This window comes from Rhizobium sp. BK176, assembly GCF_024808055.1.
Map to the genome: position 1 here is coordinate 166882 of NZ_JANUBV010000009.1, position 54970 is coordinate 221851.

The 54970-nt window shown below is 59.7% G+C and carries 58 protein-coding genes (2 of these 58 running past the window's edge); 32 read left to right on the forward strand and 26 right to left on the reverse strand.

Features of this window, described 5'->3' with window-relative positions; all coding sequences use genetic code 11:
- From nuoL to FHT76_RS24850, 10 genes are all read left to right on the forward strand, one after another.
- Window positions 1-309, forward strand: the final stretch of a protein-coding gene (gene nuoL / locus FHT76_RS24805; protein WP_183756833.1) for an NADH-quinone oxidoreductase subunit L. The gene continues 1692 nt to the left of window position 1, outside the view; the window shows 309 of its 2001 coding nt (coding positions 1693-2001); its start codon lies beyond the left edge, outside the window; its stop codon occupies window positions 307-309.
- Entirely contained in the window at window positions 309-1820 is a 1512-nt protein-coding gene (locus FHT76_RS24810; RefSeq protein WP_183756832.1) for an NADH-quinone oxidoreductase subunit M, read from the forward strand. Before nuoL ends, FHT76_RS24810 begins: the two co-directional genes overlap by 1 nt.
- A gap of 18 nt (window positions 1821-1838) precedes the next feature.
- The gene (nuoN, locus tag FHT76_RS24815) at window positions 1839-3284 is read left to right on the forward strand and encodes an NADH-quinone oxidoreductase subunit NuoN (protein ID WP_183859195.1); all 1446 of its coding nucleotides are present in this window, start codon (window positions 1839-1841) and stop codon (window positions 3282-3284) included.
- Window positions 3284-4048: a biotin--[acetyl-CoA-carboxylase] ligase gene (locus tag FHT76_RS24820; protein ID WP_183859193.1), complete on the forward strand. Its 765-nt coding sequence runs from the start codon at window positions 3284-3286 to the stop codon at window positions 4046-4048. The genes nuoN and FHT76_RS24820 overlap by 1 nt, the downstream gene beginning before the upstream one ends.
- Before the next feature lie 17 nt (window positions 4049-4065).
- The gene (locus FHT76_RS24825; RefSeq protein ID WP_114712324.1) at window positions 4066-5736 is read left to right on the forward strand and encodes a ribonuclease J; all 1671 of its coding nucleotides are present in this window, start codon (window positions 4066-4068) and stop codon (window positions 5734-5736) included.
- Window positions 5737-5739: 3 nt separating this feature from the next.
- The gene (mce, locus tag FHT76_RS24830; protein WP_183859191.1) at window positions 5740-6144 is read left to right on the forward strand and encodes a methylmalonyl-CoA epimerase; all 405 of its coding nucleotides are present in this window, start codon (window positions 5740-5742) and stop codon (window positions 6142-6144) included.
- Between the two features lie 133 nt (window positions 6145-6277).
- Window positions 6278-6559 carry a DUF1467 family protein gene (locus tag FHT76_RS24835; protein WP_183859189.1) on the forward strand — a complete coding sequence of 94 codons (282 nt, stop codon included), beginning with the start codon at window positions 6278-6280 and terminating at the stop codon, window positions 6557-6559.
- Between the two features lie 576 nt (window positions 6560-7135).
- On the forward strand, window positions 7136-8458 hold the full coding sequence (gene proS, locus FHT76_RS24840; protein ID WP_259185937.1) for a proline--tRNA ligase: 1323 nt from the start codon (window positions 7136-7138) through the stop codon (window positions 8456-8458).
- A gap of 16 nt (window positions 8459-8474) precedes the next feature.
- Window positions 8475-9782 carry a lipoprotein-releasing ABC transporter permease subunit gene (locus FHT76_RS24845; protein WP_183756828.1) on the forward strand — a complete coding sequence of 436 codons (1308 nt, stop codon included), beginning with the start codon at window positions 8475-8477 and terminating at the stop codon, window positions 9780-9782.
- Between the two features lie 14 nt (window positions 9783-9796).
- Window positions 9797-10480, forward strand: a complete 684-nt coding sequence (locus FHT76_RS24850; RefSeq protein WP_183859185.1) for an ABC transporter ATP-binding protein — start codon at window positions 9797-9799, stop codon at window positions 10478-10480.
- Here the strand turns inward: FHT76_RS24850 and FHT76_RS24855 are convergent, their stop codons facing one another.
- Entirely contained in the window at window positions 10481-10945 is a 465-nt protein-coding gene (locus FHT76_RS24855) for a DUF5680 domain-containing protein (protein ID WP_183859183.1), read from the reverse strand.
- A 70-nt stretch (window positions 10946-11015) separates the two neighbouring features.
- On the reverse strand, window positions 11016-11600 hold the full coding sequence (locus tag FHT76_RS24860) for a hypothetical protein (RefSeq protein WP_183859181.1): 585 nt from the start codon (window positions 11598-11600) through the stop codon (window positions 11016-11018).
- Between the two features lie 304 nt (window positions 11601-11904).
- Here FHT76_RS24860 and dnaE point away from each other — a divergent pair, with 304 nt between their 5' ends.
- A complete protein-coding gene (dnaE, locus tag FHT76_RS24865; protein ID WP_183859179.1) occupies window positions 11905-15405 on the forward strand; it encodes a DNA polymerase III subunit alpha in 3501 nt (1166 codons plus the stop codon).
- 2 nt (window positions 15406-15407) lie between these two features.
- Here the strand turns inward: dnaE and FHT76_RS24870 are convergent, their stop codons facing one another.
- Window positions 15408-16643, reverse strand: a complete 1236-nt coding sequence (locus tag FHT76_RS24870; protein ID WP_183859177.1) for a L,D-transpeptidase family protein — start codon at window positions 16641-16643, stop codon at window positions 15408-15410.
- Between the two features lie 94 nt (window positions 16644-16737).
- Window positions 16738-18057: a DNA polymerase IV gene (locus tag FHT76_RS24875; RefSeq protein ID WP_183756823.1), complete on the reverse strand. Its 1320-nt coding sequence runs from the start codon at window positions 18055-18057 to the stop codon at window positions 16738-16740.
- Window positions 18058-18102: 45 nt separating this feature from the next.
- Between FHT76_RS24875 and FHT76_RS24880 the strand changes: the two genes are divergently transcribed.
- Window positions 18103-18690: a GNAT family N-acetyltransferase gene (locus FHT76_RS24880; protein ID WP_183859175.1), complete on the forward strand. Its 588-nt coding sequence runs from the start codon at window positions 18103-18105 to the stop codon at window positions 18688-18690.
- Here the strand turns inward: FHT76_RS24880 and FHT76_RS24885 are convergent.
- Both FHT76_RS24885 and FHT76_RS24890 read right to left on the reverse strand, forming a co-directional pair.
- Complete coding sequence (locus tag FHT76_RS24885; protein WP_183859173.1) at window positions 18665-19336, reverse strand: hypothetical protein; 672 nt, start codon at window positions 19334-19336, stop codon at window positions 18665-18667. The genes FHT76_RS24880 and FHT76_RS24885 overlap by 26 nt on opposite strands.
- Window positions 19337-19338: 2 nt before the next feature.
- Window positions 19339-19647 carry a DUF3572 domain-containing protein gene (locus tag FHT76_RS24890; RefSeq protein WP_183859171.1) on the reverse strand — a complete coding sequence of 103 codons (309 nt, stop codon included), beginning with the start codon at window positions 19645-19647 and terminating at the stop codon, window positions 19339-19341.
- 132 nt (window positions 19648-19779) lie between these two features.
- Here FHT76_RS24890 and FHT76_RS24895 point away from each other — a divergent pair, with 132 nt between their 5' ends.
- Window positions 19780-20151, forward strand: a complete 372-nt coding sequence (locus FHT76_RS24895; RefSeq protein WP_007531841.1) for a response regulator — start codon at window positions 19780-19782, stop codon at window positions 20149-20151.
- An 18-nt stretch (window positions 20152-20169) separates the two neighbouring features.
- Window positions 20170-21540: a PleD family two-component system response regulator gene (locus FHT76_RS24900; protein WP_183859169.1), complete on the forward strand. Its 1371-nt coding sequence runs from the start codon at window positions 20170-20172 to the stop codon at window positions 21538-21540.
- Window positions 21541-22228: 688 nt separating this feature from the next.
- On the opposite strand, the gene rpmG is transcribed toward FHT76_RS24900, so the two are convergent.
- The 5 genes from rpmG to topA all read right to left on the reverse strand — a co-directional run bounded on the left by rpmG (window position 22229) and on the right by topA (window position 29452).
- Window positions 22229-22396, reverse strand: a complete 168-nt coding sequence (gene rpmG, locus FHT76_RS24905; protein ID WP_003587245.1) for a 50S ribosomal protein L33 — start codon at window positions 22394-22396, stop codon at window positions 22229-22231.
- Window positions 22397-22489: 93 nt separating this feature from the next.
- Window positions 22490-23677 (reverse strand): MFS transporter, encoded by a 1188-nt coding sequence (locus FHT76_RS24910; RefSeq protein WP_183859167.1) that lies wholly within the window; start codon window positions 23675-23677, stop codon window positions 22490-22492.
- Window positions 23678-23940: 263 nt separating this feature from the next.
- A complete protein-coding gene (locus FHT76_RS24915; protein ID WP_183859164.1) occupies window positions 23941-24393 on the reverse strand; it encodes a DUF983 domain-containing protein in 453 nt (150 codons plus the stop codon).
- Between the two features lie 32 nt (window positions 24394-24425).
- Window positions 24426-26798 (reverse strand): ribonuclease R, encoded by a 2373-nt coding sequence (gene rnr / locus FHT76_RS24920; RefSeq protein ID WP_183859162.1) that lies wholly within the window; start codon window positions 26796-26798, stop codon window positions 24426-24428.
- On the reverse strand, window positions 26795-29452 hold the full coding sequence (topA, locus tag FHT76_RS24925; RefSeq protein ID WP_183860700.1) for a type I DNA topoisomerase: 2658 nt from the start codon (window positions 29450-29452) through the stop codon (window positions 26795-26797). Before topA ends, rnr begins: the two co-directional genes overlap by 4 nt.
- 258 nt (window positions 29453-29710) lie before the next feature.
- Here topA and FHT76_RS24930 point away from each other — a divergent pair, with 258 nt between their 5' ends.
- Window positions 29711-29890 (forward strand): hypothetical protein, encoded by a 180-nt coding sequence (locus tag FHT76_RS24930; protein ID WP_259129411.1) that lies wholly within the window; start codon window positions 29711-29713, stop codon window positions 29888-29890.
- 5 nt (window positions 29891-29895) lie between these two features.
- On the opposite strand, the gene dprA is transcribed toward FHT76_RS24930, so the two are convergent.
- The 4 genes from dprA to FHT76_RS24950 are packed head-to-tail and all read right to left on the reverse strand — an operon-like array spanning window position 29896 to window position 33928.
- Window positions 29896-31044: a DNA-processing protein DprA gene (gene dprA / locus FHT76_RS24935; protein WP_183859161.1), complete on the reverse strand. Its 1149-nt coding sequence runs from the start codon at window positions 31042-31044 to the stop codon at window positions 29896-29898.
- Window position 31045: 1 nt separating this feature from the next.
- The gene (gene plsY / locus FHT76_RS24940) at window positions 31046-31666 is read right to left on the reverse strand and encodes a glycerol-3-phosphate 1-O-acyltransferase PlsY (RefSeq protein ID WP_183859159.1); all 621 of its coding nucleotides are present in this window, start codon (window positions 31664-31666) and stop codon (window positions 31046-31048) included.
- 19 nt (window positions 31667-31685) lie between these two features.
- Window positions 31686-32975 carry a dihydroorotase gene (locus tag FHT76_RS24945; protein WP_183859157.1) on the reverse strand — a complete coding sequence of 430 codons (1290 nt, stop codon included), beginning with the start codon at window positions 32973-32975 and terminating at the stop codon, window positions 31686-31688.
- On the reverse strand, window positions 32972-33928 hold the full coding sequence (locus FHT76_RS24950) for an aspartate carbamoyltransferase catalytic subunit (RefSeq protein ID WP_037127400.1): 957 nt from the start codon (window positions 33926-33928) through the stop codon (window positions 32972-32974). Before FHT76_RS24950 ends, FHT76_RS24945 begins: the two co-directional genes overlap by 4 nt.
- A gap of 181 nt (window positions 33929-34109) precedes the next feature.
- Between FHT76_RS24950 and FHT76_RS24955 the strand changes: the two genes are divergently transcribed.
- From FHT76_RS24955 to FHT76_RS24970, 4 genes are all read left to right on the forward strand, one after another.
- Window positions 34110-35759 (forward strand): acyl-CoA dehydrogenase family protein, encoded by a 1650-nt coding sequence (locus FHT76_RS24955; protein WP_183756811.1) that lies wholly within the window; start codon window positions 34110-34112, stop codon window positions 35757-35759.
- Complete coding sequence (locus FHT76_RS24960) at window positions 35759-36376, forward strand: GNAT family N-acetyltransferase (RefSeq protein WP_183859155.1); 618 nt, start codon at window positions 35759-35761, stop codon at window positions 36374-36376. Before FHT76_RS24955 ends, FHT76_RS24960 begins: the two co-directional genes overlap by 1 nt.
- A gap of 149 nt (window positions 36377-36525) precedes the next feature.
- Entirely contained in the window at window positions 36526-37188 is a 663-nt protein-coding gene (locus FHT76_RS24965; RefSeq protein ID WP_183859153.1) for a TetR/AcrR family transcriptional regulator, read from the forward strand.
- Between the two features lie 294 nt (window positions 37189-37482).
- A complete protein-coding gene (locus FHT76_RS24970; protein ID WP_183859152.1) occupies window positions 37483-37815 on the forward strand; it encodes a DUF6105 family protein in 333 nt (110 codons plus the stop codon).
- On the opposite strand, the gene ruvX is transcribed toward FHT76_RS24970, so the two are convergent.
- The gene (ruvX, locus tag FHT76_RS24975; RefSeq protein WP_183756807.1) at window positions 37752-38246 is read right to left on the reverse strand and encodes a Holliday junction resolvase RuvX; all 495 of its coding nucleotides are present in this window, start codon (window positions 38244-38246) and stop codon (window positions 37752-37754) included. The genes FHT76_RS24970 and ruvX overlap by 64 nt on opposite strands.
- A gap of 118 nt (window positions 38247-38364) precedes the next feature.
- On the opposite strand from ruvX, the gene FHT76_RS24980 reads away from it, so the two are divergent.
- From FHT76_RS24980 to FHT76_RS24995, 4 genes are all read left to right on the forward strand, one after another.
- The gene (locus FHT76_RS24980; RefSeq protein WP_183859150.1) at window positions 38365-39069 is read left to right on the forward strand and encodes a metal-dependent hydrolase; all 705 of its coding nucleotides are present in this window, start codon (window positions 38365-38367) and stop codon (window positions 39067-39069) included.
- Between the two features lie 124 nt (window positions 39070-39193).
- Complete coding sequence (gene gatC / locus FHT76_RS24985) at window positions 39194-39481, forward strand: Asp-tRNA(Asn)/Glu-tRNA(Gln) amidotransferase subunit GatC (protein WP_016553653.1); 288 nt, start codon at window positions 39194-39196, stop codon at window positions 39479-39481.
- A gap of 54 nt (window positions 39482-39535) precedes the next feature.
- Window positions 39536-41017, forward strand: a complete 1482-nt coding sequence (gene gatA, locus FHT76_RS24990) for an Asp-tRNA(Asn)/Glu-tRNA(Gln) amidotransferase subunit GatA (protein WP_183859147.1) — start codon at window positions 39536-39538, stop codon at window positions 41015-41017.
- 121 nt (window positions 41018-41138) lie between these two features.
- Window positions 41139-41414: a hypothetical protein gene (locus FHT76_RS24995; RefSeq protein WP_183859145.1), complete on the forward strand. Its 276-nt coding sequence runs from the start codon at window positions 41139-41141 to the stop codon at window positions 41412-41414.
- Between the two features lie 38 nt (window positions 41415-41452).
- Here the strand turns inward: FHT76_RS24995 and FHT76_RS25000 are convergent, their stop codons facing one another.
- Window positions 41453-41710, reverse strand: a complete 258-nt coding sequence (locus FHT76_RS25000) for a YjhX family toxin (protein WP_183859143.1) — start codon at window positions 41708-41710, stop codon at window positions 41453-41455.
- A gap of 292 nt (window positions 41711-42002) precedes the next feature.
- On the opposite strand from FHT76_RS25000, the gene FHT76_RS25005 reads away from it, so the two are divergent.
- Window positions 42003-42509 carry a GNAT family N-acetyltransferase gene (locus FHT76_RS25005; protein ID WP_183859141.1) on the forward strand — a complete coding sequence of 169 codons (507 nt, stop codon included), beginning with the start codon at window positions 42003-42005 and terminating at the stop codon, window positions 42507-42509.
- Here the strand turns inward: FHT76_RS25005 and FHT76_RS25010 are convergent.
- A complete protein-coding gene (locus tag FHT76_RS25010) occupies window positions 42501-42815 on the reverse strand; it encodes a DUF1294 domain-containing protein (RefSeq protein ID WP_183859139.1) in 315 nt (104 codons plus the stop codon). The two genes, FHT76_RS25005 and FHT76_RS25010, sit on opposite strands and share 9 nt — an antisense overlap.
- 139 nt (window positions 42816-42954) lie before the next feature.
- On the opposite strand from FHT76_RS25010, the gene gatB reads away from it, so the two are divergent.
- The 5 genes from gatB (at window position 42955) to FHT76_RS25035 (ending at window position 46472) form a co-directional block, all read left to right on the forward strand.
- Entirely contained in the window at window positions 42955-44457 is a 1503-nt protein-coding gene (gene gatB / locus FHT76_RS25015) for an Asp-tRNA(Asn)/Glu-tRNA(Gln) amidotransferase subunit GatB (protein ID WP_183859137.1), read from the forward strand.
- A gap of 5 nt (window positions 44458-44462) precedes the next feature.
- Window positions 44463-44966 carry a GNAT family N-acetyltransferase gene (locus tag FHT76_RS25020; protein WP_183756802.1) on the forward strand — a complete coding sequence of 168 codons (504 nt, stop codon included), beginning with the start codon at window positions 44463-44465 and terminating at the stop codon, window positions 44964-44966.
- A 5-nt stretch (window positions 44967-44971) separates the two neighbouring features.
- Window positions 44972-45433, forward strand: coding sequence for a GNAT family N-acetyltransferase (locus FHT76_RS25025; RefSeq protein ID WP_183859135.1), 462 nt, complete (start codon window positions 44972-44974; stop codon window positions 45431-45433).
- Window positions 45434-45537: 104 nt separating this feature from the next.
- The gene (locus tag FHT76_RS25030; RefSeq protein ID WP_016553662.1) at window positions 45538-45936 is read left to right on the forward strand and encodes an NADH:ubiquinone oxidoreductase subunit NDUFA12; all 399 of its coding nucleotides are present in this window, start codon (window positions 45538-45540) and stop codon (window positions 45934-45936) included.
- A 104-nt stretch (window positions 45937-46040) separates the two neighbouring features.
- On the forward strand, window positions 46041-46472 hold the full coding sequence (locus tag FHT76_RS25035) for a DUF2155 domain-containing protein (RefSeq protein WP_183859133.1): 432 nt from the start codon (window positions 46041-46043) through the stop codon (window positions 46470-46472).
- Window positions 46473-46475: 3 nt separating this feature from the next.
- Here FHT76_RS25035 and aat read toward each other — a convergent pair whose 3' ends face one another.
- The 5 genes from aat to FHT76_RS25060 all read right to left on the reverse strand — a co-directional run bounded on the left by aat (window position 46476) and on the right by FHT76_RS25060 (window position 50293).
- Window positions 46476-47090 carry a leucyl/phenylalanyl-tRNA--protein transferase gene (gene aat, locus FHT76_RS25040; RefSeq protein WP_183859131.1) on the reverse strand — a complete coding sequence of 205 codons (615 nt, stop codon included), beginning with the start codon at window positions 47088-47090 and terminating at the stop codon, window positions 46476-46478.
- A 6-nt stretch (window positions 47091-47096) separates the two neighbouring features.
- The gene (gene accC / locus FHT76_RS25045; protein WP_183756798.1) at window positions 47097-48443 is read right to left on the reverse strand and encodes an acetyl-CoA carboxylase biotin carboxylase subunit; all 1347 of its coding nucleotides are present in this window, start codon (window positions 48441-48443) and stop codon (window positions 47097-47099) included.
- A gap of 10 nt (window positions 48444-48453) precedes the next feature.
- On the reverse strand, window positions 48454-48930 hold the full coding sequence (gene accB, locus FHT76_RS25050; protein ID WP_183859129.1) for an acetyl-CoA carboxylase biotin carboxyl carrier protein: 477 nt from the start codon (window positions 48928-48930) through the stop codon (window positions 48454-48456).
- A gap of 22 nt (window positions 48931-48952) precedes the next feature.
- A complete protein-coding gene (gene aroQ, locus FHT76_RS25055; protein WP_153270193.1) occupies window positions 48953-49390 on the reverse strand; it encodes a type II 3-dehydroquinate dehydratase in 438 nt (145 codons plus the stop codon).
- Window positions 49391-49534: 144 nt separating this feature from the next.
- On the reverse strand, window positions 49535-50293 hold the full coding sequence (locus tag FHT76_RS25060) for a DsbA family protein (protein ID WP_183859127.1): 759 nt from the start codon (window positions 50291-50293) through the stop codon (window positions 49535-49537).
- Window positions 50294-50503: 210 nt separating this feature from the next.
- Between FHT76_RS25060 and FHT76_RS25065 the strand changes: the two genes are divergently transcribed.
- Window positions 50504-51661 (forward strand): pyridoxal phosphate-dependent aminotransferase, encoded by a 1158-nt coding sequence (locus FHT76_RS25065; RefSeq protein ID WP_183859125.1) that lies wholly within the window; start codon window positions 50504-50506, stop codon window positions 51659-51661.
- A gap of 83 nt (window positions 51662-51744) precedes the next feature.
- Here the strand turns inward: FHT76_RS25065 and FHT76_RS25070 are convergent, their stop codons facing one another.
- Window positions 51745-52752, reverse strand: coding sequence for a ketopantoate reductase family protein (locus tag FHT76_RS25070; protein WP_259129415.1), 1008 nt, complete (start codon window positions 52750-52752; stop codon window positions 51745-51747).
- 89 nt (window positions 52753-52841) lie between these two features.
- A complete protein-coding gene (locus tag FHT76_RS25075; protein WP_040674191.1) occupies window positions 52842-53057 on the reverse strand; it encodes a hypothetical protein in 216 nt (71 codons plus the stop codon).
- 197 nt (window positions 53058-53254) lie between these two features.
- Between FHT76_RS25075 and ftsZ the strand changes: the two genes are divergently transcribed.
- Both ftsZ and FHT76_RS25085 read left to right on the forward strand, forming a co-directional pair.
- The gene (gene ftsZ / locus FHT76_RS25080; protein ID WP_016553672.1) at window positions 53255-54283 is read left to right on the forward strand and encodes a cell division protein FtsZ; all 1029 of its coding nucleotides are present in this window, start codon (window positions 53255-53257) and stop codon (window positions 54281-54283) included.
- Between the two features lie 116 nt (window positions 54284-54399).
- Window positions 54400-54600: a hypothetical protein gene (locus FHT76_RS25085; protein WP_183859121.1), complete on the forward strand. Its 201-nt coding sequence runs from the start codon at window positions 54400-54402 to the stop codon at window positions 54598-54600.
- A 90-nt stretch (window positions 54601-54690) separates the two neighbouring features.
- Here FHT76_RS25085 and FHT76_RS25090 read toward each other — a convergent pair whose 3' ends face one another.
- Window positions 54691-54970, reverse strand: partial view of a hypothetical protein gene (locus FHT76_RS25090; protein ID WP_016553674.1) — the 3' portion only. 47 nt of this gene lie beyond the right edge of the window; only the last 280 of its 327 coding nucleotides appear in the window; its start codon lies off the right edge, out of view; the stop codon is at window positions 54691-54693.

Here is a 54970-nt window from a genome sequence, read left to right on the forward strand (position 1 = left end):
TCGACGCCGCGTGTCCTGGCGAAGCAGCATCGGGTGCTCTACCACTTCCTGCTCAACAAGTGGTACTTCGACGAACTCTACGACTTCCTCTTCGTCCGTTCGGCAAAGGCGCTTGGTCGCTTCCTGTGGAAGAAGGGTGACGTCGGCGTCATCGACACCTATGGCCCGAACGGCGTTGCTGCTCGCGTTGTCGATGTCACCAACCGCGTCGTGCGCTTGCAGACCGGTTACCTCTATCACTACGCGTTCGCCATGCTGATCGGTGTTGCGGCGCTTGTTACCTGGATGATGCTCGGGAGTTCCGTCTGATGACCGATTGGCCTATTCTTTCAACGGTCACCTTCCTGCCGCTCGTCGGCGTGGTGCTCCTGCTGCTGATGAATGAAAACGGTCCGAGTGGCCGCCGCAACGTGCTCAACATTTCGTTGATCACGACGGTCGCCACTTTCGTTCTGTCGCTCTTCATCTGGATCGGCTTCGACAATGCTAACCCGGGCTTCCAGATGATCGAAAAGCATGGCTGGCTCGGCACCGGCATCAGCTATCATCTCGGCATTGACGGGATCTCGATGCTCTTCGTGATCCTGACGACCTTCCTCATGCCGTTCTGCGTACTGGCGAGCTGGCTGTCGATCGAGAAGCGCCTGAAGGACTACATGATCGCCTTCCTGATCCTGGAAGTCATGATGGTTGGCGTCTTCGTCTCGCTCGATATCGTTCTCTTCTACGTGTTCTTCGAAGCCGGCCTCATTCCGATGTTCCTGATCATCGGCGTCTGGGGTGGCAAGGATCGCGTTTACGCTAGCTACAAGTTCTTCCTGTATACGCTGCTTGGCTCCGTTCTGATGCTGCTGGCCATCATGGCGATGTACTGGCAGGCCGGCACGACCGATATTCAGGCGCTGCTTGCCTATAAGTTCCCGCCGCAGATGCAGACATGGCTTTGGCTTGCCTTCTTCGCGTCCTTCGCGGTGAAAATGCCGATGTGGCCGGTTCACACCTGGCTTCCGGATGCGCACGTCCAGGCACCGACCGCAGGCTCGGTCATCCTGGCAGGCGTCCTTCTGAAGCTCGGCGGCTATGGCCTGATCCGCTTCTCGCTCGGCATGTTCCCCGTTGCCTCGGAGTTCTTCGCGCCGCTCGTCTTCGCGCTGTCGGTCATTGCCATCATCTACACCTCGCTGGTGGCGCTGATGCAGGACGATATGAAGAAGTTGATTGCCTATTCCTCGGTGGCCCACATGGGCTACGTGACGATGGGCATCTTCGCAGCGAACGCGCAGGGTCTGCAGGGCTCGATCTTCCAGATGCTGTCGCACGGCATCGTCTCGGGCGCTCTCTTCCTTTGTGTCGGCGTGATCTACGACCGAACCCATACTCGTGAGATCGCGGCCTACGGCGGTCTGGTCAACAACATGCCGAAATACGCCGTTGCGATGATGGTCTTCACGATGGCGAACGTCGGCCTTCCGGGCACCTCGGGTTTCGTCGGTGAGTTTCTAACCCTGATTGGCGTCTTCCGCGTCAACAGCTGGGTCGCACTTTTCGCTGCAACAGGCGTAATTTTCTCCGCCGCTTATGCGCTCTGGCTCTATCGCCGCGTGATCTTCGGCGCGCTGGAAAAGGAAAAGCTCAAGGCGCTGCTCGATCTTTCGCCTCGTGAACAGCTGACCCTTTATCCGCTGATCGCACTGACCATCTTCTTCGGCGTGTATCCGGCTCCGGTCTTCGATGTCACTGCGGCATCGGTTGACCAGCTGATCCATAGCTATACGGCCGCAGTCCAGGCAGCGCAGGATGTTGCGCTGTCGATGAAATGATGACGGGACTTTTGGGACATGACCTCTGAAACTATTCTCGCAAGCCTCCATCTTTCCATTCCGGAGCTGATCCTCGCGGTCGGCGCCTTGGTTCTCTTGATGATTGGCGTCTTCTCGGGGGAGCGCTCTGGCCGCATGGTCAGCGTTCTCGCGATGATCGTGCTGGCGGCAGCCGCCTTGTGGCTGATCTTCCTGCCGAGCGAAGGCCTTGCCTACGGCGGTGTCTTCCTGTCGGACGGCTTCGGTCGCTTCATGAAGATCACGGCGCTGGTTGGCTCGATTGCAGCCCTCTTCATGTCGCTTGGTCTGGCCAAGGAAAACCAGCTCGACAAGTTCGAGTTTCCGGTCCTGCTCGTGCTCTGCACGCTCGGCATCCTGCTGATGATTTCGGCCAACGATCTCATCTCGCTCTACCTCGGCCTTGAGCTGCAGTCGCTCGCGATTTACGTCGTTGCTGCAATCAATCGCGATAGCGTCAAGTCCACGGAAGCCGGCCTGAAGTACTTCGTACTCGGAGCGCTTTCCTCGGGCATGCTGCTTTACGGCATGTCGCTGGTCTATGGCTTCACCGGTCACACCCAGTTCGCTGCGATCGCCCAGGCATTGAGCGTTGACGGCGCGCGTTCGCTCGGTCTCATCTTCGGCCTGGTCTTCATCCTTGCCGGTATCGCCTTCAAGATTTCCGCTGTTCCGTTCCATATGTGGACACCGGATGTTTACGAAGGCGCGCCGACCCCGGTCACGGCATTCCTTGCCAGCGCTCCGAAGGTTGCGGCGATGGCTATGTTGACCCGTATTGTGATCACTGCCTTCCAGCCGGTCGTGGCTGATTGGCAGCAGGTCGTGGTCTTCATTTCGATCGCTTCCATGCTGCTTGGTTCCTTTGCCGCAATCGGCCAGAAGAACATCAAGCGACTGATGGCCTATTCGTCGATCGGTCACATGGGCTATGCGCTTGTTGGCCTAGCTGCCGGCAACCAGACCGGCGTTTCGGGCGTCATGCTCTACATGGTCATCTACATGGTGATGACACTCGGCGGCTTCGCGATCATCATGTCGATGCGGCGGAAGGACGGCACGGTCGTCGAAGAAGTGAACGACCTGGCTGGCCTGTCGACCACCAATCCGTTCATGGCGACGGTTATGACCATCCTGATGTTCTCGCTGGCGGGCATTCCTCCGCTCGCAGGCTTCTTTGCGAAGTACTTCGTGTTTGTGGCTGCGATCGAAGCGAAGCTCTATGCTCTTGCGATCATCGGTGTTCTCGCCTCGGTCGTCGGCGCCTACTACTACCTGCGCGTCATTAAGCTGATGTGGTTCGATGAAGCCACCGGCGAGTTCGCGCGGGTCTCGGGGTCGCTCCGTCTTGTCTTTGGTCTGTCTGGCCTCTTCATTCTCGCCTATGTCTTCATCGGCGGTCCGATCGGCGGCGCGGCCGAGCTTGCAGCTGCGACGCTCTTTTGATGAACTCTGAGGCACGGCGCCGGATATCGCTCGACGATTTCAGGCACGAGGCTCTGTCGGAGACATCGTCCACGAATAGCGAATGCCTTGCCCGTGCGCGGGCAGGGGACCGCGGTCTTCTCTGGATCACGGCGGAAAAACAGACCGGCGGCCGTGGCCGCCGGGGACGCCCGTGGGTTTCCGAGCGGGGCAATCTCTATGCCTCGCTTCTTCTTATCGATCCGGCGCCCCTGGAGCGCCTTGGCTCTTTGCCGCTGGCAATTGCCGTCGCGGTTCACCAAGCCGTTCGCCATGTGCTGCCGCATACGGCCGAGCCGCTCGAAGTGAAGTGGCCGAACGATATCCTGGTCGGACGAAAGAAGACTTGCGGCATTCTTGTCGAGGGCGAAGCCCTCCCGGACGGGCGTCATTCACTCGTCATCGGCATAGGCATCAACGTCGCATTCATGCCTGATAACCCGCTCTACCCGGTCACCTGCCTGCGCGAGCAGGGGAGCTCGGCTTCCCCCGAAGAGGTTTTCGCCCATCTTTATGCATCGATGGCTGAGGTCCTGGAGGCATGGGATCGCGGCCGCGGTGTACGGGAAATCACGGAGCGGTGGCGCCGGGTCGCCTGTGGTATCGGCGAAAAGATAACTGTGAACCTGCCGGACCGGTCGATTTCCGGCCACTTCGCCGGAATTGATGATAATGGCCTGTTGATGCTCGATACCGGCGCAGGCAGGATGATGACGATTGCCGCCGGCGACGTCTTCTTTGGTTGATTGGAAAAACGAAAAATATGGCGAAGCAGGACGAACTGGTATTTTTGCCGTTGGGCGGCGTTGGCGAGATCGGAATGAATCTCGCCCTTTACGGCTACGGCCCGCCGGACCACCGCCAGTGGATCATGGTCGACTGCGGCGTCACCTTCCCGGGACCGGACCTGCCGGGAGTCGATCTTGTGTTGCCGGACATTCGTTATCTCGCCAGTGAGCGCAAGAGCCTCAAGGCGATCTTTATCACCCACGCCCATGAGGACCACTACGGCGCGCTCGCCGATCTGTGGCCGGGCCTCAATGTGCCGGTCTATGCCTCCGCCTTTACCGCTGGCCTGCTGGAGGCAAAGCGCAACTTCGAGAAATCGGCCATTGGCGAGATCCCGGTGACGCTGTTTACGGCGGGCGACACTGTCAATGCCGGCCCCTTCAGTGTCGAGGGCGTGGCGGTCAACCATTCCATTCCCGAGCCGATGTCGCTGGTGATCCGTACGCCACTCGGCAATGTGATCCATACCGGCGACTGGAAGATCGATCATGAGCCTTCGCTTGGTCCGCTGACCGACGAGACACGGTTCCGCCAACTCGGGGATGAAGGTGTCCTGGCGTTGATGTGCGATTCCACGAATGCTCTGCGAGATGGCGTATCGCCGTCGGAGAAGGACGTTTCCGCGAGCCTGCGCAAGATCATCGAGAATGCGGAAGGCCGGGTTGCGGTAACGACATTCTCATCGAACGTCGGCCGTATTCGCACCGTGGCCGAGGCGGCCGAGGCTGAAGGCCGCGAAGTCCTTCTGCTTGGCAGCTCGCTCAAGCGGGTCGTCGACGTTTCCCGCGATATCGGACTGATGGAAGGCATCAAGCCGTTCATTTCCGAGGAGGAATACGGCTACGTCCCGCGCGACAAGGTGGTGGTCATTCTGACCGGTAGCCAGGGCGAGCCACGCGCTGCCCTTGCGAAACTGTCGCGCGACGAGATGCGCAATGTGGCGCTGGCATCAGGCGACATCGTGGTATTCTCCTCGCGCGCTATCCCCGGTAACGAGAAGGCGATCCAGGATATCAAGAACGGCCTGATCGAGCAGGGCGTCCACGTGATCACCGACAACGAGGCCCTCGTTCACGTTTCCGGACATCCTCGCCGCAACGAGCTGCAGAAGATGTATGAGCTGACCCGGCCGAAGATCGTTGTGCCGGTGCATGGCGAAGCGACGCACCTGACGGCTCACAAGGAACTTGCGGAGCAGTCCGGTATCGCGATCGTACCGCGCGTGCGCAATGGCGACATCCTCCGGCTGGCACCAGGACCCGTCGAGGTAATCGACGAGGCGCCGCATGGCCGTATATATAAGGACGGCTCGCTGATCGGCGATTTCGACGAGATGGGCATTGGCGAGCGCAAGAAGCTCTCCTATGTCGGCCACGTCGCCGTCAACGTGGTGATCGATAGCCGCTACGATATCGTCGGTGATCCCGATCTTGTCGCGATTGGCCTTCCTGTCTATGACGACGAAGGCGACGAGATGGAAGATACGCTTTACGATGCGGCTGTTGGCGCCATCGAGAGTATACCACGGGCCCGACGGAAGGATCTCGACCTGCTGCAGGAGTCGGTCCGCCGTGCCATCCGAGCGACGGCCAACCAGACCTGGGGCAAGAAGCCTGTCGTCACGGTCTTCGTTACGAAGGTGTGACGGATGCTCGGTCGGGTCAACCATGTCGCTATTGCAGTTCCCGACCTTGCGGCCGCAACGGCGTCATACCGCGATACGCTAGGCGCGACCGTTTCGGCCCCGCAAGCTCTGCCGGAACACGGCGTTACCGTTGTCTTCGTTGAGTTGCCGAACACGAAGGTCGAACTGCTGCAGCCGCTGGGAACGGACTCGCCGATTGCTGCCTTTCTGGACAAGAACCCGTCCGGCGGGATGCACCATATTTGCTACGAGGTTGGCGATATCCTCGCGGCCCGCGACCAGTTGATCCAAGGTGGGGCGAGGGTGCTTGGCGCCGGCGAGCCCAAGATCGGCGCGCACGGAAAGCCGGTGCTCTTCCTGCATCCGAAGGATTTCTTCGGCACCCTGATCGAGCTCGAGCAGGTCTGAGCAGGCCTGCGGCAGAGTGACCGAAAATGCCGAAAGTCGGCAAGGTGCCTGAAAGCGGCTTTGAGTTGGCCGGTATTTCGGCTTATAAGCACGGCAATTGCGATCGTCGCAGAGAGCCTAGCGGGACAATTCGATGCTGCAGATATTTCTACAGGGCTTCGCCGTCTACTTTATCGTGTGGTGGATGACGCTCTTTGCCGTTCTCCCGATCGGTCTGCGCACACAAGCGGAAGACAACGACATCGTGCTGGGAACGGTTCACAGCGCGCCGACCCGCTTTAGGGCTGTCTTCGTTTTTTCGATGACGACGCTCATTTCCGCCATCATATATGCTCTCTGGTATATCGCTTCGAATTACTTCGGATGGGGTTTCGACGCCCTACCACAAATCGGCCCTTCGTTCTCAAATGTCTAAGGGCGTTTGCCCAGTTTTTGGGCGAATGCGGATTTCGACTGTCATACACCTGTCATCAAGTTGCGGCATGGAGTTGCCGTAACGTGATATGGACATTGCTTTACGTTAGAAGGCCCAATTCATCGGGCTGTTTGGAGTAATAAAAAGCAAAAAAAAACAAGGCTAAAAGCCTTGTTTTAAGTATCGCGTGATCCTTATCCGTTGCCGGGGCTGCGACGAGCGCGCCTAAGATCTGATCCTCCCAAGACTTGACCGCGAAATCGACAAGGATTTGAGCTCCTTGCCTGTTTTGTGGGCTAAAACTAGCTCAAAGAATGGGCTTTGTCATCAGCTTTTTTTGCATTTTTGCTACACTTCAGCAATTTTTTTCTGTTGATAAGAATTTCGCACAAGCCATTATAATTTCGCCTTTTTCTTAGATTGTCTGCTTCGCAAGTGCGAACATGCTTTAACGGAAGGCCGCTTAAGTCCGTCGCGGGTTTCTTTCCTTTCACGAAGCAGTTATGAACGCTGCCAATATTTGTGAACGCCTTCGATTCCGCGCCATGCGGTGTCTCAACAGCTCTGGAATTCGCCATGCGCCTGTCTCGCTATTTCATGCCCATCCTGAAGGAAAATCCCAAGGAGGCGGAGATCGTCTCTCACCGGCTGATGCTGCGCGCCGGCATGATCCGGCAGCAGTCGCAGGGCATCTATTCCTGGTTGCCGCTCGGCAAGCGCGTGCTCGACAAGGTCAACAACATCATTCGCGATGAGCAGAACCGCGCCGGTGCGATCGAACTGTCGATGCCGACGCTGCAATCTGCCGAACTCTGGCAGGAAAGCGGGCGCTACGACGCCTATGGCAAGGAAATGCTGCGCATCAAGGATCGCCAGGATCGCCCGATGCTGTATGGTCCGACGAACGAGGAAATGGTCACGGATATTTTCCGGTCTTACGTGAAATCCTACAAGAGCCTGCCGCTCAACCTGTACCATATCCAGCTGAAGTTCCGCGACGAGATCCGTCCGCGTTTCGGTACCATGCGCTCGCGCGAATTCATGATGAAGGACGCGTATTCCTTCGATCTGACCAAGGAAGACGCAGTCCACTCCTACAACAAGATGTTCGCGGCCTACCTGCGCACCTTTGACCGCCTTGGTCTGCGCGCCATTCCAATGCGTGCCGACACCGGCCCGATCGGTGGCAATCACAGCCACGAGTTCATCATTCTCGCCGACACCGGCGAGTCGGAAGTATTCTCGCACCGCGATTTCGTGAACTTCGACATTCCGGCAGCCGATATCGACTTCGACGACGTCGCCGGCATGCAGGCAATCTTCGACAAGTGGACGTCGGTTTATGCCGCTACCTCCGAGATGCACGACGAGGCCGCATTCGATGCCATTCCTGAGAGCGATCGCCTCTCGGCCCGCGGTATCGAAGTCGGCCACATCTTCTACTTCGGCACGAAGTATTCCGAGCCGATGGGCGCGAAGGTGCAGGGTCCGGATGGCAAGGAGCATACAGTCCACATGGGTTCCTACGGGATTGGCCCAACTCGCCTTGTTCCCGCCATCATCGAAGCATCGCATGATGAGAATGGAATCATCTGGCCGGCGTCGGTCGCGCCGTTCGATGCAGTGGTGATCAACATGAAGGCCGGTGATGCGGCGAGCGATGCTGCCTGCGAGAAGATCTATGCGGCGCTGTCGAACGCCGGCAAGGACGTCCTCTACGACGATACGGACGACCGCGCCGGAACGAAGTTTGCGACCGCCGACCTGATCGGCGTTCCGGTGCAGATCATTGCCGGCCCGCGTGCGGTCGCGAGCGGCGAAGTCGAAGTGAAGGACCGCAAGACAGGCGCCCGCGAAACGATGACCATCGACGCGGCGATCAACAAGCTCTTGGGCTGAGAAGGCAGGAGGCAGGATGGCAGATGTAGCGGTGAGCCAGCAGGGTTCTAAATCCGGCTCGGCGCCGGCCAGCCGGCCATTTTCCGCCTTCGAACGGCTTGTGGCGTGGCGCTATCTGCGCGCCCGCCGCAAGGAAGCGTTCATTTCGGTGATCGCCGGCTTTTCCTTCATCGGCATCATGCTTGGGGTTGCTACGCTCATCATCGTCATGGCTGTCATGAACGGCTTCCGGACGGAACTGATCTCCCGCATTCTCGGCATCAACGGTCACATGATCGTTCAGCCGGTCGATACGCCGTTCAACGATTATCCGGCGCTGACCGACAAGCTTGCCGGCGTGCCGGGCATAAAGCTTGCTCTGCCGCTGGTCGAGGGCCAGACCCTGGCCTCAGGTCAGGGCGGTGCGGGCACGGGCGCTCTGGTGCGCGGCATCCGGCCCGAGGACCTTGAAAAGGTTAAGACGGTCTCGGGCAACATCAAGTCCGGCGATCTTGTCGGTTTTGCCGCGGGACAGGGTGTCCTTATCGGCTCGGGTATGGCGACACAGCTCGGCCTTCAGGCAGGTGACACCATCACGCTGATATCACCGGAAGGTGATGTCACGCCGATGGGTGTAAACCCACGGGTCAAGTCCTACAAGGTCTCCGGTATCTTCGAGATCGGCATGTCGGAATACGACGCGACGATCATCTATATGCCGCTTGAGGAAGCGCAGCTCTATTTCAATGCCGAGGGGCTGGTTCAATCCATCGAACTCTTCGTCGACAATCCCGACGACATTGACAATATGCGGCCGAAGGTGGAGGCCGCCGCGGGCCGCCAGATTGCGATTACTGACTGGCGCCAGCGCAACCAGACCTTCTTCTCCGCGCTGCAGGTCGAGCGGAACGTGATGTTCATGATCCTGACGCTCATCGTCCTCGTTGCGGCGCTGAACATCATTTCCGGCCTCATCATGCTGGTGAAGGACAAGGGCAGTGACATCGCGATCCTGCGGACGATGGGCGCGAGCTCTGGCGCGATCATGCGCATCTTCTTTATGACGGGCGCTGCCATTGGCCTCGTTGGGACGCTCGCCGGTGTGCTGCTCGGGGTTCTTGTTTGCGTCAATATCGAGAAGATCCGCGAGTTTTTCTCTTGGGTGTCCGGCACGGTGCTGTTTGACCCGCAGCTCTATTTCCTCAGCCAACTGCCCGCCGAGATGAGCTTCAGCGAGACCATGTCCGTGGTGATCATGGCGTTGACGCTGTCCTTCATCGCGACGATCTTTCCGGCATGGCGAGCCTCCAAGCTCGATCCCGTGCAAGCCCTGCGCTACGAATAAGGAATGCTCTCTTCATGAAGCGGAATCCCGTTCTCAAGCTTTCCGGCGTCGAGCGCCACTATGGCCAGGGCGAGACGCTGCTCTCGATCTTGAAGGGTGCCGATTTCACGCTCAACAGCGGCGAAATCGTTGCGCTCGTCGCTCCATCAGGGACCGGCAAGTCGACGCTTTTGCACGTTGCTGGCCTGCTCGAGCATCCCGATGGCGGCGAGGTTGTCATCAACGGAAATGCCTGTGACGGTTTGCCGGATGATAAGCGTACGGCGATCCGCCGTAGCGAAATCGGATTCGTCTACCAGTTCCATCACCTGCTGCCGGAATTCTCTGCGATCGAGAATATCATGATGCCGCAGATGATCGCCGGGTTGCCGCGCAAGGAGGCGAAGGAACGAGCCGGCCAGTTGCTCGACTACATGCGTATCGGCCATCGCGGTGCGCACCGCCCCGGGGAGCTTTCCGGTGGCGAGCAACAGCGCGTGGCGATTGCCCGTGCCGTCGCCAATGCGCCAAGCCTGCTTCTGGCGGATGAGCCAACGGGCAACCTCGATCCAGAAACGGCGAGCTATGTCTTTGACGCACTGGAGGCGCTGGTGCGCCAATCAGGCCTGGCGGCACTCATCGCCACCCATAATCATGAACTCGCCGGGCGCATGGACCGCCGCGTCACGATCACCGACGGCAAGGTCGTGGATTTCTGATCAGGGCTGGATGAGACCGCCACGGTAGTCCAGTTCATAGGCCCTGCGCTCATTCACGACGATCACTTCACGACCGCTGAAATGGCTGCAGTCGCCTGTGTTTTGATCGGCATAGAAACCGAAAGCATGCTCGAATTCCATGCCGCCGAGAAAACGTCGGTACTCGGCATACATTTTTGACAGTGCAGCCTTAATCACCGTTCCCGCTCTTTTCCCGTCGATCAACGAATGCTCGACGATGCGTCCGAAGTAGTTCATCGCCCAGACCGGTTCGCCGTCCAGCCAAACCACTTCTTGCCCGGCGAAATCGGCGCCGCCGAAATAGCTGTCGAGATAGCGCCACTGTCCACGCTGATAACCGATGTCATGCGATCCTGTCCGGCAGGCGGGTGCAGGGGTTCCGCCGCCAACATAGGTACGGGCCTTCGCCTCAACGATGAACCGGTTCAATGCAGCAATATCCATGACCTATCCCCCTCGTTCGGCAACGTCTCAAAAAGACTGCCAGTTGTAAAGAACAAAAAGGGAACATGCTTCACTGGCCGCAGATGGATTGCCCGGTCTCGTTGTTCCATTCAGCGATCGGGAGGACACGTGGCTCGGCTTTGACGTCCTTGCCATCCTTCTGCAACTTCCCGGTCAACGCGTTGTAGTCGCAGGAGCCGGCGGCATTCGGGTCGAGCGTGTCGTAGTGATTGTAGGTATAGCCGGCGACGACAAACTGCTCGTTGCGGTAGGCCACTGTCAGCGTCTGGTCCCAGCGGTCGCGTCCGATCGCACTGTTCTGTGAGTGGATGGCGATCGAGGATTTGCCAATGGCTTTCAATGACGGTTCCTGCCCGAAGACGCCATTGGCATTGGTGCTGCCCCAAATCTTGTCGGGCGCGGTAAGCGAAAGTCGCAGAAGCTCGTGATCGCTGTCGCGAAGGTAAAGGTAGATGCCGATCTGATCGTCGCTGGCGTCATCTTCCGGAGCAACCAGCAGCGCGAGATCCTCATGCCCGTCGCCGTCCCAATCGCCCGTCGTCGCGTCAATGATGCGCGCGGGATCGATTTGTTCGGCCCGAGCGGTAAACGCTGCCGACCAAGCCAATCCAACAATTAAGACAAACTTAAGCATGCTTTTCTCCCCGTGCCATGCAGCCAGCAGAGCGGAAAAGAATCCTGTTGACAATAGAACAAGGGCGGAACAAACTGAAAACATAAGAGAACAGGAGAGCCAAATGACTGACATGATCCGTGATATCGCAGCATTCACCTCCATCGCAATGTTCGTTGCCAGCTTCTCGCTGATCTGCATGGCAATGTAAGAATTCAGGGGACCGCATGGCTGCCATGCGGTCCGAACCCGATCGCTTCTCTGGACATCGACCCCTCAATGCTGAGAATAGACCTGATTGATTCAGGTGATCGGAAGGCATGTTATGGCGGGTGCGGAGAAAGACGCGGCAAGCGGTTTTATCGGTGGCACGCCAGGCTTCGTTCACCTGCGGGTTCACTCAGCCTACTCGCTGCTTGAAGGCGCGCTGCCACTCAAGAAGATTCTCTACAAGGCGTCGGGCGACAGTCAGCCGGCGATCGCGATCACCGATACGAACAATCTGTTCGTCGCCCTCGAATTTTCGCAGAAGGCGATGGATGAGGGGCTGCAGCCGATCATTGGCTGCCAGGTCTCGATCGATATGGAAGACAGTCTTGAGACGGAACGGCGAGGCGGCCAGCAGGCACTCGTCAAGCTCCCGTCGCTGGTGCTCTTGGCGGCCACCGATGCCGGCTACGAGCGATTGGTGGACCTTGTCAGCCGCGCCTATCTCGGCGGTGAGGGCAACGGTCAATCGATTCACATTCGCGCCTCTTGGCTCGATGAGATCGGTACCGGCGGTCTGATCGCTCTGACCGGCGCCTTGACGGGGCCGATCGACATGGCGCTTAAGGACGGGCATACCGCCCAGGCGGAAGCACGCCTTCTGCTGCTGAAGCGCCATTTCGGCGACCGGCTTTATGTAGAGCTGCAGCGGCACGGCACCTACGACAAGCGCCACGAGCAGAAGGTGGTCGGCCTTGCCTACGAGTATGACCTGCCGCTGGTCGCCACCAATGAAGCCTTCTTCCCGACCCGTGAGGACTATGATGCGCACGACGCCCTGATGGCCGTCGCCCACAACGCCATTGTCTCGGATGATACCCGATTCCGCCTGACACCCGATCACTACCTGAAGAGCCGCGCCGAAATGGCCAAGCTGTTCGCGGACCTGCCTGAAGCCTTGGAAAATACCGTCGAGATCGCCCGGCGCTGCTCCTTCATCCTGAAGACACGCAAGCCGATCTTGCCGCGCTTCACCGGCGCGACGGCCGATCCCGAGGAGGCCGAACGCGAAGAGGCTCTGGAATTGCGCAGGCAGGCAGAGGAGGGGCTGGACAATCGCCTAGCCACACTCGGCATGTCGCCCGGCTATGAGGAGAAGGACTACCGGGAACGCCTGGAATTCGAACTCAGCGTTATCGAGCGCATGAAGTTCCCTGGCTACTTCCTCATCGTTTCGGACTTCATCAAATGGGCAAAGCAGCATGACATCCCCGTCGGCCCGGGCCGTGGCTCGGGTGCGGGCTCGCTCGTCGCCTACGCACTGACCATCACTGACGTTGATCCGCTGCGTTTCTCGCTGCTCTTCGAACGCTTCCTCAACCCGGAACGCGTCTCGATGCCGGACTTCGATATCGACTTTTGCCAGGATCGCCGCGAAGAGGTGATCCGCTATGTGCAGCGCAAATACGGCCGCGAGCAGGTGGCGCAGATCATCACCTTCGGTTCGCTGCAGGCACGCGCGGCTTTGCGAGACGTGGGTCGCGTGCTGGAGATGCCTTACGGTCAGGTCGACAAGATCTGTAAGCTGGTGCCGAACAATCCGGCCAATCCGACGCCTTTGTCGAAGGCGATCGAGGAAGAGCCTAAGCTGCAGGAAGAGGCCGACAAGGAGCCCGTCGTAGCCCGCCTGCTCGATATCGCACAGAAGATCGAAGGTCTCTACCGTCACGCCTCCACCCACGCCGCCGGTATCGTCATCGGCGACCGTCCGCTGTCGAAGCTGGTGCCGATGTACCGCGATCCGCGGTCCGACATGCCGGTCACGCAGTTCAACATGAAGTGGGTCGAGCAGGCCGGCCTGGTCAAGTTCGACTTCCTCGGACTGAAGACACTAACGACGTTGAAGGTCGCCGTCGATTTCGTCACCAAGCGCGGCATCAAGGTCGACCTTGCATCGATCCCGCTCGACGACAAGCTGACCTACGAGATGCTCTCGCGCGGCGAAACCGTCGGCGTGTTCCAGGTGGAAAGTGCGGGAATGCGCAAGGCGCTGATCGGCATGAAGCCGGACTGCATCGAGGACATCATCGCGCTCGTGGCCCTGTATCGTCCAGGCCCGATGGAAAACATCCCGACCTACAACGCCCGCAAGCACGGCGAGGAGGAGATCGAGTCGATCCATCCGACGATCGATTACCTGCTGAAGGAAACGCAGGGCGTTATCGTTTACCAGGAACAGGTGATGCAGATCGCCCAGGTCCTGTCGGGTTACTCGCTCGGCGAAGCCGACCTTCTGCGCCGCGCCATGGGTAAGAAGATCAAGGCGGAGATGGACCAGCAGCGCGAGCGCTTCGTCGTCGGTGCCGTGAAGAACGGCGTCTCGAAGCCGCAGGCTGACAACATCTTCGAGCTGCTCGCAAAGTTCGCGAACTACGGCTTCAACAAGTCGCACGCCGCCGCCTACGCGATCGTCTCCTATCAGACCGCCTACATGAAGGCGCATTACCCGGTCGAGTTCCTCGCCGCCTCGATGACGCTCGATATGTCGAATACCGAAAAGGTCAACGACTTCCGCCAAGACGCCAAGCGCCTCGTGATCGAGGTGATTCCGCCGTCGGTTCAGACCTCTTTCCGCCACTTCGAAACCGGCGACAACCGAATCTACTACGCGCTGGCGGCGCTGAAGGGTGTCGGGGAATCTGCCGTAGATCATATCGTGGAGGTGCGCGGTGGCACGCCATTCGCGAGCCTGGAGGATTTCTGCCTGCGCATCGATCCCAAGCAGGTAAACCGCCGCGTGCTCGAAAGCCTGATTTTCGCCGGCGCCTTCGATTGCTTTGGGCTCGATCGGGCGCAACTGGCAGGCGGGCTCGACCGGATCATGGGCTACGCGCAGCGTGCGCAGGAAAACAAGCTGAGCGGCCAGTCGGATATCTTCGGCAGCGCTTTGTCGTCAGGCCCGGAGAAAATCTCGCTGCCGCCGTTTTCGCCGTGGCTGGCCTCGGAGAAGCTGCTCAAGGAGTTTCAGGTCCTTGGCTTCTATCTGACGGCGCATCCGCTCGACAGCTATCAGAGCATTCTGCAGAAGATGCGCGTTCAGACCTTTGCGGAGTTTTCGGCCGCAGTGAAGCAGGGAGCGAGCAACGGCCGCCTCGCGGGCACCGTCATCTCGAAGCAGGAGCGCAAGACGCGAACCGGCAACAAGATGGGCATCATCGTGTTCTCAGATTCCTCTGGGCAGTTCGAAGCCGTCCTATTCTCCGAGATGCTGAACCAATACCGTGACGTGTTGGAATCCGGGAAGTCCTTCGTGATTACGGCGACGGGGGAGGAACGGCCGGAAGGCATCGGCCTTCGCTTGCAGACGATACAATCGCTTGAGGAGAAGTCTCTGCAGATGCAGAAGGCTCTGCGCGTCTATGTGCGCGATTCCGGGCCGCTGCGCGCCGTCGCTGCACACCTGAACGCCAAGGGCGACGGCCTGGTTTCCTTCATCGTCATCAAGGAGGAGGGCAAGCGCGAGGTGGAGGTCGAGCTTCCGCAGAAGTATCGCATCACGCCCGAGATTGCCGCCGCGCTTCGCGCTGCACCCGGCGTCATCGACGTTGAGCTGGTCTGACGTCAACCCCTTGTGAGGGTAATGAAGTCCGTTCCCTTGCCGGTCTCGGGTCCGAGGCCGGTATCGGAGATCGTCAATGTTGATCCTGAGGTCAACATCGCGTTGATCTTGTGTCGCGTCTCCTCCGGAATATCGATACGGTTTAATGCGTTGGCGATCGGCGTGCCCGATATGATCGAGCTCTCGAGACTGCTAATACCAAGCCTTGTCATGGTCGCGCGCGAGAGTGTGTTGGGAAGGGTCGTACCCATCCAGGCCGCCGAGCCGGTTTCGAAATCGACGTCATGGACAAAGAAGAAATGCGTGCCGAGCGCGAGGCCGGGGTTTGCGATCGAGATCGGCTCTTCAAGAACGGGCTGGAATCCTTGGCGGATCATGATGACGCCGTTCGGTGGCGTTCCCTTGCCAGCCGCGGCATAGACGGCCTTGAGGAGGGTGTCACTCATTGGTGACTTGTCTGCCGTCGGTTCAACCGGATACTTCAACCTGAAATCGCTGATCGCCTGCAGCGTCGCCGTGCCGAGGAGACCGTCGGGTTCACCCACTGCAAATCCCAGCTCGTTGAGGTAGGTTTGGAGGTCGAGGACTTCCTCTCGTTGACTGCGGCGCGTTATGAGAATGCGGATCGGCGTGTCGTTTTCAGGCCTGGTTGCGGTCGGGGTCTCGTGAGACGACATTTCGACGTCGTTCATGGCGACCTGAACGGGCATCTGCCCGATCGCTGGTCGCAGGGCAGCATCGGACAGCAGCGCTGGGGACGCCGGCGTGTCCGGCCGGAAGAGCGTCGGATGATCGATTGCTTCAGGTGTCAATTCGGCGTCGGTTATGACAACCGGCACCCCCATCGCCGTCATCTTGTAGAGCTGCTTGGCGAAGGTTGCCGGCATGCGAACGCAACCGTGCGATGCAGGGTAGCGCGGCACTGCGTTCGACTCGTGAAGTGCAATGCCAGACCAGGTCAGTCGCTGCATGAACGGCATCGGCGCAGCCGAATAGATGTTGGATTCGTGATATTTCTGCTTCTCAATGACGGAAAAGATGCCGCTCGGCGTCGTATGCCCTGGTTTGCCCGTCGACACTTTGGAGGTCGCTACAACCTCGGCGCCGTCGTAGAGCGTGAGCGACTGCGCATCCTTCGAAACGAAGATTTGCAGCGTGCGTGCATCCGCCGCGAGCGCGGGGTGCACCAATGCAGTGGCCGACAGCAAGCCGAGGCCAAGGACGAGACGCGACAACATATGATTCAACCGATACGCAATACCTGAAGCGCCAGCCTAAGCGGCGAAGCTTAATGAAAACTTGAAATGATGGGTCTTGAGTACGGCTCACATATTAGTGATCGCGCTTACCGCCGAAGGTGTATCCGGTCTGAACAGTGCCTTTGCCGAACTTGTCGCGCAGTTTGTCCATTGCAGCTTCGGCAGCTGCCCTGCGGCCCGATTGCACATCGATGAGGTCGGGCGGATCGGCGCGAGCGGGATCGCAAAGATCCGTCACGCCGATTCCGATCAAGCGAAACTTCGTCCCGTCCGTTTCCCTCTCGAGCAGCTCCAGCCCGGTGCGGAAGATCCGGTCGGCAAGTTGTGTCGGGTCTTCGAGCTTGCGATTGCGGGTGCGCAGTTTGAAGTCCGCCGTCTTCATTTTCAGAACCACCGTATGGCCGGCGATATCGTGCTTCTTCAGCCGCCAGGCGACCTTCTCGGAAAGACTGCGGAGGATCGGAACGAGTTCATCGTGGCGGGAAATATCGTCGAAGAAGGTGGTTTCCGACGAAACGCTCTTTGCCGCATCGTTCAGGTGCACCTCGCGATCGTCGATCCCACGAGAAAGGCGCGCGAGTCGTTGGCCCATGCTGCCATATCGGCGCATGAGGTCGTTCTCCTCCATTGTCTGCAACTGGCCGATGGTGCGAATACCGTCAGCCTCCAAAGTGGCCGCAAATGCTTTGCCGACGCCCCATATTGTCGTCACCGGTCGGGGTGCGAGGAATGAAACCGCTTCCTCTCGACCGATCACTGAGAAGCCGCGAGGCTTATGCAGGTCGGACGCCACCTTGGCGAGAAACTTGCAGTAGGACAGGCCAATGGAGATGGTTATGCCGATCTCCTTCTCGATGCGCTGCGCGAACTTGGCGAGGGTGCGCGCCGGCGGATCGTGATGCAGCCGCTCGGTGCCACCAAGCTCCAGAAATGCCTCGTCGATCGAAAGCGGCTGAACGAGCGGCGTCAGCTCCTGCATTAACGTGCGGACTTCACGCCCGACTTTGGCGTATTTTTCCATGTCAGGTCGAATGACGACTGCCTGCGGGCAGGCTTCCAAGGCCTTGAACATCGGCATCGCGGAGCGAACGCCGTGGATGCGGGCAATGTAGCAGGCGGTCGAGACCACCCCGCGCTTGCCGCCGCCGATGATAACGGGCTTGTCGGCAAGCTCTGGATTGTCGCGTTTCTCGATTGTCGCATAGAAGGCGTCGCAGTCGATGTGCGCCAGTGTCAGCTGGTAGAGCTCTTGATGGCGTACAAGACGGGGACTACCGCAGGCCCTGCAGCGGCGCATTTCTGCCTTCTGCTCGGCAAGGCAGTCGCGACAGAAGCCTGATGTCGTGGCGCTCACAAGTGTCATGATGAGAACAAAGATTGAACATTGCAACATTAGCCTCTAAACTTTTGAGTCTCAAGAGAGGCTGGGAGGTTTGCATTGGACATCGATCTCCGTTTCGAGCCGGTGACGGCAGACCGTTGGACTGACTTCGAACGGCTCTTCGGTCCCCGTGGAGCCTTTTATGATTGCTGGTGTGTTGCGCTTCGCTTGCCTCATTCCGTCCGCACCAAAATGGGGCCGGATGACCGGAAATCGCATATGCTCGGCCGGATAGCCGTCGGGCCGCCACCGGGCATTCTGGCCTATGACGATGACGAACCCGTCGCCTGGGTTCAGGTCGGGCCGCGGTACGACGTGCCGCAATTCAATTCGCCGCGGACGGTTTCGCGACCGGTCGAGGATGCGGATGCGCACGATCCGTCGTTCTGGGCGGTGAGCTGTTTCTTCCTGACGTCGCATATGCGGGGGCAGGGGCTAAGCCACCGTCTCCTTGCCGGTGCGATCGATTATGCCCGACGCCACGGCGCTCGCTATCTTGAAGGCTGTCCGATCGACCACGTCAAGCAATCGAAATCGGTGACGCTCTGTACTGGCTCGACCGCGGTTTTCGAAGCTGCCGGATTCGAGACCGTGGCAAAACGCAAGGATGGCCGACCGCTTATGCGGCTGGATTTGCGCTCGTGAGAACATCCGCCGCGAAATGTGCCCTTAGTAACTCTGCGGCGTGGCCCCAGCCGGCCGCCTCTACGATGCTTCCAACAGGCGGCGGCGCGAACGGCTTGAAGTCGGCGTTAGCCATCATGGTCAGGAGCAGGCAGTCGGGCACGTGATCGGCAACGGAAAGGAGATTGCGTTGCATATCATCGATGAAGGCAACCGGCAGGCTTCGGCGATCATGCAGTGTTGCCACGACAGGGCCCTTGGGCTCCTCGGTGGCGATCAGGTCGAAAGAGAGGTCGAGTTGATTGAGAAATTCGCGCCGGATGCCGTGGTGCCGAGGCGGCATCGCGGTCAAGAAGACGATGTCGGCGTCGACCGAAAGCGACTGCAGTGTTTCGACGGCCTTTTCCGCCGGCTTCTGCCAGAGGTGCTGGTTCGCGAAGAACATTTCCTCAAACGAATCGACCGAGGCTCTGTCCAATTCGCTGCCGTCGAGGAGCGATACGATATTGCCGTAGAGGCGGAACGACCGAGGCAGGAGGTCGTAATTGTGCGAGCGCAGGAAAGCGGTAAACGGAGTGAGGAACTCAAGGACCACTTCGTCAATGTCGCAGACGACCAAAGGCCGGTCGGCGAGCCGCACCTGGCCGACGCTAGTTGCAAAATCCATGCTCAATATTCTCCCGAGCCAAGTCCCGGCGGCGAAAAATGCAGCCATGCCGCATTCAATGCGTCGGGCGCGGTGCCGGTCGCCTGGCAAAAGGCCATCGCCGTTGGCTCGTGCTGCATGATGAAGTCCATCATACCGGAAAGAAACCCAGGATCGTTGATCGCGTGGCGCACCTGCGCCGGCTCGACGCCGGTCAATGCAAGGAAACGGCCGAACAAATCCGGTTCGTTGGCAAGCCAGGCAAGCACGGCGATCGCGGTCTGCTGCGGATCGGCAGCGAGTTGTTTCGAAGTCTTGAAGTTGCTTTGCATTTCTCTGGGTAAGTTACCTATTTTTCAACCAAATACCGATAGTGTGCAGCCATCGGTTCTATGGAACCATGCCATCGCAGAAGTCTTCTTCATGCGGGGAAGCGGTACCAGAACAGACGTAGGACGCGTGTCATGCCCAAGCAGGTAATGATTGTAGAAGACAACGAGCTCAACATGAAGCTCTTTCGCGACCTTATCGAGGCGTCCGGCTACACGACGATTCAGACCCGAAACGGCATGGAAGCGCTCGATCTCGCGCGCAAATACCGGCCCGATCTGATCTTGATGGATATTCAACTCCCCGAGGTTTCTGGTCTCGAGGTCACCAAATGGCTGAAGGAAGACGATGATCTGCACGTCATTCCCGTTATCGCCGTTACAGCATTTGCCATGAAGGGGGACGAGGAGCGCATTCGCCAAGGCGGTTGCGAGGCCTATGTCTCGAAACCTATTTCCGTTCCTAAATTCATTGAGACGATCAAGACCTATCTGGGCGATGCTTGACGCATCGGAAAGAAGCCTATGACTGCGCGCATTCTCGTGGTTGATGACATTCCGGCCAACGTCAAGTTGCTCGAGGCTCGGCTAGTTGCCGAGTATTTCGACGTATTGACCGCCAGTGACGGCTATCAGGCGCTGGCAATCTGCGAGCGTAACCAGGTCGATCTCGTCCTTCTCGATATCATGATGCCAGGGATGGACGGCTTCGAAGTATGCGAGCGGCTGAAAGCCAATCCAAAGACCGCGCACATACCCGTGGTCATGGTAACCGCACTGGATCAGCCGACCGACCGCGTGCGTGGCCTTAAGGCCGGCGCCGATGATTTTCTCACCAAGCCGGTCAACGACCTTCAACTTATTTCCCGGGTGAAAAGCCTCCTGAGGCTGAAGACGCTCAGCGACGAATTGCGCATTCGCGCCGAGACTGCCCATACTATGGGGATCGACGAGCTGCTCCGTTCGGGCGAGGGGCGGAGCGATGAATCTGGCCAAGTGCTGCTGGTTGATGGGCGTGCCAATTCCCAGGAGCGCATCATCAAGGCCCTGAAGCCTGTCGCCGATGTCTCGGCGATTTCGGACCCACAAGCCGCGCTCTTCGAGGCCTCGGAAAATCCGTTTGAGCTGGTCATCGTCAATGCCAACTTTGACGACTACGATCCGCTCCGCCTGTGCTCTCAGCTTCGCTCGCTGGAGCGCACGCGTTTTCTGCCCATCTTGATCATCACCGAGCAGGGCGATGACGACATGGTGATCCGGGCGCTGGAACTCGGCGTCAACGACTATATCGTAAGGCCGGTCGATCCCAACGAACTGGTGGCTCGCAGCCTCACGCAAATGCGCCGCAAGCGTTACAATGATCGCCTGCGCGCAAGCGTGAAGCAGACAATCGAACTCGCGGTCACAGATCCACTGACCGGGCTTAGCAACCGTCGCTACCTGGATAATCACCTGAGCACACTCTTCAATCGATCGATGGCACGGGGCCGCCCGCTGTCCGTGTTGATCACCGACATCGATCGCTTCAAACAGGTCAACGACACTTACGGGCACGATGCCGGCGATGATGTGCTGCGGGAGTTTGCGAGCCGCATTCGCTCCACCGTCCGCGGTGCCGATCTTGCCTGCCGCTATGGTGGCGAAGAATTCGTGGTCGTCATGCCTGACACGTCGCCCGAGATAGCCGCGGCTGTCGCGGAGCGGCTGCGTTCCGCGGTCGAGACAGTGCCGTTCTTGCTGAAGTCATCAGGGCAGGAATTGAGCGTTACCGCTTCGTTCGGAATTTCGTCAAGGATCTCCTCCGTCATCACTCCAGGACAGTTGATGAAGCAGGCCGATCTCGCACTGTATGAAGCAAAAACGGGCGGCCGGAATCGTGTCGTCGCGGCGGCTTGAATAACGCTTCCATGAGACATTTCGTGTCATCCACAGCTGCGAACCAGCCAAGTAATTTGACTGCATAGCCGGTCGCTTGAAACGTTGATTTATTGGCATTCGATATCGTCACAAGCAGATCCGTCGCCGGCCTAGGACAGATGTGAGGATTAATCATATTAGCCGGCATTATACGGAAATAGTGACGCGAACTGACCTGCTGGCCGCGGCCAAGTAGGCTAATACTATTGGTCTATAGTTCCGCCATTCTTTGCCAATTTGGCGCTATTCTTGCCAATGTATCCGATTCGGCGGTCTAAAAGCTGTCCCAAAGCCGTACTTTTAACCATAAAATCAACCTCGGAAATCTAACCATTAAGAATTTGTTGATTTTCTTTCATTTTCGAGCAAATTATCGGCACATAAGAGATAAGCACTCCGTGTGAGGAGTCCGAGATACCCCATGATGCTCAGGTCCGCCGCATCTCCTGGGTCGTGGGGTCGGTCGGCTGGTTTGCAACATTCAGCGGTTCCTCGTGCCGCGTTGCTTGCTGGTCGACCCCCTTTCAAGAAAACGCCGTCCGTTCCGCATTTTCGGGAAGGACGGCGTTTCTGTTTTCTGGCATCGAGACCAAACCTGTAGAGCCGGCAAACAAAAAGGCGCGCAGCCATGGGCGCGCGCCTTTTTGAAGAACGTCAGATCAGGTGATTACTTGATCTTGGTTTCCTTGAACTCGACGTGCTTCTTAGCAATCGGGTCGTACTTGGTCTTCGTCATCTTGTCGGTCATCGTGCGGCTGTTCTTCGTCGTGACGTAGAAGAAACCGGTGTCGGCCGTCGACAGAAGCTTGATCTTGATTGTGGTAGCCTTGGCCATGGTCGTCCTGCCTTCAATAAAATGAAAGCCGTGGCAGGCCGGATTGGCTCCACGGCAAATTCTGGCGCGAAACTACGAATCTCGCTCGAAAAGTCAAGCCCGCTTTCGGAGGAAAAGCAGTCTGATGGAGGAAAGCAGGGCATAAAGGCCGAAGAATCCGGCGATTGCCCAGGCGAAACCGTCGTTGCCGGCAACGTCGATGGCGGCGCCGATCACCTGCGGCCCAGCCACGGTCCCTACTGCATAACAGAACACAAAGGCCGCGTTGGCGGCAGCAAGGTCCGAACCGGTCAGGCGCGAGCCCAAGTGACTGAGGCCAACGGTATAGAGCCCTGCGACACAGCCGCCCCAGAAGAGCAGAACCGCAGCCATCAGAACCCAGCTGTGAACGAGGATCGGCAGCATCAGAGAACCGATCAGGCCCATGAAGGCCATAGCGGCCAGCAGCGGTCGCTTGTCCTTCATCCGGTCTGAAAGCAAGCCGACGGGGATCTGAAAGATCACATTACCGATTCCCATTACCGTCAGCAGCAGGGCTGCCTGCGATTCGGTAAAGGCGGCGCGCACTGCGTAAATCGGGAACAGCGCCAGGCCACCGGCTTCGACGGCACCGAAGATGAAGACGGCAGCCGTTGCGCTCGGTACCAAGAAGACATAGCGCATGAAATGCAGTTCCGGCTTCTCTTCGAGGACCGGGCTCTCGTACCGTGCGATATAGATCGGAATGGCAGCCAGTAGGACGGCACAGGCGCCGACGGCAAACGGCAGCACGCCATCGCTGCCAAGAATAGAAAAGAGCAGTGGTCCGCCCGCAAACCCCAGTGAGAGAACGGTGGCATAGATCCCGAGCACAAAGCCCCGTTTGGAGGGCGGCGAGGCTGCGTTGATCCAGAATTCCGACAGGATGAACAGCGTCGTTGTTGCGCCGTGAAAGGCGAAACGCAGCGGAAACCACATCCAGAAATCCTGGGCATAGTAGAACCCAAGCGCACTTACGGCTGAGATCAGCACGGCCCATATCATGGTCGGAGCGACGCCGTATTTGTGTGCCAGCTTCGTGGTGATCGGAGCCGCCGCCATCGCGGCAACGCCCGCCATCGCCGTATTCAGTCCAATAAGCGTCGAGGGAATGCCGCGCTTTTCGAGAATGATGCTGAGAAGTGGAAGTCCGAGGCCGATTGCTATGCCGACAGCCGAGATGGACGAGACGGCTGCCACCAGGGAAGGCCAATGGATTTCCTCGACATCGCCTGGTGTTGTGCCGTTTCGCGGCTGAGACATGTATCCATCCTTAGAGACTGGCTGCGGAGAATCGCTCACCGCAAAGCACCATAGAAAGGCACGGTAGTGCCAAATCCAAATGACGGCTGTGCTTTACAAGATGAAACGCGCTGGCGGCAATAACCTGGATGATCTTGAATTGATTCAATCAAAGAAGCTTACCGAATACGCCTAAGATTTCGCCCTGCGGCCGCTGAACAGCAGGGCAGTTGGGGCGTGCCACTACACGTCAATTGTGTCGTGAAGGTGAAGGTGGGCGGTGCTCACCGGTTGCGGCCGGGAATCTCGTATTCCTCGTCATCGCCGTGCCCGCCGAAGCCGTGCATGCGCTGTGCCCATTGCAGGCCGATAACACCGCCCTTGATTGGCTGGATGACTAGCAGAGCGGCAAGGACCGTGATCGGCGCCCAGATTGTAAAGGTCAGCCAGAGCGGCATGGGCCAGACGAGGTCAGTCGCCATGTAGCCACCGATGATGAGGTGGCCGATAATGACGATGGCAAGATAGGGCGGCAGGTCGTCCGCGCGATGATGGTACATGGCCTCGCCGCAGGCGGCGCAATTGTCCACCGGCTTCAGGAAGCTCTTGAACAGTTTGCCGCTGCCGCAGTTGGGGCAGGTGTTCAGCATACCGCGCTTGATAGAACGGCCGAGCGGACGTTCCACCTCTTCACTGCTTCCGTAACGGATTGGCTGGTCGCTGGAAGTGGTCGTCATCGTCCGTTTCCTTTCGCGGCGTCCCTACACGCCTATCGCCGCCCTCTTGGCGGCCTCGTTCCGGCCTGCTTGCGCGCGCGGCTTGCGTCGCGCCGGCCAGCCTTATGGAACGAACGCACAGCGGCCGGCATCTTTCGCCCTTCGCTGATCACCTCGAAACGCAGCGCACCGGCAAGCGGAATAGCCTCTGCGAGCTTGACCGTGACGTCGTCGCCGAGGCGATACCCAAGCCCGGTCTTTTCGCCAGACAATGCCTGATGCGCCTCATCATAGATGAAGTAGTCCGTTCCGAGCGTAGATATAGGAACGAAGCCATCCGCTCCATAGTCCGGGAGGGTGACAAATAGTCCCGATTTCGTCACACCTGATACGCGTCCTTGGAATTCCTCGCCGATACGGCCGGCAAGATGATGCGCAATCAGGCGGTCCACCGTTTCGCGCTCGGCGGCCATGGCGCGGCGCTCGAAAGTCGAGATCTCTGCGGCAATATCGTCGAGTGCGGCTTCTTCGTCGGGCGTGATGCCGCCTTCACCGAAACCGAGCGAGCCGACCAGTGCACGGTGCACGATCAGGTCCGCATAACGGCGGATCGGCGAGGTGAAGTGCGCGTATTTCATCAGGTTCAGGCCGAAGTGCCCGATATTCTCCGGGCTGTAGATAGCCTGGCTCTGCGAGCGAAGCACCATCTCGTTGACCATCGTCTGGTGCGGCGTGTCGTCCGCCTTGGCGAGGATCATGTTGAAATTGTTGGCGCGCATGTTGCCGCCCTTGGGAAGCGATATGCCAAGCGTTGCCAGGAACTCGCGCAGCACTTCCTGCTTGGCGAGCGTCGGGCCGTCATGGATGCGGTAGATCAGCACCTGCCGCTTCTTCTCCAGCGTCTCGGCTGCCGAAACGTTGGCCTGGATCATCATTTCTTCGATCAGCTTGTGCGCGTCGAGGCGTGGCGGCACGACAACGCGGTCCACGGTGCCGTCAGGCTTCAGCAGGATCTTGCGCTCCGGCATGTCGAGCTCGAGCGGTTGCCGGCGCCCACGACCGAGCGTCATGATCCGGTAGGCATTCCAAAGCGGCTTCAGGATCGGTTCGAGAAGCGGTCCCGTCTTATCGTCAGGCGTGCCGTCGATCGCCGCCTGCGCCTGCTGGTAGGAGAGCTTTGCCGCGCTCTTCATCATCACGCGATGGAAGGTATGGCCGATCTTTCGGCCTTCCTTCGAAAACATCATGCGAACGGCAAGCGCCGGCCGGTCCTGACCTTCTCTCAACGAGCAGAGATCGTTCGAGATGCGCTCCGGCAACATCGGCACGACCCGGTCCGGGAAATAGACCGAGTTGCCGCGCTTCAGCGCTTCGCGATCGAGCGGAGAGTTCGGGCGAACGTAATAGGAGACGTCGGCGATGGCGACAGTAACGATGACGCCATCCGGATTATCGGGCGAGGGATCCGCCTCGGCATAGACGGCGTCGTCATGGTCCTTGGCGTCAGCCGGATCGATGGTGATCAGCGGCACATCGCGCCAGTCCTCGCGATGCGACATCGTCGCGGGCTTGGCATCGTCGGCTTCGGCGACGACAGCAGGCGGGAATGTATAAGGGATGCCATGGGCATGGATGGCGATCATCGAGATCGCCTTCTCGGATGCGACGGAACCGATGATCGAGAGCACCTTGGCGCGCGGCAGGCCGAATCGACCGAGACGGGCAACTTCGACCTCGACAAGATCGCCGTCCTTGGCCTCGCCCTTGTACTCGGGGTCGATCACCATTTCCTCGCCGCGCCGCTCGATCGGCAGCAGACGACCGGCACCACCAGGTGCATCCTTGAAGACGCCGAGCAACGCGCCGCGGCGCTTGTCCAAAATCTTGATGATGCGCGCGGTGTAGGCCGGGCCGCCGCGATCAGAGGCCGGAAAGATCTTCGCGAGGATTCGGTCGCCCATGCCGGCGACAGGAGCCTTGCCCTTGCCGTTGCGACCTGCTGCCGATGTCGACTGGCGGATGGCGACGGCGGGCGCAACCCCCATCTCCTCCGGCCACTCCGCCGGACGGCCGATCAGTTCGCCGTCCTTGTCGCGCGTCGTGATGTCGAGCACTGTGACGGGCGGCAGGGCGCCCGGCCGGATCAGCGACTTGCGCGTCTTCTGGAGCATTCCTTCCTGCTCCAGTTCGCGCAGGAGGTGCTTCAGTTCGACGCGGTTGTCGCCTTTCAGTCCGAAGGCCTTCGCAAGCTCGCGCTTCGACGCCTTCTGCGGATGGTCGGCGATAAAGCGCAGAATCACTTCGCGGGAGGGCAGGGCCCCGTGGGCGATGTTCAGCGGTTCGGCTGCGGGTTGCTGGCTGGCGCGTCCGATCTTGCCGGGACGCTTGCCCATGCCCTTCATTCTTTCCCGCGGGATTTTGCTCACTCTTTGCTCTTCTTCGTCTTTGCCGGCGCCTTGGCTTTGGTCGTTTTCGGCTTGGCGGCGGTCTTGGTAGTCTTGGTTTCAGCCGAGGCGGCCTTCGCCTTCGGTTTTGCCTTGCTCTTCGATGCCGGTGCCTTGCCTGCCTTGGCGGTGATCAGCGCCAGCGCTTCCTCGACAGTCAGGGCCTGCGGATCGGTGCCCTTCGGCAGGGTCGCATTGACCTTGCCCCAGTTCACGTAGGGACCATACTTGCCGTCGCGAACGGTGATCGCACCGCCATCCGGATGGTCGCCCAGTTCCTTCAACGCTGCCGCTGCAGTCCGGCCGCGTCCGGCAGGGCCCTTGCTCGCCTTGTCGGCAATCACGGTCACAGCGCGGTTGAGCCCGATCGAGAAGACGTCTTCGACGCTTTCGAGGTTGGCGTAGCCGCCGTCATGCAACAGGAACGGCCCATAGCGACCGATGCCGGAAGAAATCATCTTGCCGGTTTCCGGGTGCTTGCCGATATCGCGTGGCAGCGAAATCAGCGCCATCGCCTTCTCGTAGTCGATATCCTCGGGTTTCCAGCCCTTCGGCAGCGAGGAACGCTTTGCTTCCTTGCCATCACCGCGCTGGATGTAGGGGCCGAAGCGGCCCGAACGCAGCGTAAGCTCTTCACCGGTCACCGGATCGGTGCCGAGGTTCTTCGGCTCGTTCAGCGCAACGCCTTCGGCTTCCGAACCACCTTCGGATGAAAGCTGACGGGTATAGTTGCATTCGGGATAGTTCGAGCAACCGACGAAGGCGCCATACTTTCCGAGCTTCAGCGAAAGGTTGCCTGTGCCGCAAACCTGGCAGATGCGCGGGTCGCCGCCATCTTCCCGCTTCGGGAAAACGAGTGGCGCCAGCGCTTCGTTAAGCGAGTCGAGAACGTTGGTGACGCGAAGTTCCTTCGTATCCTCGATCTGGGAGAAGAAATCCTTCCAGAAATCGCGCAGCACCTGCTTCCAGTTCAGCTCCCCGGCCGAGATCCGGTCTAGCTTCTCTTCAAGATCAGCGGTGAAATCGTATTCGACGTATTTGGTGAAGAAGCTTTCGAGGAAGGCCGTCACCAGCCGGCCCTTGGCCTGCGGAATGAGCTTGCGCTTGTCGATGGTGACGTACTCGCGATCGCGCAAGGTCGCCAGCGTCGCAGCGTAAGTCGACGGACGCCCAATGCCGAGCTCTTCCATCTTCTTGATTAGCGATGCTTCCGAATAGCGCGGCGGCGGTTCGGTGAAGTGCTGGGTCGAATTGATCTTCTGCTTTGCGAGGTTCTCGCGGGCATTGATCTCGGGCAGACGACCATCCTCGTCACCGTCGTCGCTCTGTTCGCCGTCTTCCTTCTGGTCGGTATAGGCGGCGATGAAGCCGTCGAAACGGATCACCGAGCCGACAGCGCGCAGACCGGCTTTCTCGCCCTTGTTGTCGGCGGTGATCTCAGCCGTGGTACGCTCGATTTCAGCCGAGGCCATCTGGCTCGCGATGCCGCGCTTCCAGACAAGGTCGTAAAGCCTCAACTGGTCGGCATCGAGGAACTGCCGCACGCGGTCGGGCGAGCGATTGAAATCGGTCGGGCGGATCGCCTCGTGTGCTTCCTGGGCGTTCTTGGCCTTGGTGGAATAGAAGCGAGCCTTCTCCGGCAGATAGCGTTGGCCGAATTGATCGACGATTGCGCTCCGCGCCGCATCGATGGCTTCGGGCGCCATCTGAACGCCATCCGTACGCATGTAGGTGATCAGACCGACCGTCTCGCCGCCGATGTCGACACCCTCGTAGAGCTTCTGGGCAACCTGCATGGTCCGGGACGCTGAAAAGCCGAGCTTCGAGGACGCCGCCTGCTGCAGTGTGGAGGTTGTGAAGGGTGGTCCCGGGTTGCGCTTGACCGGCTTTGCCTCGACCGTGTCGACGGCATAGCTCGCGCCTTCCAGAAGGGCCTTGAGCTTGCCGGCTTCTTCGCCGTTTCCGATCGAACGAGCCTGCAACCGCTTGCCATTCGCTGCAACCAGTTTTGCTTCGAACTCGTCGCCCCGTGGCGTCTTCAGGAGAACCGAAAGGTTCCAGTACTCCTCGGAGATGAAGCGCTCGATTTCGGACTCACGATCGCACACCAGACGCAGCGCCACCGACTGAACGCGGCCGGCCGAACGTGCGCCCGGGAGCTTGCGCCAGAGAACTGGCGACAGGTTGAAGCCGACGAGATAGTCGAGGGCACGGCGAGCGAGATACGCATCGACGAGCGGCACGTCGATGTCGCGTGGCTCCGCCATGGCATCGAGGACGGCCTTCTTCGTGATCGCATTGAAAACGACCCGCTTCACGGTCTTGCCGCTCAGGACGCGCTTCTTGTTCAGCATGTCGAGGACGTGCCAGGAAATCGCTTCACCCTCGCGGTCCGGGTCGGTTGCGAGGAATAGGCTGTCGGACGACTTCACCGCGTCGGCGATATCCTTCAGCCGCTTGGCCGATGCGCCGTCGACCTCCCACAGCATTTCGAAATCCTGATCCGGAAGAACCGAGCCGTCCTTGGCAGGCAGATCGCGGACATGGCCGAAGGAGGCGAGCACCTTGTATCCGGAGCCCAGATACTTGTTGATCGTCTTTGCCTTGGCAGGCGATTCTACCACTACAACATTCATCATGATTCTCTAAAAAAACGTGCCAAGCCGGCGGATAAGCAGATGGAATCCCTGCCGTGTCCAGATAGCCGGCTCTTCGACATGGACAGGGAATTCGTTTCGGTCAAGTGGTCTGACTGCATTTTTACGCATTACAACGCGATACAACCAATACGAGATCGCAAACTTATTGCAATTTCTGATAATTGAGGTATCGTTTTTGAAGTGTGGTTCGGGCTAGCCGAAAGGCAGCGCCTCTCTTTCGTCAGAGACTATCCCATGGCGGCCAAGTTCGCAAAGAAAGATACCGGACGATCCGGCTCGCATGAGAACATCGCCTTCATCAGGCAGATGCTCGCTGAGTTGCGGCGGGTGGCGGAAAAAGAGAACGCCGATATGCTCTGCTATCTGATCGAGATGGCCTATGTGGAGGCCGGCGATCTTCAGGCCCGGACGTAGGGATCTCAGTCGCCCATGGCAAGAGAGACGAAACCGCCGGGATGGCGATGAAGCCGTCCGGCGATATCAAGCTCCAGCAGGACGAGATAGACCGAAGCCGCCGGCAAACCGGTATGGCGGATGACGTCGTCGATCTCGACCGGCGTCGGCCCGAGTGCATCGACGATAAGCGAGCGATCGGAATCATCAGGCGGGAGCATGGAGCGGCCGCCGTCGCGTTCCGGCTCCTCGGCGACCGGCGCGGAGTAGCGTTCGATCTGTGAGAGTGGTGCCAGAGCTTCGGTGACGTCATCCGGTGTCGTGACAATCATCGCACCGTCTTTCAGCAATCCATTGGTGCCATGACACCGGGGATCGAGCGGTGAACCCGGCACCGCGAAAACCAGCCTGCCGAAGTCGCCGGCCAGCCTTGCCGTGATCAGCGAACCCGAGCGCATCGCCGCTTCGACGACAACGACGCCCAGCGAAACGCCGGCGATAAGCCGGTTTCTGCGTGGAAAGTCGCGTGCGCGCGGCTCCCAGCCGAATGGCATTTCGCTGATGGCAAGCCCGTTGCCATTCCAGATGGTGTCAAGCAGACCGGCATTCTCCGGCGGATAGGGTTGGTCCAGACCTCCGGCCATCGCAGCCACCGTTCCCGTGTCGAGGCTTGCGCGATGCGCTGCCGTGTCGACGCCGCGTGCAAGGCCGGAGACGACGACGTAGCCTGCTTGGCCGCATTGGCGCGCGATTGTCGCGGCGAACTTGGCGCCGCTAATGGAGGCGTTGCGGGAGCCGACGATGCCGACGGCCGGCTGCGGGGAAACCGAGAGATCGCCTTTGACGGCGAGCAACGGCGGCGCACCGTCGACTTGCTTCAGCGCTTGGGGATAGTCCGGCTCGCCGATGCCGACGAATCGGGCGCCGAAGCGCCGCGCGGCTTCCAACTCCTTGTGCGCCTCGCTCTCCGTTGCGATCCGGATGGAGCGCGTCGCCCCGCCGCGGGCCGAGAGTTCGGGCAGAGCGGCCAGCGCCGTCTCGGCGGATCCGAAATGGTTGATGAGGTCGCGAAAGGTTGCCGGCCCAACATTGTCGGAGCGGATGAGACGCAGCCACGCGATGCGTTGGCGTTCCGTCAGCGCAATTCCTTTTGGCCTTGCGCTGCGAGCGTCCATTCTATCCCTTCGCCCCGATCTTGCTTTCCGTCCCGCTCATCAGGCGAGAGATGTTGGCCTTGTGCTTCCAGTAGGAGATGACAGTCATGATCGCCATGACCGCTGCAACCTTCTCGGCGCCCAGTATCCACAATGCAACCGGAATGACAAGCATTGCAACCAGTGCGGCAAGCGAGGAATACCGGGTCGTGAAAGCGACCGCCAGCCAGACCACGGCGAAAGCCAGGACCATGATCGGCGCGACGCCGAGCAGCGTCCCGATGTAGGTGGCGACACCCTTGCCACCCTTGAAGCCGATCCAGACCGGGAAGAGGTGACCGATGAAGGCGAAGAAACCCGCGATCAGCGCTGCTTCGTTGCCCAGAAAATAGCCGACGATCCAAGCTGCGGCCGATGCCTTCAGCGCATCGAGAAGGAGCGTTGCGGCTGCAAGCTTCTTGTTGCCGGTTCTAAGCACGTTGGTCGCGCCGATATTGCCAGACCCGATGCTGCGGACGTCGCCGAGCCCGGCGGCCTTTGTCAGGATCAGGCCGAAGGGGATGGAGCCGAGCAGGTAGCCAATGGCGGCCGCCGCGAATGCGATCGGCAGCGTGATCTGCCAGGTCATGAGATCCGAGACCATGTTCCCTCCGGTGGTCTTTTTATATCGTATGCACGCAGCGTCCGGCGACGTAGGTCGCAACAGCGCGCCCGCTGAGGCGAGCGTCTTCGAACGGCGTGTTCTTCGAGCGGGAAAGAAGCATGTCCTTCGAGACAAGCCAAGGGTCATCGAGATCGATCAGCGCAATATCCGCCTTCGCGCCCGGCTTCAGCGTGCCGGCCTCGAGGCCGAAAATCTGCGCCGGCCGCGTCGACATGGCATCGATCAGCCGCATCAGGCTGACCTGGCCGCTGTGATGCAGGCGCAGCGCCGCAGCTAGCATCGTTTCAAGGCCGACGGCTCCGTCGGCCGCTTCACCGAAGGGCAGGCGTTTCGTGTCAACGTCCTGCGGGTCGTGCGAGGAGACGATGATATCGATCGCACCGCGCGCCAGCGCATCCACCATCGCCATACGATCATCTTCGGAGCGCAGCGGCGGATAGAGCTTGAAGAAGGTGCGATATTCGCCGATGTCGTTTTCGTTCAGCGAAAGATTGTTGATCGAGATACCGCAGGTAACGCGCGCACCACGGCTGCGGGCAAGCTCGATCGCCTCGACCGATTCCGGCACGGAGATCATCGCGGCGTGGTAGTTGCCGCGTGTCAGCTTGGCGATGCGCAGGTCGCGTTCGAGCGGGATGAGTTCTGCTTCCTTCGGGATACCCCCGAGACCGAGCCAGCTGGCAAACAGTCCCTCATGCATGACCCCGGTGGCACCCAGATATTTGTCGCGGGTCTCGCAGGAGATGACGGCGCCGAATTCACGCGCATAGGTCATCACGCGACGCAGGACCTGCGTGTCGTGGACGCTCGAGCGGCCGTCGGTAAACGCGACGGCGCCGGCTTCCATCAGCAGGCCGATCTCGGTCATTTCCTCGCCGGCAAGATGTTTCGTGATCGCCGCTGCCGGATAGACGTTGACCAGTGCCTTGTCCTTCGCCGTCTTCTTGACGAATTCGACAAGCGCGATGTCGTCGATGACGGGATCGGTATCCGGCATCATGATGATCGACGTAACGCCGCCGGCCGCTGCCGCGCGGCTTGCCGAAGCGATCGTTTCACGATGCTCGGCGCCCGGCTCACCGATATGAACGCGGGCATCGACGAGGCCAGGCGTAGCGACGAGGCCGGTGCAATCACGCACGTCGGCACCGGCGGGCGCTGCCTGGTTCTGTGCGTCCGCGCCGGCCGCAACGATCAGGCCATCCCTGACGATGATGCTGCCGACTTCATCGAGATTGCGCGAGGGGTCGACGATGCGAACGTTCTTGAGGACGACCGAGTTCTTCATGCGCCGGCTCCTTCGGTGCGTGGACCCTGGTTCTGTGAGACCAGCAGCGTCTCCATGACGGCCATGCGCACGGCGACCCCCATTTCCACCTGTTCGGCAATCACGCTCTGCGGTCCGTCCGCGACCTCGGAGGAGATCTCGACGCCACGGTTCATCGGGCCGGGATGCATGACAAGCGCATCTTCCTTCGCCGCTTTTAGCGTTTCCGCGTCGAGCCCATAGAAGTGATAGTATTCGCGCACCGATGGCACAAAGGCGCCGGACATGCGCTCGCGCTGCAGACGCAGCATCATCACAACGTCGGCGTCCTTCAGACCTTCCTTCATGGAATGGAAGACCTCAACGCCCATGTCGGCGATACCTGATGGCAGCAGGGTTGCGGGCGCTACGACGCGCACGCGTGCGCCCATGGCGTTCAGCAATAGGATGTTCGACCGCGCCACGCGCGAATGCAGCACGTCGCCGCAGATCGCGACGATAATGCGCGACAGCTTGCCCTTGGCGCGGCGGATCGTCAGAGCGTCAAGGAGGGCCTGCGTCGGATGCTCATGTTGGCCGTCGCCGGCATTGACCACCGAGCAGGAAACCTTCTGTGCGAGCAGGGCAGCAGCCCCGGCGCTGGAATGGCGGATCACGAGCACATCAGGCCGCATCGCGTTCAGCGTCATTGCCGTATCGATCAGGGTCTCGCCCTTCTTCACCGAAGAATTGCCGACCGACATGTTCATCACGTCGGCGCCGAGACGTTTCCCGGCAAGCTCGAAGGAGGCCTGCGTGCGCGTCGATGCCTCGAAAAAGAGATTGATCTGAGTCAGGCCGCGAAGGGTCGACGTTTTCTTCTCTCTCTGCCTGCTGATCTTGACGGCCTCGTCGGCCTTGTCGAGGAGAAAGGTGATATCCTGCTCGGTGAGCCCTTTGATACCGATGAGGTGGCGGTGGGGAAAGAAGACCATGAACCTGCCTCTTGCTGTCGTCTGCGGGGTCTATAAAGAGTGAGCCGGGCGGCGGCAAGCTTGCGCTGTGGGCAAAGGCCCGTCTCCCCCTGCAATTTTGCCCGAATTCAACTATTGCAGAGGACAGGGAAATTGTAACTTCCGGTTTCCCTTTGCCTGCCTCTTGCACTAGAAGCGATTCATGACGCCCGCCGAAGAGAAACTTGCCGAACTCAACCAGCCGAGCCTGTGGTCCGGCATCAACGCCTACAGGTCCGATCCGCTGATCGTCGACCTGACCGGCACGCTGCCGCGTGGGATCCGCGACGATCTCGACAACATGGGCCGGTACGTGACCTCTCCGGAGGCGCAGGAGCTGGCGCGCATGGCGAATCAGGGCGTGCCGCAGCTGCGCACGCATGGTCCGCGCGGCGAGCGGCTCGATGTTGTCGAGTTCCATCCGGCCTGGCACGCGCTGATGCGCCGTTCGATGTCGTCGGGGCTGCATTCGTCTGTCTGGGATCCGCAGGCGGACACTGAGGCCAAAAACCAGGCGCACAAGGTTAGGGCAGCGCGCTTCTATCTGACGGCGCAGTTGGAATCCGGCCATCTCTGCCCGCTGACGATGACGAGTGCCTCGGTCGCAGCGCTTTCGGCTTCGCCGGCCGTGCAGAAGGACTGGGCACCGAAGATCCTCTCGCGCAAATATGATTCCACCAACAAGCCTGCCATGCAGAAGTCCGCCGTGACGATCGGCATGGGCATGACCGAGAAGCAGGGCGGCACCGACGTTCGCGCCAACACGACGACGGCGGAGAAGGTCAGCGAAGGCATCTATCGTCTGTCCGGCCACAAGTGGTTCATGTCGGCGCCGATGAGCGACGCCTTCGTGATGCTGGCGCAGACCAAGGATGGGATGGGCTGCTTCCTCGTTCCACGTCTTCTGGAGGATGGTTCGGCGAACGGCCTGCACTTCCAGCGCCTGAAGGACAAGGTCGGCAATCGCTCCAATGCCTCGTCGGAAGTCGAATTCAACGATACGTTCGGCTTCCTGCTCGGCACGCCGGATGGCGGTATCCGCACTATTCTCGACATGGTGACATTAACGCGGCTCGACTGCGCGCTGGCCTCCTCGGGCATCATGCGCGCTTCGCTGGCCGAGGCCGTGCATCACACCCGCGGCCGCAGCGTTTTCGGAAAGATGCTGGTGAGCCAGCCGATCATGACGCGCGTCCTGGCCGATATGGCCCTCGATGTGGCGGCTGCGACGGCGCTGTCCTTCCGCCTTGCCGATGCCTTCGATCGGGCACGCGGCAGCGCCGAAGAGGCGGCCTACGCCCGCGTCATGACGCCGGTCGCAAAATACTGGTGCTGCAAGATTGCGCCATCTCTGATTTACGAGGCGATGGAATGCATCGGCGGCAGCGGCTACATCGAGGAGCGCCCGATCGCCCGCCACTATCGCGAAGCGCCCGTTAACGCGATCTGGGAAGGCTCGGGCAATGTCATGGCACTCGACGTGCTACGCATCCTGAACCGCGGCAAGGACCTTTTCGAAACGGTATTCGCAGGTCTCGCGCGCGATCTCGGACCGGCCGGCAAGAAGACCATCGACGTGCTGCGCGCCGCCATGGCGCTTTGCGAGCGGGACGAGGGCGCTGCACGCCTGCTCGTCGAACAGCTGGCGCTCGCTGCCGGTGCCGCCGAACTCTATCGCCTGGGGGCAGGGCGGATCGCCGATGCCTTCATCGAAACCCGCCTTGCAGGCGGCTGGCGCTCGACCTACGGCATGCTGGATTCGCGCTTCGACGCCAGCTACATCGTCGATCTTCTCTATCCGCCGGCAAGCTGATGACTGTGCTGCGTCCCGTCCGTACCGACGATCTCGAGCAGATCTATCAAATCTCGCTCGTGACGGGCGACGCCGGCAGCGATGCGTCCAAATTGCACCGCGACGGCAAGCTGATCGGACATATTTATTCGGCACCCTACGTGCTGCTGAGCCCTGAAACCGCTTTCGTGGCAGAGGACTCCGAAGGAGTTGCCGGCTACATCGTCGGCGGGTTCGATACGGTTGCATTCGATCAGCGGCTTGAACGCGATTGGTGGCCGGCACTTCGTCGGGCGTACAGCGATCCGGAGGGCGATCCCGAGAACTGGGACGCCGATCAGAAACGCATTTCCGCGATCCACCATCCGTCTTCGGCGCCTGCTGCGCTCGTCGAAGCCTTTCCCGCGCACATCCACATGAACCTACTGCCGCGTTTACAGGGGCAGGGGATGGGCACGAAGCTCCTCGACCGATGGCTGTCGAATGCAAGAGAGGCCGGCGTCGAAGCCGTCCACCTCGGCGCCAATGCTAACAATTATGGCGCTCTGCGTTTTTGGGGCTCCCGCGGGTTCAGCCGACTTGGCCCGCCATTGGTCGACGCTTCCGACCGAACGGTCTGGTTTGGACAGAGACTATAAGGGCAGGCAGCTAAATGTCACCGTATGGTGACACTTTGAAATCGTTGCCATCTTTCGCGAACTGTCCACAATCTTTGCAAGACATGTCCGTTGCCGCTGATCTGTGGCGTTGTTACTCACCGCAAAGTGACAACTGGACCGAATCCCTCATGCTGAACGACCCCATGGTGCTTGCGCCCGTTGCCGACGCAATCCGTGTCGAACCCGAAAAGCGTATTCGCGACCGAAGCGCTACCGAGAAGGCAATTCTGAACGCAGCCAAGTCGTTGCTGGCGGAAGAGGGGTTCCAGAATTTCGGCATCAACGCGGTTGCCCGCCGCGCCGGCTGCGACAAGCAACTGATCTACCGCTACTACGGCGGCTTGAACGGCCTCGTGGAAGCGATCGGCGCCGATCTCGGCAATTGGGTCAAGGACCGCATTCCCGAGGATACCGGTGGCATGTTTCTCCTGACCTACGGCGACCTCATGGAGCGGCTGTCGCTGCTTTTCCTCGAGGCGTTGCGGGATGATCCACTTGTTCGCCGAATCGTTGCCTGGGAGGTTTCCGAAAACACCGAGCAGGTCAGGCGGCTTTCCGAGGCGCGGTCGAAGGCCCTAGCAAACTGGCTCGATCGCATGCGGGGATCGCTGATGCCGCCAAAGGGCGTCGACGTTGTGGCCGTCAATGCGCTTCTGATCGCGGCCATCCAGCATCTCGTTCTTTCCGCATCCGCTGGAGGCCAGTGCGCCGGACTGACGCTCAAGACGTCGAAGGATTGGGAGAAGGCCGCAACGGCTCTGAAACGTATCGTTCGCGGCGTCTACGGCTGAGGCCGAGCACAGTCTTTCCACAGGCGTCCCCGCGCGCGTTAACCTTAACAAATGGTTTACGTTGCGCCTTCCCGGGTAAGAAGTCAGTTTGCCAGTCAGTCCAAAATGTTGGGTGTCTGGAACCATGGGAACTAAAATCGCGAGAGGCGCGTTTCTTGTTGCCGCGATGATGTTTTTCGCTGTGCTTGCGCTGGATATCGCTGTGCCAGGGCTGGTTCTGGGTTCGATGGCGTTGTCGATATGGGCGGTTTCCCACGAGGGGCTATCCAGTCGAAGAGAACGAGAGACGACCGCATGAAGTGGTTCCTGATCTTCTGGGCCGGTCCCATTGTCTTCCTGGCGGGATGGTATTGGCTTTCCTATTACGACATGAACTTCGGCATCTATATGCTCAGTAGGCAGGTGCATGACCTGACCTTCGAGATTTATGGCAAGGTGCTCGGCATTCCGCCGGAAACCATTCCGCCGCTGGTTGCCCGCGCGATCGTCGTCGACAGTCTTGTCGTCTTCGCAATCATTGGGTTCCGCCGACGCAAGGCAATTGCCGCCTGGTGGCGTGCACGTCACGCGTCAAAATCGCCCGATGCCGTTCTGCCGAGCAACGATAGCCTGTCCAGCGCTCCCTGAAGAATGAAGCTTGCCGCTGCCGAGTCGATCCGCTCGGCACGCTGCCTGCGTGATACGTCCATCTCGAGCAGCGCCCGCTCGGCGGCGACCGTCGACAGCCGCTCGTCCCAGTAGACGAACGGCAGGTCAGTCTTCTGCTCCATGTTGCGCACGAAGGCGCGCGTCGCCTGAACGCGCGGTCCGGCCGATCCGTCCATGTTCATTGGCAGACCAATCACAAAGGCGGCGACCTTTTCCTTAGCGGCAAACTCCAGCAACGTCGTCGCATCGATCGTGAATTTTTCGCGCTTGATGACCGGCCGCGGCGTCGAAAAGCGCCGGCCGAGATCGGACATCGAAAGCCCGATCGTCTTCGTGCCGAGATCGAGGCCCGCGATCGCCTGTCCCGGCTGCAACGCAGTTGAGAGTTCTTCGATCGTTAGCACCGTCATCGTCGTTTCATCCTGTCAAAAGAAATTGAAGCGGTGACGCTTTTCTTTGCGACCGCATCCGATATGTCCATAGCCAGCAAAACAGGCTTTTGCATCCGATAATCGAAGGAGACATTTTATGAAGATCACTTGGCTCGGTCACTCCGCTTTCCGCATCGAGATCGGGAAGGCGAAAATCTTGCTGGATCCGTTTCTCACGCACAATTCCTCCTTCGCTGGGCAGAACCTCAAGGATGTCGCGAGCGGCGTCACCCACATCCTGCTGACCCACGGTCACGGCGATCATGTCGGCGACACCGTAGCGCTCGCCAAGGAGACCGGCGCGGTCGTTCTCGCCAACGCCGACCTTGCCTCGTGGCTGGGGTCCAAGGGCCTGGCGAAGCTCGAAATGGGCAATACCGGGGGGACTGTTTCCTTCGACGGTTTCTCGGCAACCTTCACCAACGCGCTGCATTCCTCCGCCCAGATCACCGAAGACGGCGTTTCGCATGCGCTCGGCAATGCAAACGGCCTGATGCTGCATTTCGACGAGGAAGCCTCCATCCTCGCCATGGGCGATACCGACATCTTCTCCGACATGGCGCTGATCAATGAACTGCATCAGCCGGATATCGGACTGGTGCCGGTCGGCGACCGCTTCACGATGGGCGGCGCGGTCGCGGCGCTGGCCTGCCAGCGCTACTTCAACTTCAAGACGGCGATACCTTGCCACTACGGCACCTTCCCGATCATCGATCAGACGCCGGAGAAGTTTGTCTCGGGTATGGATGGATCGACGACCGCGGTGAGGACGCCGAAGCCGGGCGAGAGCCTTTCCGTCTAGGTTACGTCAGCAAAACCGCTCCGATTTCGGTAGCGGAATTCTACGCAATCCAAGGGCCATGCCCGTTGCGCACGGCGGGCATGGCCTTTATAGCGGGTAGGAAAAATCCTATCCGGAGAATACCATGTCCGTCGACTTTGCCACCGTTAAGCGCGTAGCGCGCCTTGCCCGTATTGCCGTCACCGAAGAAGAGGCAAATCGCATGGTGGGTGAGCTGAATGGCATCCTCGGCTTCGTCGAGCAGCTCTCCGAAGTCGACGTCGAGGGCGTCGAGGCAATGACATCGGTCACGCCGATGGAGATGAAGAAGCGCACCGATGATGTGACCGACGGCAACAAGGCTGCTGACATCGTCTCGAACGCGCCTGTCACCGATCAGAATTTCTTCCTGGTACCCAAAGTCGTCGAATAAGGCCTTCGCCGTTTTTCGACCTTTGTTGCCATTCCAGATTTGAAGCGAATTACCATGAGCGAACTCACCAGCCTGACCATTGCCGAAGCCCGCACGAAGCTGCGCGCCAAGGAAATCAAAGCGACCGAACTGACCGAAGCCTATATTTCGGCGATCGAAGCAGCGAACGACAAGCTCAACGCCTACATCAAGGTCACGCCCGAGAAGGCGCTGCAGATGGCGGAAGCCTCCGACGCGCGTCTCGCCGGCGGCAAGGGCGGCGAGCTCGAGGGTATTCCGCTCGGCATCAAGGACCTGTTTGCCACCGAAGGCATTCACACGCAGGCCTGCAGCCACATCCTCGATGGTTTCAAGCCGCACTACGAGTCGACAGTCACGCAGAACCTCTGGGACGATGGCGCCGTCATGCTCGGCAAGCTCAACATGGACGAGTTTGCGATGGGCTCTTCCAACGAGACCTCCTACTACGGCTCGGTGATCAACCCCTGGCGTTCGGGTGGCTCCAACCAACAGCTGGTACCGGGCGGTTCCTCCGGGGGCTCGGCGGCTGCCGTTGCAGCCCACCTCTGCGCCGGCGCCACGGCAACGGATACGGGCGGCTCGATCCGCCAGCCTGCAGCCTTCACCGGCACTGTCGGGATCAAGCCGACTTACGGCCGCTGCTCGCGCTGGGGCACGGTAGCCTTCGCGTCTTCCCTCGATCAGGCCGGCCCGATTGCTCGCGATGTGCGCGATGCCGCGATCCTGCTGAAGTCGATGGCCTCCGTCGATCCAAAGGACACGACCTCCGTCGATCTGCCGGTTCCCGAATATGAGGCCGCACTTGGCAAGTCGCTGAAGGGCATGAAGATTGGTATTCCGAACGAATACCGCGTCGACGGCATGCCTGAGGAAATCGAAACGCTATGGCAGCAGGGCATTGCCTGGCTGAAGGACGCAGGCGCCGAGATCGTCAACATCTCGCTGCCGCACACCAAGTATGCCCTGCCGGCCTATTACATCGTCGCTCCGGCGGAAGCCTCATCAAACCTTGCCCGTTATGACGGCGTCCGCTATGGCCTGCGCGTCGATGGCAAGGACATCGTCGACATGTACGAAAGGACGCGTGCCGCCGGCTTCGGCAAGGAAGTCAAGCGCCGCATCATGATCGGCACCTACGTGCTGTCCGCCGGCTACTACGACGCCTATTACATCAAGGCCCAGAAGGTCCGCACGCTGATCAAGCGCGACTTCGAACTGGCGTTCAACGCCGGCGTCGATGCGATCCTGACGCCCGCGACACCGTCGTCGGCCTTCGGCGTCGCCGACGAGAACCTCGCGTCCGATCCGGTGAAGATGTACCTGAACGACATCTTCACGGTGACGGTCAACATGGCCGGGCTGCCGGGCATTGCCGTTCCTGCCGGTCTGGATCACGGCGGCCTGCCGCTCGGTCTGCAGCTGATTGGCAAGCCGTTCGACGAAGAGACGCTGTTCAAGACTGCGCACGTAATAGAGCAGGCGGCAGGCAAGTTCACGCCCGCCAAGTGGTGGTGAGCGAGCCACATCGGCATCGGCCGCCGACGAGGCGGTCGTTCCTTGTCGGGCGACTGAGGTCCAGCTACCTCGGGCGTGGACTTTGTATTCGTCCATTGCGGCCCTACCAGGAGGAGGACTCATGTCGGCGTCAGATATCACTCAGATGATCGAAGCATTCGACCGTCTCGCCGCGGCAGGTTTCATCGTTGGTCCGGAATGGCAAGCAGTGCATGAAGTCTGCCAGGCGCATGAGGGCGAGGCGCTTTTCGATTGGGGGCATGCCATCTGCCACCGCATCGAAGGCGACGACTGGAATGCCGACTACTGGTACCGCCAGGCGGGTAAACGGCGTGGGAACGCTAAGGTCGCCGACGAATGGTCGGTGATGAAGGCGGAGCTTTTCAAGCAGCTTTGAAAGTAAGCCGCGCGCCAGGCGACGCGCGGCTCGGACAACTATCTGTTGTCCTGTTCGGCTCTGACGAGAACCAGTCCTCGTTCGGTAATCCGGTAGGGCTTGCCGCCTGAGGATTTGATCGCCCGCTTCTGCTTCAATTTGCGAAACAGCTCAAGGCCGAAGCCGGGATAGACCCAGCCGTCGCGGGTAAGGCATCTTACCGCCTCGATTTTCCGGTTGTCGTCGCGTTCGATTTCAATGCGGCCGCCTTGGGCCAACAGGTGCAGGATGCGCTGCTCCGTGCGTGAAATATCCATGGAAATGTTGATCCGGTCTTGCGCCGTGAGGCGCGCAAAAACATCTGGCGTCCGGTCGGACGTCAGGGCTTCGTTCTTTTCGGGCCCATGCGCACAGGGAAAACCTGCGGGCAGGGCCTCTACCGGGTCTGAGAAGACGAATTCAACATGCGGCCTTGATACTGGCTGCGCGACACCTCGTCAAGATTTGCAACCGAGAGAGGACATTTCCGCCGTGTCTCGCGCTCGAAACCTGAGGCTTGGAGAACGGGGTGATTCGGTGCTTTACTTCCGTGGAAAGTCGGAGGTGCCGTTGATCCACATTCGCAATGCCCGGGAAGGCGAAGCGGAGCTTTTGAGCGAGATCGGAATAAGGGCCTGGCAGAAGGCGATGGCATCCATCGGCGAAGGAGATGCTATGGTCGACGCCGCGCGAAGCGCGTTCTTCAACTTCGTTGCGGGGAGCTGGATCACCGTCACCGTCATTGAGTGGAACGGGCATGCGGCTGGGTGGGCAGCGCGCGAGACGCTCGACGAGAAGATCTCGGACTTCTGGATCGATCCTGCCTTCACCGGTCACGGTCTCGGAACCGCACTCTTGCAGGATATCGAGAAGGACATCGCCGCGCAGGGCTTCGACACGGCAATGATGCAGACACACTCGGGGAACTCTGAGGCGATCGGCTTTTTCCAGAAGCGTGGGTATGCAATTCATTGGCTATCGATTGCCTACAATCCCAAGCTCGATCGTGATGTCCCGTCGGTCGGGCTGTCAAAGTCATTGGAATCCGCGGACGACGGCATCTATGGCCTAGTCTAGCAGCGCGCCCTCCAGCGCGAGGTAGCCGAGAGCGCTTGATAGCAAAAGCGCGATCGCCATATGAACCAGCACGATAGCCCTCAGGATCGACCGGAACGGTTCCTTCTGCGTCTTATGACGAAAGAGCCGTTGTGCACAGACCGCCCCAAGGCTGCCGCCGACGAAAGCGAGTGTAAGCAAGGTCTTCTCGCTGATCCGCCGCCGATGACTGCGGGCAGCCTGCTTGTCGAGAAAGTAGATCGAGAACACCAAGGCATTCAACGCCACGAAGAGCCCGATGATCTTTAGAATATCAATCGTTGTCATTTAAATCACGCTAAGCCCATTGCGTTAACATGCGCCAAACCGGCCGGCTTGCTGCGACGCAGAGCCGAAAGCCTTGCACCCGCAAGCCATTTCCGTTACCTCACCAGTTGAAAAGAACAGCCTCAAAAAGAGCATCCCAATGACCATTGTCGACGTTCGCACGCCTGATCCGAAACGCTTCATTCCCGGCGCCACTGGCGATTGGGAAGTCATCATCGGCATGGAAGTCCATGCGCAGGTGCTGTCGAATTCGAAGCTGTTCTCGGGCGCTGCGACCGAATTCGGCAAGCCGCAGAATTCCAACGTTTCGCTCGTCGATGCCGCGATGCCCGGCATGCTGCCCGTCATCAACGAGGAATGCGTCGCCCAGGCGGTCCGCACTGGCCTTGGTCTCAAGGCGCAGATCAACAAGCGCTCGATCTTCGACCGCAAGAACTACTTCTATCCGGACCTGCCACAGGGCTACCAGATCTCGCAGTTCAAGGATCCGATCGTCGGCGAGGGCAAGATCATCATCTCGCTCGGCCCGGATCGCCAGGGCCAGTTCGAGGACATCGAGATCGGCATCGAGCGCCTGCATCTGGAACAGGACGCCGGCAAGTCGCTGCACGACCAGCACGCTACGATGTCCTACGTCGACCTCAACCGCTCGGGCGTCGCGCTGATGGAGATCGTATCCAAGCCCGATATGCGCTCGTCGGATGAAGCCAAGGCCTACATGACGAAGCTGCGCTCTATCGTGCGCTACCTCGGAACCTGCGACGGCAACATGGACGAAGGCTCGATGCGCGCCGACGTCAACGTCTCCGTCCGTCGCCCAGGCGAAGGCTTCGGCACGCGTTGCGAGATCAAGAACGTCAACTCCATCCGGTTCATCGGTCAGGCGATCGAATACGAAGCCCGCCGCCAGATCGGCATTCTGGAAGATGGCGGCGCGATCGAGCAGGAGACTCGTCTTTTCGACCCGAACAAGGGCGAGACGCGGTCTATGCGCTCCAAGGAAGACGCGCACGACTACCGTTATTTCCCAGATCCGGATCTGCTACCCCTCGAGTTCGACGATGCCTTCGTCAAGGCGCTCGCAGCCGACCTGCCGGAACTGCCGGACGACAAGAAGGAGCGCTTCGTGCGCGAACTCGGTCTGTCGATCTACGACGCTTCCGTTCTGGTCTCGGAAAAGGCGATTGCCGACTATTTCGAAGCCGTGGCTGAAGGCCGCGACGGCAAGGCGGCCGCTAACTGGGTCATCAACGACCTGCTCGGTGCGCTGAACCGCACCGGCAAGAGCATCGAGGAGACCTCCGTTTCGCCGGCTCAGCTTGGTGCGATCATTGACCTCATCAAGGCGGAGACTATTTCAGGAAAGATCGCGAAGGACCTGTTCGAAATCGTGCTGAACGAGGGCGGCGATCCCGCCGAGATCGTCGAAGTCAGAGGCATGAAGCAGGTGACCGATACCGGTGCGATCGAGCGGGCCGTCGACGAAATCATCGCCGCCAACCCGGATCAAGTCGCCAAGGTTCAGGCCAAGCCGACACTGGCCGGCTGGTTCGTCGGTCAGGTCATGAAGGCGACCGGCGGTAAGGCAAACCCGCAGGCTGTCCAGGCTCTCGTGAAGGCGAAGCTCGGCATCGAGGAGTAGGGACTGTGTATTTCGTGCGCACTGCCAGCGAGGGTGATCTTAGCAAGATGCGCACGTTGTTGGATGAGGGGTTTCGCGCGACCTATGCTGGCCTCTATGGCGAAGCGAAGGTAAAGGATCTCGTTGGTCATCTGTTTTCGCCGGCTGCGCTGCAGGCGCGGCTGGCGAAGAAGAATGCCGAGTTCCTCGTTGCCGACAATGGCAAGGATATCGGCGGCATCGGTTATGCCGCCATGTCGGATGAAATGACGAAGACCGTCATGCTTCATCTGCTCTATGTCCGTCCACCTCTCCATCGGCAGGGCATCGGGCGCGAGATCTTCGCCGAGTTGGAAACCTGTTTTCCCGATGCAGAAATCATGCGTCTGGAAATAGAGCCGCAGAATGCGGCGGCAATCGCCTTCTACCATGCCCACGGTTTCGAGGATGTCGGCCGCAATGAAAACGACGGACCGGGGCAGTCCGGCATACCGACCCTGATCCTCGAAAAGCCCCTGGAACTGCGCTAACCATCATGACCCAAACCATTATTCGCGAAGCGCGTAGCGCCGACGTTGCTGCGCTTGTGGCGATCTTTGCCGCCGATGATCTCGGCGGTCACGGCGACACGACTGCGCCCGAGGCCTTCGGCGACTATCTCAGAGCATTCGAGCGGATCGCCTTATCACGCGATCAGACGCTATATGTCGCTGAACGGGAGGGGCAGGTTGTCGGCACGTTCCAGACAATGATCGTCACGTCGCTGGTTGGTCGCGGTTCGTCGTCGATGATCATCGAGGCGGTGCAGACGCGTGGTGACATGCGTGGGCAGGGTATTGGCGCTGAGATGATCGAGTTTGCCATCGCGGAGGCAAAACGTCGCGGCCTGCGCCTCGTTCAACTAACCTCGAATGCCGGTCGCAAGGACGCCCACCGCTTCTATGAGCGACTTGGCTTCAAGCAATCTCATCTCGGCTTCAAGATGGCGCTGAAATGAACCGATGTGACACTGGAATCACTGGACAATGCACCTCGCTGGCGGCATAAGCGAGGGATCAAATTCTGGTCCCGCTTGCCGTCCGGCTAGCTCAAGGAAAAGACATGAAGAATCTCCTCGTGCAAATCTTCACCTGGTGGAACGGTCAGACGATCGGTACGCGCTTCGCGACCTGGCGTTTCGGCAAGCGCGTCGGTGAAGACGAATTGGGCAACGTTTACTACGAAGGCGGCATGTCGTCCTACGGTCTCCCGAAGCGTTGGGTCATTTACAAGGGCTATGCCGAAGCTTCCGCTATTCCCCCGGGCTGGCATGGCTGGATGCATCACCGCACCAATGTTCCGCCGACCCAGGAAAACTATGTTGCGAAGGAATGGCAGAAGCCGCACCGTGCGAACCCGACGGGTTCGCCGCAGGCCTATCGCCCGCCCGGCTCGCTGGTCGTTCCTGGTGAACGTCCGCGGGTGACCGGCGACTACGACGCCTGGACGCCTGGCAACTGAGCGCGCGGCGACAGCCCCGCTTTTAGCCACAATTGACCATTACCCGCAGAATGGCCGCAGCGATTGCGGCCTTCGATTTTAAGATGCTGTGGAGACGGGCAGATATGAAGCTTTTCACGCGGAACCAGATCCTGCGTGCCGCCGGGCTTTCCCTGGCGCTTGGCTCGACGCTTCTCCCACAAGTCGTCTCCGCTGCCCGGATCGAGAACTCGGTTGCCGTGTTCTCCGGTCTCGACAAGATCACCGGCCGCATCACGACCTTCGACGTCTACGTCAACGAGACCGTGCAGTTCGGCGCGCTGCAGGTGACGCCGAAGGCCTGCTATTCACGCGATCAGGCCGAAGCGCAGAAGATCGACGGCTTCGTGGAAGTCGACGAGATCACACTGGACCGCAAGATCCGCCGTATCTTCACCGGCTGGATGTTCGCCGACAGCCCCGGTCTCAATGCCGTCGAGCACCCGATCTACGACGTCTGGCTGAAAGACTGCAAGCAGAACTCGGACGTTCCCGCACCCGACAAAGCGGCTAACTAAATTTCAGAATTCGAGGTTCGGCGAAGCCATCGCTGCTGCCAGCATGTGGGTGTACTCATCCTTCGGAACGTCTATGGCTCCGAAAGTCTTGAGGTGCTCGGTCGTAAACTGGGTATCGAGCAAGGTAAAACTCTTGGCCCGCAGCCGTTCCACGAGATGAACGAGGCAGATCTTCGAGGCATTTGTCCGCCGGGAAAACATACTTTCACCGAAGAACGCCGAACCCAGCGATACGCCGTACAGTCCGCCGACGAGTTCGTCCCCGTCCCACGCCTCTACCGAGTGCGCGTGCCGAATCCGATGCAGCGTGGAGTAGAGCGATTTGATCGTTTGATTGATCCAGGTACTTGGCCTGTCCCCGGTCTCTGCCGCACAGGCTGCGATGACCGCATCGAAATCGTGGTTGAAGCGGATATCGAACGGCTTGCGTCGAATGGTCTTGGCGAGGCTTTTGGAGACGTGGAATTCTTCGAGCGGTAGGACACCGCGAAGATCGGGCTCGACCCAGAATATCTCCGGGTCATCAGCCGATTCGGCCATCGGGAAGAGACCGATCGAATAGGCGCGCAGGAGAATTTCCGGTGTGATGCCTGGAGATTTCCTGCGCGATCCTGCCATTCTCTGTTACGCCGGTTTTTGGGCCAGATAGTTTTCCAGCCAATGGATGTCGTAGTCGCCGTTAGCGATATCCTGATTATCCACCAGATCCTGGAACAACGGTAGCGTCGTCTTGATGCCATCGACGACAAACTCATCGAGTGCGCGGCGCAGACGCATCATGCATTCGACGCGGGTGCGACCGAATACAATGAGCTTGCCGATGAGGCTGTCGTAGTAAGGCGGGATCTTGTAACCTTGGTAGGCACCGCTGTCGACGCGTACTCCAAGACCGCCCGGCGCATGGAAGTGCGTGATCGTGCCAGGAGAGGGTACGAAAGTACGCGCGTCCTCGGCGTTGATGCGGCACTCGATGGCATGGCCATGGAAGTTGATTTCTTCCTGCTTCACGGAAAGTCCGCCGCCGGAGGCGACACGGATCTGCTCGTGAACGAGGTCAATGCCAGTGATCGCTTCGGTGATCGGATGCTCCACCTGCAGGCGGGTGTTCATTTCGATGAAATAGAACTCACCGTTCTCGTACAGGAACTCGATCGTCCCGGCGCCGCGATACTTCAGCTTCTTCATGGCATCGGCACAAACCTGGCCGATCTTCATGCGCTGTTCGACGTTGAGGGCAGGCGAATTTGCTTCTTCCCAGACCTTCTGGTGGCGGCGCTGCAGCGAGCAATCGCGTTCACCGAGATGGATCGCATTGCCCTCGCCATCGCCGAACACCTGGATTTCGATGTGGCGTGGCTTGCCGAGATACTTTTCCATGTAGACGGCGTCGTTGCCGAAGGCGGCAGCCGCTTCGGTGCGGGCCGTCGACCAGGCTTCGATCAGGTCGGCTTCGGACTTTGCGACCTTCATGCCGCGGCCGCCGCCGCCAGCGGTTGCCTTGATCAGAACCGGATAGCCGATTTCGGCTGCAGTCCGTAGCGCGTCTTCCTCGGTCTTCACTTCGCCATCTGAGCCCGGGACAACAGGGATGCCGAGTTCCTGGGCCGTCGTCTTGGCGGTGATCTTGTCGCCCATGAGGCGGATATGTTCCGCCGTCGGGCCGATGAAGGTGATGCCGTGCGCTTCCAGGATCTCCGCAAACTTGGCGTTTTCGGACAGGAAGCCATAGCCCGGATGTACCGCATCGGCGCCGGTGATTTCGCAGGCGGCGACGATCTGGTGGATGTTCAGATAGCTGTCACGCGACGGCGGAGGACCGATGCAGACGCTCTCGTCGGCCAGACGCACATGCATGGCGTCGGCGTCCGCGGTCGAGTGAACCACGACGCAGGGAATGCCGAGCTCCTTGCAGGCACGCAGCACGCGAAGCGCGATTTCCCCGCGGTTGGCAATGAGGATTTTCGAGACCATGACGCCCGCCTTATTCGATGACGACGAGGGCTTGGCCGTATTCGACGGGGCTTCCGTCCTCGACGAGGATTTCGGTAACCTTGCCGGATTTCGGCGAAGGAATCTGGTTCATGGTCTTCATCGCTTCGATGATGAGCAGAGTCTGGCCTTCCTTCACGGTCGTGCCGAGCTCGATGAAGGCTCGCGCGCCCGGAGCGGGAGCCATGTAGGCGGTGCCGACCATAGGAGCGCTGACGGTGTTGGCAGGGTTGCGTGCAGGGGCCGCAGGCGCTGCGGCAACCTGGGCTGCTGCGGCGACGGGAGCCGGAGCCGCCGCAAACGCGGGCGCAGCCATCGGAGCCTGAATGTACTGGGTGTTGCCGGCGCGCGAAACGCGGATGCGCAGATCATCCTGCTCGACTTCGATTTCCGTCAGATCCGTGTCGTTGAGGATGTTCGCGAGGTCGCGGATCAGCGCCTGGTCGATACCGTTTTTCTTCTCAGCCATGAGTGTTTGCCCTGTCTTCTTTTTATGCCGTAAGATTCTTCAGCGCCTGCAGCGCCAGAATATAGCTGTAAGGCCCGAAGCCGCAGATGACGCCCTTCACCGCTGGCGCAATCATCGACTTGTGGCGGAATTCTTCCCGCGCGTGAACGTTGGAGATATGGAGCTCTATCACCGGAATGGAAATAGCGCGAATTGCATCGTGGAGCGCAACCGAGGTATGCGTGTAGGCGCCGGCATTAATCGCCACGCCAACTGCCTTATCGTTCGCTTCATGGAACCAGTCGACCAGCGTACCTTCGTGGTTGCTCTGGCGGAAATCGATATCGAAGCCGAGCTCGCGCCCGGCGACCTTGCAATCCGCCTCGATATCCTGAAGCGACTTGCCCCCATAGATGCCGGGCTCTCGTTTGCCGAGCATGTTGAGGTTGGGCCCGTTCAGGACGAAAATCGTTTGCGTCATCGAATGTTCCAATAGATGCGAGACGGCAACCTATAGACTCCCGACGGACCTAATGAAAGCCCTTTGGGAAGCGCAGCCCGAATCGCGCCATATTTGTCCACATGGCTGAAACACTTCGATTTTGGCGATTTGATGGGCGCCCTATCAGCAACTTGTCTTGCCGCAGGCGCGCATGTTCTTGACCTTGGTCTCAAGGTCGTCGAAACCGACCGCGCCCTGAACCAGTTCGTTGCCGATCACATAGGACGGCGTGCCGGTGATGCCGAGGCTCTGGGCGAGCTGATAGGTCTCCTTCACGGACGCGTCGCTCGAACTCTTGGCCATCTCGTCGCGGATCTGCTTTTCGCTGACGCCAAGCGACTCGGCGACTTCTATCGCACTCGCTTCATCGGCCCGCCCATCGCTGCCGAGCAGAGCGATGTGGAACGCGCTGTACTTCTGCGGGGCCAGCTTGCGGAAGGCATCGGAAACCTTGTGGGCAGCGACAGATTCCGGACCAAGGATCGGGAATTCCTTGAGCACGAAGCGGACGTTCTTGTCTTTCTCGAGCATCGTCTGCATGTCGGAAAGGGCATGCCGGCAATAGCCGCAGTTGTAATCGAAGAATTCGACGATGGTGATGTCGCCCTTCGGATTGCCGATCGTCACGTCATACTTCGAATCGAAAATCGTCGACTTGTTGTCGGAGATTACGGCGTTGGCTTTAACGAGGCGCGCCTGTTCCTGTTTTTTCTGCAGGGCATCCTGAACGTCGAGCATGATCTCTGGGTTTTCGATCAGGTATTGCTTGATGAACTCGCCGAACTCCTTCTTCTGCGCGTCATCGAGTGCTGCCGCCGGATAGGCTGCTGCCACCGACGCAGTAAACGCCAGCGCGGTGAAGATTTTCGGAAGTATGGCCATTATATCCTCGTTATCAGCAGTTCGTATGCGTCGTTCTAGGCGCCGGATAACACTGCACGGTTAACGGCGGAACTCCGATGCCGCCAAGTTACGGTGCGTCCTGTCGTCTTCAAACAGGAATTTTCGTATCCGCTGTTCAATCGCGGGATTGTGATGATCCGATTATTGCGGCAATTGTCTGGTCGCACGCAAAGTTAGAGAGAAGCGACCTTGTTTTCTATTTCCCAACGCAGCGAAGTCGAGCCCTTTCATGCCATGGATGTCCTGGCCGAAGCGACGAAGCGGCGAGCAAGCGGTCATCCCGTCATCTCCATGGCTGTTGGCCAGCCCTCTCATCCCGCGCCCCGCGCTGCACTGGAGGCTGCGCGCGCAGCACTTGTCGAAGGCAAGATCGGCTACACGGACGCGCTCGGCACGACAAGGCTGAAACATGCATTGGCCGCGCATTATCGTGACAGACACGCTTTGGAAATCGATCCCTCACGCATCGCGATAACTACCGGTTCCTCCGCTGGCTTCAACCTTGCGTTTCTTTCGCTGTTTGATTCCGGAGACGCGGTTGCGATCGCCCGACCGGGCTATCCCGCCTATCGCAACATTCTCGGCGCGCTTGGCCTCAGAGTGATCGAGGTGCCGGTTACGGCCGAAACTCATTTCACTTTGACGCCCGAAAGCCTTGAGGCCGCGCAAAAGACAAACAATGTCAAGCTGAAGGGCGTGCTGCTGGCGAGCCCTGCCAATCCGACGGGTACGGTAACCGGTCGCCAGGGACTGCAGGTGCTGGCTGACTACTGCTCAGCCGAGTCGATCGCATTCATTTCAGACGAGATTTACCACGGGCTGACGTTTGCCGGCGAGGAAACCAGCGCGCTGGAATTGACCGATGAAGCGATCGTAATCAACTCGTTCTCCAAGTACTATTGCATGACCGGCTGGCGCATCGGCTGGATGGTGCTGCCCGAGCGGCTGGTGCGCCCGATCGAGCGCGTTGCACAAAGCCTATACATCTCGCCACCCGAACTCTCACAGATTGCGGCTACTGCGGCGCTCGGCGCGAGCGCGGAACTGGATATCTACAAGGCGAGCTATGCGGCCAATCGCGAGTTTCTATTGAAGCGTCTGCCGGAAATCGGGCTATCGATCGCGTCGCCGATGGATGGCGCCTTCTATGCCTATGTCGATGTCACCCGGTTCACCAATGACAGCATGGCGTTTGCCAAGCGAATGTTGGCCGAGATCAATGTTGCCGCAACGCCGGGCCTGGATTTCGACCCACTGGAGGGCAATCGATCGATGCGCATGTCTTATGCCGGCTCGGAAGTCGAAATCGTCGAAGCAGTTGACCGCATGGCCGACTGGCTGAAGTAGATATCCCAGTGGCTTGCCAAGATTTTCTCGATTAACCTGTAAGCAGCTTGCCGGGGGTTCGGCAGGCTGCTCGGCTCTCGCATTCACTTCGCGGGACGGCAATTTTCGAGGTCGAGTTGCGACACAAGAGCCAAAATCGTTTCGGACACCGGCGTCGGAGTTGCAGTCAGGCGACCGAGTGAAACGAGCATCCCCACCAGCGGCGTTATCTCGAGCGACTTTCCCGCAAGAAGATCTTGCAGCGTCGAGGTGCGCACCGGCCCGATCTGTCGGGCTTGTTCCAGTCGCTGTTCCACCGACATTCCCACGTTCGCCCCGAGTGCCTCCCCAACGGCCTTCACCTCTTTCATGACCTTGCCGATCTGATCCGCGATGGCGGCATCCGCCATGAGATCGGACATCAACGATCTGGTGAGAGCGCTGATCGGGTTGAAAGAGGCATTGCCCATCAGCTTGCTCCAGATATCGTCGCGGATGCGGCTCGAGAGTTTCACGCCGATGTCGGCGCGCTGCAGCAGCGCCTCGATGTCACCCAAATCAGCGGTGATTTCGCCGGAGGGCTCGCCGAGAATGAAATGGCCTCTGTTGCTGAGCCTGACTTCGCCGGGCCTGCTGACTTCGGCTCCCTGATGGGCGACGCAACCGACTACGCGCTGCGGGCCGACAAAACGCCATAGCTTGCCGCCCTCGTCGAGCTCCTCAAACTGCAGTTCCGCATGACCGCTGTCCTGATCGCGATGAAAATACCACCACGGAATGCCATTCAGGATCATCATGACGCGCGTGCCGTCCTTCAATAGGCCGCCGATGCCTTCCGCTGCGGCATTGAGCTGATGTCCTTTCAACCCGGTAATAACGAGATCCTGTGGCGGCAGTTCTCGGGGATCGTCTGTCGCTGCAAGGTTCACGGTGAGTGGTGCTTCCGCACCGGGTTCAATGAGACGCAGCCCCTCGCTTCGGATGGCGGCCAGATGGGCGCCTCGAGCAACAACGGAAACCGTTGCCTCTGCGCCGAGCGACGAGGCAAGCCTGGCAGCGATGGCGCCGCCGAGTGCACCGGCTCCGAAGATGCAGATATTCTTGAAGGGCATGGGATGATCTTTCCGCGTTTGATGGACCGCGCAGAACTTAGGTCATCCCTCCTTCAAGGCGAGTGATATTTTGAAGCCGCCCAAGCTTTTTAGTGGCCGCCGCGGGGAAGAAGTTCGTTGCGGCGAAGCTCATCGATGGCTGCCACCGCGTCTTCTGCAGACCAGCCAGCGCGAATGGCGGCGCCGATCATCCGGACCTCGGCCTCCTCTTCGATCTTGAGGAAGAGCGGTTCCAAGGCCTCCTGGGCTGTTAGGATGTGCTCGTTTGGAGGGGTAACTGACTGGCGGGTGGCTGATGTAGGCATCTGCACGGTACTCCTCTCTCTGGCAGGGGATGATTCAACATAATGCACGAGGGCTAAAAAAGGTTCCGGATAAAGTTTCAACTGCGCTTCATCTTGTTCTTTCGCCCCGGCTCTGCCTTGTTGCGCGATTAGTCTGATGCTCGATTCGGTTCCCAATAAGCGGCGGAGCCACAACGAAACGCACGAAGGAGATTGCGATGACGAACGCCAAGAACGGGATTTCCGAAATGCGGCCCAGAATTACAGTAATTGGTGTCGGCGGCGGCGGTGGCAATGCCATCAACAATATGATTGCGGAAAATCTTGAAGGCGTCGAGTTCATTGCGGCGAATACCGATGCACAGGTACTGGCGACCTCGAAGGCATCCCGCCGTATCCAGCTTGGCGCGCATGTGACCGAAGGGTTGGGCGCCGGTTCGCTGCCGGAAGTCGGTCGCGCAGCTGCCGAAGAATCGATCGATGAGATCATGGATCATCTGGCCGGCTCGCATATGTGCTTTGTCACCGCTGGCATGGGCGGCGGCACCGGAACCGGAGCGGCACCGGTCATCGCTCAGGCCGCTCGCAACGCCGGCATTCTGACAGTTGGAGTTGTTACGAAGCCCTTCACCTTCGAAGGCAATCGCCGCATGAAAACGGCCGATGTCGGCATCGAGGCGCTCCGCGAAGCGGCCGATACGGTGATCGTCATCCCGAACCAGAACCTTTTCCGTATCGCCGATGCAAAGACCACCTTCGCGGATGCCTTCATGACTGCCGACCGCGTGCTTTATGCCGGCGTCGGCTGCATCACCGATCTGATCGTCAAGGAAGGTCTCATCAACCTCGACTTCGCGGACGTGAAATCCGTCATGCGCGGCATGGGCCGGGCGATGATGGGCACAGGCGAGGCTTCGGGTGAGGGGCGCGCGATGAAGGCAGCGGAGGCGGCGATCGCCAACCCGCTGCTGGACGATATCTCGATGAAGGGTGCCAGGGGCGTTCTGATCTCGATCTCCGGCGGCTCGGACATGACTCTCTTCGAGGTGGACGAGGCGGCAAGTCGCATTCGTGACGAAGTGCAGGATGAAGCGGACATTGTCGTGGGCGCGATCTTCGATCGTAATCTCGACGGCAAGTTCCGCGTCTCGGTTGTCGCGACAGGCCTGGACGGAGCGAGCAACGCGACACAGCCGCGCCAGGGCATCGCGCTCGGTCAGGATATGCAGCCCCGTACATTGCAATAGGTTCTCGCGGTCTGCGCATCCGCCGAGATGCGCAGATCTGCCCTGATTTCGTTTGTTTCGACGTCGCCTTGCGCTTACCAATCTCGGATTGCGCAACCGATGCTGAGGAATGTCGAATGGCCAAGATTGCCTATTTTGTTGCTGGCCTGCTTATTCTAGTCGGGCTCGTTTGGATGGGGCAGGGCAGCGGCTATTTTCCCTATCCCGCAGAGAGCTTCATGATCAACCAGACGCCCTGGGTTTATTGGGGTGCTCTTGCTGCAGCGGTCGGAATTATCGTGATTGCAGCGATGAGAAACGCGCGGCGGCCGCGATAGCTAGGAGCGCGCTCTCGAAACAGTTCGCCGGCGAAAGACATTTGGGTAAATGTCCGTCGCCGGCGAGGGTATGATTGTGTAAACAGCGGTTTACGCTCGGCGGGAACGAACGTCCGCCATCTCGGGCCGGGTGCCATCAGGGGCGCGAAGGCCGTAGTGCTTGCTTGCGAACACCCATTCCACATTGCCCGGCTCGAAGGGGCGGCGTGGGTTTCTCAGCGCCAGCCTGCGCTCGGCAAGGCTCCGGGGCAGGGTATCGAGCATGTCGTTGACGAAGGTTTCAACGCTGTCTTTCCAGCGAGGCGAGATCGAAACATCGACGCCGCCATAGCGCTGGAAGTCTGGATGTTTGCGGGAATAGCATGCGCCG

Excerpts from the sequence above, each read along its gene's own strand:
- FHT76_RS24810 (WP_183756832.1), top strand. The coding sequence starts at position 309 with ATGACCGATTGGCCTATTCTTTCAACGGTCACCTTCCTGCCGCTCGTC.
- nuoN (WP_183859195.1), top strand. The coding sequence starts at position 1,839 with ATGACCTCTGAAACTATTCTCGCAAGCCTCCATCTTTCCATTCCGGAG.
- FHT76_RS24820 (WP_183859193.1), top strand. The coding sequence starts at position 3,284 with ATGAACTCTGAGGCACGGCGCCGGATATCGCTCGACGATTTCAGGCAC.
- FHT76_RS24825 (WP_114712324.1), top strand. The coding sequence starts at position 4,066 with ATGGCGAAGCAGGACGAACTGGTATTTTTGCCGTTGGGCGGCGTTGGC.
- mce (WP_183859191.1), top strand. The coding sequence starts at position 5,740 with ATGCTCGGTCGGGTCAACCATGTCGCTATTGCAGTTCCCGACCTTGCG.
- FHT76_RS24835 (WP_183859189.1), top strand. The coding sequence starts at position 6,278 with ATGCTGCAGATATTTCTACAGGGCTTCGCCGTCTACTTTATCGTGTGG.
- proS (WP_259185937.1), top strand. The coding sequence starts at position 7,136 with ATGCGCCTGTCTCGCTATTTCATGCCCATCCTGAAGGAAAATCCCAAG.
- FHT76_RS24845 (WP_183756828.1), top strand. The coding sequence starts at position 8,475 with ATGGCAGATGTAGCGGTGAGCCAGCAGGGTTCTAAATCCGGCTCGGCG.
- FHT76_RS24850 (WP_183859185.1), top strand. The coding sequence starts at position 9,797 with ATGAAGCGGAATCCCGTTCTCAAGCTTTCCGGCGTCGAGCGCCACTAT.
- FHT76_RS24855 (WP_183859183.1), bottom strand. The coding sequence starts at position 10,945 with ATGGATATTGCTGCATTGAACCGGTTCATCGTTGAGGCGAAGGCCCGT.
- FHT76_RS24860 (WP_183859181.1), bottom strand. The coding sequence starts at position 11,600 with ATGCTTAAGTTTGTCTTAATTGTTGGATTGGCTTGGTCGGCAGCGTTT.
- dnaE (WP_183859179.1), top strand. The coding sequence starts at position 11,905 with ATGGCGGGTGCGGAGAAAGACGCGGCAAGCGGTTTTATCGGTGGCACG.
- FHT76_RS24870 (WP_183859177.1), bottom strand. The coding sequence starts at position 16,643 with ATGTTGTCGCGTCTCGTCCTTGGCCTCGGCTTGCTGTCGGCCACTGCA.
- FHT76_RS24875 (WP_183756823.1), bottom strand. The coding sequence starts at position 18,057 with ATGTTGCAATGTTCAATCTTTGTTCTCATCATGACACTTGTGAGCGCC.
- FHT76_RS24885 (WP_183859173.1), bottom strand. The coding sequence starts at position 19,336 with ATGGATTTTGCAACTAGCGTCGGCCAGGTGCGGCTCGCCGACCGGCCT.
- FHT76_RS24890 (WP_183859171.1), bottom strand. The coding sequence starts at position 19,647 with ATGCAAAGCAACTTCAAGACTTCGAAACAACTCGCTGCCGATCCGCAG.
- FHT76_RS24895 (WP_007531841.1), top strand. The coding sequence starts at position 19,780 with ATGCCCAAGCAGGTAATGATTGTAGAAGACAACGAGCTCAACATGAAG.
- FHT76_RS24900 (WP_183859169.1), top strand. The coding sequence starts at position 20,170 with ATGACTGCGCGCATTCTCGTGGTTGATGACATTCCGGCCAACGTCAAG.
- rpmG (WP_003587245.1), bottom strand. The coding sequence starts at position 22,396 with ATGGCCAAGGCTACCACAATCAAGATCAAGCTTCTGTCGACGGCCGAC.
- FHT76_RS24910 (WP_183859167.1), bottom strand. The coding sequence starts at position 23,677 with ATGTCTCAGCCGCGAAACGGCACAACACCAGGCGATGTCGAGGAAATC.
- FHT76_RS24915 (WP_183859164.1), bottom strand. The coding sequence starts at position 24,393 with ATGACGACCACTTCCAGCGACCAGCCAATCCGTTACGGAAGCAGTGAA.
- topA (WP_183860700.1), bottom strand. The coding sequence starts at position 29,452 with ATGAATGTTGTAGTGGTAGAATCGCCTGCCAAGGCAAAGACGATCAAC.
- FHT76_RS24930 (WP_259129411.1), top strand. The coding sequence starts at position 29,711 with ATGGCGGCCAAGTTCGCAAAGAAAGATACCGGACGATCCGGCTCGCAT.
- dprA (WP_183859161.1), bottom strand. The coding sequence starts at position 31,044 with ATGGACGCTCGCAGCGCAAGGCCAAAAGGAATTGCGCTGACGGAACGC.
- plsY (WP_183859159.1), bottom strand. The coding sequence starts at position 31,666 with ATGGTCTCGGATCTCATGACCTGGCAGATCACGCTGCCGATCGCATTC.
- FHT76_RS24945 (WP_183859157.1), bottom strand. The coding sequence starts at position 32,975 with ATGAAGAACTCGGTCGTCCTCAAGAACGTTCGCATCGTCGACCCCTCG.
- FHT76_RS24950 (WP_037127400.1), bottom strand. The coding sequence starts at position 33,928 with ATGGTCTTCTTTCCCCACCGCCACCTCATCGGTATCAAAGGGCTCACC.
- FHT76_RS24955 (WP_183756811.1), top strand. The coding sequence starts at position 34,110 with ATGACGCCCGCCGAAGAGAAACTTGCCGAACTCAACCAGCCGAGCCTG.
- FHT76_RS24960 (WP_183859155.1), top strand. The coding sequence starts at position 35,759 with ATGACTGTGCTGCGTCCCGTCCGTACCGACGATCTCGAGCAGATCTAT.
- FHT76_RS24965 (WP_183859153.1), top strand. The coding sequence starts at position 36,526 with ATGCTGAACGACCCCATGGTGCTTGCGCCCGTTGCCGACGCAATCCGT.
- FHT76_RS24970 (WP_183859152.1), top strand. The coding sequence starts at position 37,483 with ATGAAGTGGTTCCTGATCTTCTGGGCCGGTCCCATTGTCTTCCTGGCG.
- ruvX (WP_183756807.1), bottom strand. The coding sequence starts at position 38,246 with ATGACGGTGCTAACGATCGAAGAACTCTCAACTGCGTTGCAGCCGGGA.
- FHT76_RS24980 (WP_183859150.1), top strand. The coding sequence starts at position 38,365 with ATGAAGATCACTTGGCTCGGTCACTCCGCTTTCCGCATCGAGATCGGG.
- gatC (WP_016553653.1), top strand. The coding sequence starts at position 39,194 with ATGTCCGTCGACTTTGCCACCGTTAAGCGCGTAGCGCGCCTTGCCCGT.
- gatA (WP_183859147.1), top strand. The coding sequence starts at position 39,536 with ATGAGCGAACTCACCAGCCTGACCATTGCCGAAGCCCGCACGAAGCTG.
- FHT76_RS24995 (WP_183859145.1), top strand. The coding sequence starts at position 41,139 with ATGTCGGCGTCAGATATCACTCAGATGATCGAAGCATTCGACCGTCTC.
- FHT76_RS25000 (WP_183859143.1), bottom strand. The coding sequence starts at position 41,710 with ATGGATATTTCACGCACGGAGCAGCGCATCCTGCACCTGTTGGCCCAA.
- FHT76_RS25010 (WP_183859139.1), bottom strand. The coding sequence starts at position 42,815 with ATGACAACGATTGATATTCTAAAGATCATCGGGCTCTTCGTGGCGTTG.
- gatB (WP_183859137.1), top strand. The coding sequence starts at position 42,955 with ATGACCATTGTCGACGTTCGCACGCCTGATCCGAAACGCTTCATTCCC.
- FHT76_RS25025 (WP_183859135.1), top strand. The coding sequence starts at position 44,972 with ATGACCCAAACCATTATTCGCGAAGCGCGTAGCGCCGACGTTGCTGCG.
- FHT76_RS25030 (WP_016553662.1), top strand. The coding sequence starts at position 45,538 with ATGAAGAATCTCCTCGTGCAAATCTTCACCTGGTGGAACGGTCAGACG.
- FHT76_RS25035 (WP_183859133.1), top strand. The coding sequence starts at position 46,041 with ATGAAGCTTTTCACGCGGAACCAGATCCTGCGTGCCGCCGGGCTTTCC.
- aat (WP_183859131.1), bottom strand. The coding sequence starts at position 47,090 with ATGGCAGGATCGCGCAGGAAATCTCCAGGCATCACACCGGAAATTCTC.
- accC (WP_183756798.1), bottom strand. The coding sequence starts at position 48,443 with ATGGTCTCGAAAATCCTCATTGCCAACCGCGGGGAAATCGCGCTTCGC.
- accB (WP_183859129.1), bottom strand. The coding sequence starts at position 48,930 with ATGGCTGAGAAGAAAAACGGTATCGACCAGGCGCTGATCCGCGACCTC.
- aroQ (WP_153270193.1), bottom strand. The coding sequence starts at position 49,390 with ATGACGCAAACGATTTTCGTCCTGAACGGGCCCAACCTCAACATGCTC.
- FHT76_RS25060 (WP_183859127.1), bottom strand. The coding sequence starts at position 50,293 with ATGGCCATACTTCCGAAAATCTTCACCGCGCTGGCGTTTACTGCGTCG.
- FHT76_RS25070 (WP_259129415.1), bottom strand. The coding sequence starts at position 52,752 with ATGCCCTTCAAGAATATCTGCATCTTCGGAGCCGGTGCACTCGGCGGC.
- FHT76_RS25075 (WP_040674191.1), bottom strand. The coding sequence starts at position 53,057 with ATGCCTACATCAGCCACCCGCCAGTCAGTTACCCCTCCAAACGAGCAC.
- ftsZ (WP_016553672.1), top strand. The coding sequence starts at position 53,255 with ATGACGAACGCCAAGAACGGGATTTCCGAAATGCGGCCCAGAATTACA.
- FHT76_RS25085 (WP_183859121.1), top strand. The coding sequence starts at position 54,400 with ATGGCCAAGATTGCCTATTTTGTTGCTGGCCTGCTTATTCTAGTCGGG.